The sequence below is a fragment of the Xanthomonas sp. F4 genome (assembly GCF_011761895.1).
Genome location: NZ_JAASQX010000003.1, coordinates 1 through 55863, shown reverse-complemented (window position 1 = coordinate 55863; position 55863 = coordinate 1). Strand labels below are relative to the sequence as shown.

General features: G+C 69.1%; 53 protein-coding genes (1 of these 53 only partly in view). 17 read left to right on the top strand and 36 right to left on the bottom strand.

Annotated features, from left to right (window positions below):
- From FHR66_RS12600 to FHR66_RS12575, 6 genes are all read right to left on the bottom strand, one after another.
- A protein-coding gene (locus FHR66_RS12600; RefSeq protein ID WP_160970206.1) for an L-fuconate dehydratase crosses the window boundary here: on the bottom strand, window positions 1-597 show its 5' end (the start). Its footprint begins 723 nt before the window's first position; 597 of the gene's 1320 nt are visible here — the first part of the coding sequence; the start codon lies at window positions 595-597; its stop codon lies beyond the left edge, outside the window.
- A 246-nt stretch (window positions 598-843) separates the two neighbouring features.
- Complete coding sequence (locus FHR66_RS12595) at window positions 844-1701, bottom strand: fumarylacetoacetate hydrolase family protein (RefSeq protein ID WP_160970205.1); 858 nt, start codon at window positions 1699-1701, stop codon at window positions 844-846.
- A 33-nt stretch (window positions 1702-1734) separates the two neighbouring features.
- On the bottom strand, window positions 1735-2481 hold the full coding sequence (locus tag FHR66_RS12590; protein WP_160970204.1) for an SDR family oxidoreductase: 747 nt from the start codon (window positions 2479-2481) through the stop codon (window positions 1735-1737).
- 31 nt (window positions 2482-2512) lie between these two features.
- Window positions 2513-3394 carry an amidohydrolase family protein gene (locus tag FHR66_RS12585; protein WP_160970203.1) on the bottom strand — a complete coding sequence of 294 codons (882 nt, stop codon included), beginning with the start codon at window positions 3392-3394 and terminating at the stop codon, window positions 2513-2515.
- A complete protein-coding gene (locus tag FHR66_RS12580) occupies window positions 3391-4425 on the bottom strand; it encodes an aldo/keto reductase (RefSeq protein WP_160970201.1) in 1035 nt (344 codons plus the stop codon). Before FHR66_RS12580 ends, FHR66_RS12585 begins: the two co-directional genes overlap by 4 nt.
- A 192-nt stretch (window positions 4426-4617) precedes the next feature.
- Window positions 4618-5298, bottom strand: a complete 681-nt coding sequence (locus FHR66_RS12575) for an HAD-IA family hydrolase (protein WP_237475444.1) — start codon at window positions 5296-5298, stop codon at window positions 4618-4620.
- A 154-nt stretch (window positions 5299-5452) separates the two neighbouring features.
- Here FHR66_RS12575 and FHR66_RS12570 point away from each other — a divergent pair, with 154 nt between their 5' ends.
- Window positions 5453-5671 (top strand): hypothetical protein, encoded by a 219-nt coding sequence (locus tag FHR66_RS12570; protein ID WP_160970199.1) that lies wholly within the window; start codon window positions 5453-5455, stop codon window positions 5669-5671.
- Between the two features lie 312 nt (window positions 5672-5983).
- Here FHR66_RS12570 and glpK read toward each other — a convergent pair whose 3' ends face one another.
- The 4 genes from glpK to FHR66_RS12550 all read right to left on the bottom strand — a co-directional run bounded on the left by glpK (window position 5984) and on the right by FHR66_RS12550 (window position 11233).
- Window positions 5984-7483 carry a glycerol kinase GlpK gene (gene glpK, locus FHR66_RS12565; protein WP_160970197.1) on the bottom strand — a complete coding sequence of 500 codons (1500 nt, stop codon included), beginning with the start codon at window positions 7481-7483 and terminating at the stop codon, window positions 5984-5986.
- 101 nt (window positions 7484-7584) lie between these two features.
- Window positions 7585-8406 carry an MIP/aquaporin family protein gene (locus tag FHR66_RS12560; RefSeq protein ID WP_160970195.1) on the bottom strand — a complete coding sequence of 274 codons (822 nt, stop codon included), beginning with the start codon at window positions 8404-8406 and terminating at the stop codon, window positions 7585-7587.
- Between the two features lie 160 nt (window positions 8407-8566).
- Window positions 8567-10081, bottom strand: coding sequence for a glycerol-3-phosphate dehydrogenase (gene glpD / locus FHR66_RS12555; RefSeq protein WP_160970193.1), 1515 nt, complete (start codon window positions 10079-10081; stop codon window positions 8567-8569).
- Window positions 10082-10372: 291 nt separating this feature from the next.
- Window positions 10373-11233, bottom strand: a complete 861-nt coding sequence (locus FHR66_RS12550) for a DeoR/GlpR family DNA-binding transcription regulator (protein ID WP_343160694.1) — start codon at window positions 11231-11233, stop codon at window positions 10373-10375.
- Window positions 11234-11374: 141 nt separating this feature from the next.
- Here FHR66_RS12550 and FHR66_RS12545 point away from each other — a divergent pair, with 141 nt between their 5' ends.
- Both FHR66_RS12545 and FHR66_RS12540 read left to right on the top strand, forming a co-directional pair.
- Entirely contained in the window at window positions 11375-11848 is a 474-nt protein-coding gene (locus FHR66_RS12545) for a YehS family protein (RefSeq protein ID WP_160970189.1), read from the top strand.
- Window positions 11849-12040: 192 nt separating this feature from the next.
- Entirely contained in the window at window positions 12041-12859 is an 819-nt protein-coding gene (locus FHR66_RS12540) for an HDOD domain-containing protein (protein ID WP_160970188.1), read from the top strand.
- Between the two features lie 72 nt (window positions 12860-12931).
- Here the strand turns inward: FHR66_RS12540 and FHR66_RS12535 are convergent, their stop codons facing one another.
- A complete protein-coding gene (locus tag FHR66_RS12535) occupies window positions 12932-14068 on the bottom strand; it encodes an exodeoxyribonuclease III (protein ID WP_160970186.1) in 1137 nt (378 codons plus the stop codon).
- Between the two features lie 74 nt (window positions 14069-14142).
- Between FHR66_RS12535 and FHR66_RS12530 the strand changes: the two genes are divergently transcribed.
- Window positions 14143-14349 (top strand): hypothetical protein, encoded by a 207-nt coding sequence (locus FHR66_RS12530; protein ID WP_160970184.1) that lies wholly within the window; start codon window positions 14143-14145, stop codon window positions 14347-14349.
- A 161-nt stretch (window positions 14350-14510) separates the two neighbouring features.
- Entirely contained in the window at window positions 14511-14942 is a 432-nt protein-coding gene (locus FHR66_RS12525; protein ID WP_160970182.1) for a hypothetical protein, read from the top strand.
- Between the two features lie 130 nt (window positions 14943-15072).
- Here the strand turns inward: FHR66_RS12525 and FHR66_RS12520 are convergent, their stop codons facing one another.
- On the bottom strand, window positions 15073-15300 hold the full coding sequence (locus FHR66_RS12520; RefSeq protein ID WP_160970180.1) for a hypothetical protein: 228 nt from the start codon (window positions 15298-15300) through the stop codon (window positions 15073-15075).
- A gap of 309 nt (window positions 15301-15609) precedes the next feature.
- On the opposite strand from FHR66_RS12520, the gene FHR66_RS12515 reads away from it, so the two are divergent.
- On the top strand, window positions 15610-16446 hold the full coding sequence (locus FHR66_RS12515) for a lysophospholipid acyltransferase family protein (RefSeq protein ID WP_167087840.1): 837 nt from the start codon (window positions 15610-15612) through the stop codon (window positions 16444-16446).
- Window positions 16447-16495: 49 nt separating this feature from the next.
- Here the strand turns inward: FHR66_RS12515 and FHR66_RS12510 are convergent, their stop codons facing one another.
- The 3 genes from FHR66_RS12510 to FHR66_RS12500 all read right to left on the bottom strand — a co-directional run bounded on the left by FHR66_RS12510 (window position 16496) and on the right by FHR66_RS12500 (window position 19371).
- Entirely contained in the window at window positions 16496-17332 is an 837-nt protein-coding gene (locus FHR66_RS12510) for a DUF6348 family protein (RefSeq protein ID WP_160970178.1), read from the bottom strand.
- 270 nt (window positions 17333-17602) lie between these two features.
- Window positions 17603-18337 carry a hypothetical protein gene (locus FHR66_RS12505; RefSeq protein WP_202394954.1) on the bottom strand — a complete coding sequence of 245 codons (735 nt, stop codon included), beginning with the start codon at window positions 18335-18337 and terminating at the stop codon, window positions 17603-17605.
- Window positions 18338-18450: 113 nt separating this feature from the next.
- Window positions 18451-19371, bottom strand: coding sequence for a LysR family transcriptional regulator (locus tag FHR66_RS12500; RefSeq protein ID WP_160970176.1), 921 nt, complete (start codon window positions 19369-19371; stop codon window positions 18451-18453).
- Window positions 19372-19526: 155 nt separating this feature from the next.
- Here FHR66_RS12500 and FHR66_RS12495 point away from each other — a divergent pair, with 155 nt between their 5' ends.
- Window positions 19527-20231 (top strand): SDR family NAD(P)-dependent oxidoreductase, encoded by a 705-nt coding sequence (locus FHR66_RS12495; protein ID WP_160970174.1) that lies wholly within the window; start codon window positions 19527-19529, stop codon window positions 20229-20231.
- A 94-nt stretch (window positions 20232-20325) separates the two neighbouring features.
- Here the strand turns inward: FHR66_RS12495 and FHR66_RS12490 are convergent, their stop codons facing one another.
- The 3 genes from FHR66_RS12490 to FHR66_RS21100 form a co-directional block, all read right to left on the bottom strand.
- Entirely contained in the window at window positions 20326-20709 is a 384-nt protein-coding gene (locus FHR66_RS12490; protein WP_343160693.1) for an EAL domain-containing protein, read from the bottom strand.
- A 51-nt stretch (window positions 20710-20760) separates the two neighbouring features.
- Window positions 20761-21423 carry a CPBP family intramembrane glutamic endopeptidase gene (locus tag FHR66_RS12485; RefSeq protein WP_167087838.1) on the bottom strand — a complete coding sequence of 221 codons (663 nt, stop codon included), beginning with the start codon at window positions 21421-21423 and terminating at the stop codon, window positions 20761-20763.
- A gap of 179 nt (window positions 21424-21602) precedes the next feature.
- Complete coding sequence (locus FHR66_RS21100; protein ID WP_237475443.1) at window positions 21603-22928, bottom strand: pyridoxamine 5'-phosphate oxidase family protein; 1326 nt, start codon at window positions 22926-22928, stop codon at window positions 21603-21605.
- A 143-nt stretch (window positions 22929-23071) separates the two neighbouring features.
- On the opposite strand from FHR66_RS21100, the gene FHR66_RS12475 reads away from it, so the two are divergent.
- Window positions 23072-23704, top strand: a complete 633-nt coding sequence (locus FHR66_RS12475; RefSeq protein ID WP_160970172.1) for an SMI1/KNR4 family protein — start codon at window positions 23072-23074, stop codon at window positions 23702-23704.
- Between the two features lie 67 nt (window positions 23705-23771).
- Here FHR66_RS12475 and FHR66_RS12470 read toward each other — a convergent pair whose 3' ends face one another.
- From FHR66_RS12470 to FHR66_RS12460, 3 genes are all read right to left on the bottom strand, one after another.
- Window positions 23772-24611 (bottom strand): TSCPD domain-containing protein, encoded by an 840-nt coding sequence (locus FHR66_RS12470; RefSeq protein WP_160970170.1) that lies wholly within the window; start codon window positions 24609-24611, stop codon window positions 23772-23774.
- An 88-nt stretch (window positions 24612-24699) separates the two neighbouring features.
- Window positions 24700-25389 carry a hypothetical protein gene (locus FHR66_RS12465; protein WP_160970168.1) on the bottom strand — a complete coding sequence of 230 codons (690 nt, stop codon included), beginning with the start codon at window positions 25387-25389 and terminating at the stop codon, window positions 24700-24702.
- Between the two features lie 192 nt (window positions 25390-25581).
- Entirely contained in the window at window positions 25582-28854 is a 3273-nt protein-coding gene (locus tag FHR66_RS12460) for an LAGLIDADG family homing endonuclease (protein ID WP_160970166.1), read from the bottom strand.
- A 495-nt stretch (window positions 28855-29349) separates the two neighbouring features.
- Here FHR66_RS12460 and FHR66_RS12455 point away from each other — a divergent pair, with 495 nt between their 5' ends.
- Window positions 29350-30786, top strand: coding sequence for a Do family serine endopeptidase (locus FHR66_RS12455; protein ID WP_160970164.1), 1437 nt, complete (start codon window positions 29350-29352; stop codon window positions 30784-30786).
- Window positions 30787-30796: 10 nt separating this feature from the next.
- Here FHR66_RS12455 and FHR66_RS12450 read toward each other — a convergent pair whose 3' ends face one another.
- On the bottom strand, window positions 30797-31024 hold the full coding sequence (locus tag FHR66_RS12450) for a hypothetical protein (protein WP_160970162.1): 228 nt from the start codon (window positions 31022-31024) through the stop codon (window positions 30797-30799).
- Between the two features lie 247 nt (window positions 31025-31271).
- On the opposite strand from FHR66_RS12450, the gene FHR66_RS12445 reads away from it, so the two are divergent.
- From FHR66_RS12445 to FHR66_RS12420, 6 genes are all read left to right on the top strand, one after another.
- The gene (locus FHR66_RS12445) at window positions 31272-31643 is read left to right on the top strand and encodes a hypothetical protein (protein ID WP_160970160.1); all 372 of its coding nucleotides are present in this window, start codon (window positions 31272-31274) and stop codon (window positions 31641-31643) included.
- A gap of 7 nt (window positions 31644-31650) precedes the next feature.
- Complete coding sequence (locus FHR66_RS12440) at window positions 31651-32127, top strand: phage holin family protein (protein WP_160970158.1); 477 nt, start codon at window positions 31651-31653, stop codon at window positions 32125-32127.
- Window positions 32124-32618 (top strand): hypothetical protein, encoded by a 495-nt coding sequence (locus FHR66_RS12435; protein WP_167087836.1) that lies wholly within the window; start codon window positions 32124-32126, stop codon window positions 32616-32618. The genes FHR66_RS12440 and FHR66_RS12435 overlap by 4 nt, the downstream gene beginning before the upstream one ends.
- Window positions 32619-32792: 174 nt before the next feature.
- Complete coding sequence (locus FHR66_RS12430; RefSeq protein ID WP_160971099.1) at window positions 32793-33905, top strand: AI-2E family transporter; 1113 nt, start codon at window positions 32793-32795, stop codon at window positions 33903-33905.
- A gap of 110 nt (window positions 33906-34015) precedes the next feature.
- Window positions 34016-34729, top strand: coding sequence for an HAD family hydrolase (locus FHR66_RS12425; RefSeq protein WP_160971097.1), 714 nt, complete (start codon window positions 34016-34018; stop codon window positions 34727-34729).
- A gap of 49 nt (window positions 34730-34778) precedes the next feature.
- Window positions 34779-36149 carry a M17 family metallopeptidase gene (locus tag FHR66_RS12420; RefSeq protein WP_167087834.1) on the top strand — a complete coding sequence of 457 codons (1371 nt, stop codon included), beginning with the start codon at window positions 34779-34781 and terminating at the stop codon, window positions 36147-36149.
- A 494-nt stretch (window positions 36150-36643) separates the two neighbouring features.
- Here FHR66_RS12420 and hglS read toward each other — a convergent pair whose 3' ends face one another.
- The 14 genes from hglS to FHR66_RS12350 all read right to left on the bottom strand — a co-directional run bounded on the left by hglS (window position 36644) and on the right by FHR66_RS12350 (window position 52811).
- Entirely contained in the window at window positions 36644-38005 is a 1362-nt protein-coding gene (gene hglS, locus FHR66_RS12415) for a 2-oxoadipate dioxygenase/decarboxylase HglS (protein WP_160971089.1), read from the bottom strand.
- Between the two features lie 755 nt (window positions 38006-38760).
- A complete protein-coding gene (locus FHR66_RS12410) occupies window positions 38761-39351 on the bottom strand; it encodes a hypothetical protein (RefSeq protein WP_202395015.1) in 591 nt (196 codons plus the stop codon).
- A gap of 155 nt (window positions 39352-39506) precedes the next feature.
- Complete coding sequence (locus FHR66_RS12405) at window positions 39507-40265, bottom strand: HAD family hydrolase (protein ID WP_160971093.1); 759 nt, start codon at window positions 40263-40265, stop codon at window positions 39507-39509.
- A gap of 201 nt (window positions 40266-40466) precedes the next feature.
- A complete protein-coding gene (locus tag FHR66_RS12400; protein ID WP_160970970.1) occupies window positions 40467-40844 on the bottom strand; it encodes an EF-hand domain-containing protein in 378 nt (125 codons plus the stop codon).
- Between the two features lie 226 nt (window positions 40845-41070).
- On the bottom strand, window positions 41071-41460 hold the full coding sequence (locus FHR66_RS12395; RefSeq protein ID WP_160970968.1) for a hypothetical protein: 390 nt from the start codon (window positions 41458-41460) through the stop codon (window positions 41071-41073).
- Between the two features lie 79 nt (window positions 41461-41539).
- Entirely contained in the window at window positions 41540-41737 is a 198-nt protein-coding gene (locus FHR66_RS12390; protein ID WP_010340161.1) for a CPXCG motif-containing cysteine-rich protein, read from the bottom strand.
- A gap of 29 nt (window positions 41738-41766) precedes the next feature.
- A complete protein-coding gene (locus FHR66_RS12385) occupies window positions 41767-42528 on the bottom strand; it encodes a M15 family metallopeptidase (RefSeq protein WP_237475482.1) in 762 nt (253 codons plus the stop codon).
- A gap of 129 nt (window positions 42529-42657) precedes the next feature.
- On the bottom strand, window positions 42658-44022 hold the full coding sequence (locus FHR66_RS12380; protein ID WP_160970966.1) for a peptidoglycan-binding domain-containing protein: 1365 nt from the start codon (window positions 44020-44022) through the stop codon (window positions 42658-42660).
- A 67-nt stretch (window positions 44023-44089) separates the two neighbouring features.
- Window positions 44090-44641 (bottom strand): lysozyme inhibitor LprI family protein, encoded by a 552-nt coding sequence (locus FHR66_RS21095; RefSeq protein ID WP_237475481.1) that lies wholly within the window; start codon window positions 44639-44641, stop codon window positions 44090-44092.
- A 216-nt stretch (window positions 44642-44857) separates the two neighbouring features.
- A complete protein-coding gene (locus tag FHR66_RS12370; protein ID WP_160970964.1) occupies window positions 44858-46768 on the bottom strand; it encodes a peptidoglycan-binding domain-containing protein in 1911 nt (636 codons plus the stop codon).
- A 155-nt stretch (window positions 46769-46923) separates the two neighbouring features.
- Window positions 46924-47706 carry a hypothetical protein gene (locus FHR66_RS12365; RefSeq protein ID WP_160970962.1) on the bottom strand — a complete coding sequence of 261 codons (783 nt, stop codon included), beginning with the start codon at window positions 47704-47706 and terminating at the stop codon, window positions 46924-46926.
- A 386-nt stretch (window positions 47707-48092) separates the two neighbouring features.
- Window positions 48093-49022: a hypothetical protein gene (locus tag FHR66_RS12360; RefSeq protein ID WP_160970960.1), complete on the bottom strand. Its 930-nt coding sequence runs from the start codon at window positions 49020-49022 to the stop codon at window positions 48093-48095.
- A gap of 113 nt (window positions 49023-49135) precedes the next feature.
- On the bottom strand, window positions 49136-49936 hold the full coding sequence (locus tag FHR66_RS12355) for an N-acetylmuramoyl-L-alanine amidase (RefSeq protein WP_160970958.1): 801 nt from the start codon (window positions 49934-49936) through the stop codon (window positions 49136-49138).
- Between the two features lie 85 nt (window positions 49937-50021).
- On the bottom strand, window positions 50022-52811 hold the full coding sequence (locus FHR66_RS12350) for a TonB-dependent receptor plug domain-containing protein (protein WP_160970974.1): 2790 nt from the start codon (window positions 52809-52811) through the stop codon (window positions 50022-50024).
- 341 nt (window positions 52812-53152) lie between these two features.
- Between FHR66_RS12350 and FHR66_RS12340 the strand changes: the two genes are divergently transcribed.
- A complete protein-coding gene (locus tag FHR66_RS12340) occupies window positions 53153-54547 on the top strand; it encodes an SH3 domain-containing protein (RefSeq protein WP_160970956.1) in 1395 nt (464 codons plus the stop codon).
- Window positions 54544-55650: a dipeptide epimerase gene (locus tag FHR66_RS12335; protein WP_160970954.1), complete on the top strand. Its 1107-nt coding sequence runs from the start codon at window positions 54544-54546 to the stop codon at window positions 55648-55650. Before FHR66_RS12340 ends, FHR66_RS12335 begins: the two co-directional genes overlap by 4 nt.
- Window positions 55651-55863: the final 213 nt, after the last annotated feature.

Sequence of the window (55863 nt, the reverse complement as noted above, 5' to 3'; positions counted from 1 at the left end):
GTCGGAATAGCCGAGCCAGCCGGGCGAGGTGGTGTAGGCCGGATAGCCCTGTTCGAGCAGGGCCTGGAGACGCTCGGCGCGCAGCGGTTCGGCGTCGCGCAACATAGCCAGCGCCTCGTCCGGGGTCAGCGCGTCGCTGAGGTAGCGGAAGTCGATCGCGTCCACCAGTTGCTCCGGCGACAGCTCGGCGATGAAGCGCCACAGCGGCTTGCCGGCGCGGCGCGCGGCCATGTCCCAGGCGGCGTTGACCACGGCGCCAATGGCCATGTGCATCACGCCCTTTTCCGGGCCCAGCCAGCGCAGTTGCGAGTCGTCGGTGAGGCTGCGCGCGAAACCGCCCAGATCGCCGATCACCGTCTCCACGTCGCGGCCGACCACGTGGTGCGCCAGTGCCGCCACCGCCGCGCTCTGCACATCGTTGCCGCGGCCGATGGTGAAGGCCAGGCCGTAACCGGCGAGACCATCTTCGGCATCGGTGCGCAGGCGCAGATAGGCGGCCGAATAATCCGGATCCGGATTCATCGCATCGGAACCGTCGAGTTCGCGCGAGGTGGGGAAACGGACGTCGAAGGTCTCGAGCGCGACGATTTTGCTCATGGGGATCCTGGTCGGTGAGGCGGTGGGAAAGTCAAAAAAGCGGTGAAACAGCCCCTCTCCCCCCGGGAGAGGGGTTGGGGTGAGGGTGCGGTGGTGCACAACTGCAGCCGCCCCAGCAAAACAAGAACGAAGCTAGGAGCAAGCAGCGGGACCGCTCACGCGCGAGCGAAAGCCACACCGGGATGCATGGCGAGGTGGCTTCGCCCCTACCCTCACCCCAACCCCTCTCCCGATGGGAGAGGGGCTTTACTGCGCGTCGCGCGGATGCGCGACAACGGCCTGGCGTTGCTCGCCCAGGCCTTCGATGCCCAGCCGCATCACGTCGCCCGGCTTCAGGTACACCTGCGGCTTCTGCCCCAGGCCCACGCCCGGCGGCGTGCCGGTGCTGATCACGTCGCCCGGCAGCAGAGTCATGTAGCGGCTGATGTGGCTGACCAGCTCGGCCACGCCGAACACCATCGTGCGGGTGCTGCCGTTCTGGTAGCGATGGCCATTGACCTCCAGCCACATCGACAGGTTCTGCGGATCCGGCACCTCGTCGGCGGTGACCAGCCATGGGCCGATCGGGCCGAAGCCGTCGCAGCTCTTGCCCTTCACCCACTGCCCGCCGTGCTCGAGCTGGAACGCGCGCTCGGACAGATCGTTGATCACCGCATAGCCGGCGACGTGCGACAGCGCGTCCTCCACCGACACGTCGCGCGCGGTATCGCCGATCACCACGCCCAGCTCCACTTCCCAGTCGGTCTTGAGCGAACCGCGCGGGATCGTCACCGTGTCGTTGGGGCCGCTGATCGCGCTGGTGGCCTTCATGAACAACACCGGCATCTCCGGCACCGCCATGCCCGATTCGGCGGCGTGGTCGGCGTAGTTGAGCCCGACGCAGATGAACTTGCCGACGCGGCCCACGGCCGCGCCATAGCGCACCTCGCCGTCCACCTGCGGCAGCGTGGCCGGATCGAGCGCGCGCAGCCGGGCCAGGCCGGCAGCGGTGAGGTGCTCGCCGGCGACATCGTCGATCACCGCCGAGAGATCGCGCAGGTGGCCGTCGGCATCGAGCAGGGCCGGGCGTTCGTGGCCGGGTTCGCCGTAACGCAGCAGTTTCATGGGGAAATCCTCTGTCGTAGTGGAAAGGCGCGGTCAGTTCGACCAGCCGCCGTCGATGATGTGGGTCTGGCCGGTGGTGAACGAGGATTCGTCCGAGGCCAGGTACACCACCAGTTGCGCGATCTCGCGCGGGTCGCCGAGGCGGCCCATCGGCTGGCGGTCGGTGAAGCTCTTCCACACCGCCTGCTCGTCGCCGCCCAGCGCCTTGACTCGCTCGCCCAGCGACGGCGTCTTGATCGTGCCGGGGCAGATCGCGTTGCAGCGGATGCCCTTGGCCACGTAGTCGGCAGCGATGGCCTTGCTCAGGCCGATCACCGCCGCCTTGGTCACGCCGTAGGCGAAGCGGTTGGGCACGCCCTTGATGCTGGACGCCACCGAGGACATGTTGACGATGCTGCCGCGGCCCTGCGCGAGCATGCCCGGCAGCACCGCCTGGCACAGGTAGTACATCGCATCGACGTTGATCGCGAACGAGCGCTTCCAGGCCGGCGTGTCGCAGTCGAGGATGCTGCCCTGGTGCACGTAGCCGGCGCAGTTGAACAGCACGTCGAAGGTCGGCTGCGCCGCCACCAGCGTCTGGATCGCGGCGGCATCGGTGACATCCAGGGTTTGCGTGACGATGCCATCGGACTCGGCGGCCAGGGCCTGCAGCGCGGCGGCGTCGATGTCGGTCGCCAGCACCTGCGCGCCTTCGCGCGCGCAGGCCAGTGCGCTCTCGCGGCCGATGCCGGCGCCGGCGGCGGTGATCAGGCAGCGCTTGCCTTGCAGACGGCCGCTCATGCGCGGCTCCCGGAAACGGACGCGAACGTGGTCATGGGGCGGAACTCCAGGTCGGGGGGAAAGCAATCGGATCGGACAGGCGATAGACGCGCCGCGCATTGCCGGCGAACACCGCCTCGGCGGCGCCGGCGGCGTGCTGCGCGACCCAGGCCTGCGCCAGCGCCATCCAGGCGGCGTAGTCGGCACGCTGGGTGAGCACCGGCCAGTCGCTGCCCCACAGCAGCCGCTGCGCGCCGAAACAGGCGAACAGGTGCGCCACGTAGGGGGCAAGCGCGGGATCGTCGATGGCGGCGTCGGCTGGCAGTTCGGTGAGCAGGCCGGACAGCTTGCACACCACGTTGGGGTGCTGCGCCAGGTGTGCGAGGCCGTCGGCCCAGGCCTGGAAGCCGGCAGCGCCGATGGCCGGCTTGCCGGCGTGATCCAGCACCACGCGCAACTGCGGATGACGCTGCAACCGCGCCAGCAGCGCCGGCAGGTGCAGCGGCCGCACCAGCGCGTCGAAGACCAGGTCGTGCTGCAGCAGCGCATCGAAGGCCGCGTCGAGCTGCGGCCGCGCCAGCCACTGCGAATCGGCCAGATCCTGCACCATCGGCCGCAGCCCCTTGAGCAGGCCTGCGCCTTCGGCGCACAGCGCGGCGATGTGCGCGGCGACGTCGGCCGCCTCGAAATCCACCCAGCCGACCACGCCGACGATGCGTGGCTCGGTCCGCGCCAGCTGCAGCAAATAGCGGGTTTCCGCCTCGCTTTGCGCCGCCTGCACCGCCACCAGCGCGGTCACGCTTTGCGCGTCCAGCGTCGCGGCCAGGTCCTCGGGCAGGTAATCGCGATACAGCACGCCCAGCTCCGGCGTCAACCAGGCATAGTCGCCACGCGCCAGGCGCCAGAAATGCACATGGGCGTCGATCGCGTTCACGGCGTCGGCACCGGCGCGCGCAGCAGGCCGTCGTCGCGCAACTGTTGCCACAGCGCAGCGGGAATCGACGCGCGCAGACGTGTGGCGGCGCTGGCCACTTCCGCCGGCGTGCGCATGCCGGCGACCACCGTGCTCACCGCCGGATGGGCCAGCGGAAACTGCAGCGCCGCCGCGCCCACGTCGACAGCGTGCGCCGCGCAGGCCGCGAACAGGCGCTGCGCGTGCTGCAGCGTGGCCGGATCCACCGGCGCGTAGTTGTAGGTCTCGCCCGGTCCGCGCGCATCGCTCAGCAGGCCGGAGCTATACGGCCCGGCGACCAGGATGCCGATCTGCCGCTGCAGCGCCTGCGCCATGATCCGCTGCGCGCCATGCTGCTCGAGCAAGGTGTAGCGGCCGGCCAGCATCACGCAGTCGAGCGGGAACAGCGGCATCAGTTCCACCGCCACGTCTTCCTCGTTGACACCGATGCCGATCGCCCGGCACGCGCCCTGCGCCTTGAGCGCGGCCATCGTCGGCAAGGCCTCGTCCAGCGCCTGCCGCAGCATCGCCGGATGGCGCTCGCCGTGGGTCAGGCGGCCGATGTCGTGCAGCAGCAGCACATCGACGTGATCGGTGCCGAGCCGCTGCAGGCTGCTCTCGAAGGCACGCAGCACGCCGTCGCGGCTGTAGTCGAACTCGGCGCGGCGTCCGGCCACGGCGAAGCCGTCGCGCCCCGGCGCCGCCGCGGCATCGTCGTAGACGCAGCGCCCGACCTTGGTCGAGAGCGTGTAGCTGGCGCGCGGCAGCCCACGCAGGCCCTGCCCCAGGCGCTGCTCGCTCAGTCCATAGCCGTAGTACGGCGCGGTATCGAAATGGCGGATGCCGGCGGCATAGGCGTCGGCCACCGCGGCCAGCGCCACCGCGTCGTCCACCTCGGCGTACAGATTGCCGATCGGCGCGGCACCGAAGCCCAGCGCGGACAGGTGCACGCCGCTGGTGCCCAGCGCGCGCGGCGCCAGGATTGCGTCGACGGCCACGGCGTTCAGCGCCATGCGTGCACCACCGTGACGATGGCCGCAGCGGATCGCCCACGGACGCGCGAGGGACGGTAGCTGCTGGGGTTGCGCATGGCACGCCTCTGCCCGGCATCGGGCGCGATGAGTTAAGGCCGCAGCATGCACGCCCAGGATGGCAACTGGCGCCGCGACTGTTCGCCTATGAATATAGCAATCACAAGTGAACAATCAACCTGCAGCGCAGCAATCGCCCTCTCGGCGTTCGGACGGCAGCACCAGCGCCGACAGCGCGTCCGGCCGCTGCAGCAAGGGCAGCGGCGTCTGCGGTTGCAAGGCGGCCGGCAAGGTGTAGCCCCAGGCGACGCCGGCGAAGGCGATGCCGGCCTGCCGCGCGGCCTCGGCATCGCGGATCTCGTCGCCCACGCACAGCGCCCGCGCGGCGGGAACGCCGCAGGCGCGCAGGCTGGCGCGCAGTTTGCGCCGCTTGCCCAGCACCGCCGCACCGCAGCGCACGTCGCGGAACTGCGCGAGCAGCGTGGGACCGAGCACGCGCTCGACGTTGGCGCGGCTGTTGGACGTGACCAGCGCCAGCTGCACGCCGGCCTGCGCCAACTGCGCGAGCAGGTCGGCCACGCCATCGAACAGCGCGATGCGCTCGATCTGTTCGCTCATCAGGGTGCGCATGCGCCGCGCCACCGCCGGCACCCGCCACCAGCGCAGGCCGCTGCGTGCCATCAGTTCGCGCGCGCTCAGGCTGCGGATTTCCTCCAGCCGCTCGACGTCGAAGCGGCGGAAGCCGAATTCGTCGGCAACGCCGTTGATGGTCGCCAGGAACCAGGGGAAGGAGTCGGCCAGGGTGCCGTCGAAGTCGAAGATGACCAGGTCGTAGCGGTGCATCGGCATCAGCATGCCGGAGCGCCGGAGTCTCCGCCAGCGGCGTGCGTTGCCTACCGCGACCATCGGGCGCGCGGATTGGCCCGCCCTTCATCCGCCGTTGCCCTGCGCTTCACCCGCACGCGTCGGCGCAGCACGCACGCTGGCGACTCATCGCAAGGAGACGCCCATGCATATGCAGAGTCCCAATCCCGGCCAGGATCCGCAGCAGCCACCGAACGAGGTGCCGGGCCAGGTACCGAACCCCGGCGTGGATCCGACCCCGGACCGCCCGATCGACCCGATCCCCGACAAGCCGACCGATCCGACCATCCCGCCGATCCAGGACCCGGTCGGCGGCGTGGATTCCCCGGTGCCGGGCCCGCGTGGGCCGACGCAGTACGTCTAGGCACCTGCAAGTCACGATTGACGTCGCTGGATTGCGGCAAGCGCCACTGGCGTGGGTGTTGCGCAATTTCGGCTGTACCAGTGCGGGCTGGGCTTCCATGGGAAAGCCCTGTCGCGGCTGAAGCCGCTCCTACAATTCCTACGCGTTTCGTGCGCGGCCGGCATTCGCCGCTTTCGACGGACGCGGCGACAAGGCACGTCAACGAAATTTCTTGTGTAGGAGCGGCTTCAGCCTCGACCAAGCCGTCCCAGGAACGCCCGGTCGCGGCTGAAGCCGCTCCTACAAATGCACGTGTCGCGCCAGGCGCCCGCCTCAGCGAACCCGGAACCCCATCGTCGCCTCCACCGCCTGCTGCCAGCCGGCGTACAGGGCTTCGCGGCGCTCGGCCGGCATGTCCGGCTCGAAACGGCGGTCCACCGCCCACTGCTGGGCGATCTCGGCACGGTTCTTCCAGAAGCCGGTGGCCAGGCCAGCCAGGTAGGCCGCCCCCAACGCCGTGGTCTCGGCCACTTCCGGGCGCAGCACCGGCACATCCAGGATGTCGCTCTGGAACTGCGCCATGAAGTCGTTGGCGATGGCGCCGCCGTCGGCGCGCAGCTCCTTCAGTTCGATGCCGGAATCGACCTGCATCGCGGTCAGTACGTCGCGGGTCTGGTAGGCCATCGATTCGAGTGCGGCGCGGATGAAGTGTTCCTTGGTGGTGCCGCGGGTCAGGCCGAACACCGCACCGCGGATGTCGCTGCGCCAGTACGGCGCCCCCAGGCCGACGAAGGCCGGCACGATGTACACGCCGTCGTTGTCGCCAGCACGTTCGGCGTAGGCCTGCGAATCGCTGGCCTTGCCGAGCATGCGCAGGCCGTCGCGCAGCCACTGCACCACCGAGCCGGCGACGAAGATCGCGCCTTCCAGTGCGTACTCGACCTTGCCGTCCACGCCCCAGGCGATGGTGGTGAGCAGGCCACTCTTCGAGGCCACCGCTTTCTCGCCCGTGTTCATCAGCATGAAACAGCCTGTGCCGTAGGTGTTCTTGGCCATGCCCGGTTCGAAGCAGGCCTGGCCGAACAGCGCCGCCTGCTGGTCGCCGGCGATACCGGCGATCGGCACCGCATGACCGTAGAAATACTGGCCCTGGGTGTTGCCGTAGATCTCGCTGGACGAGCGCACCTCCGGCAGCATCGAGGCGGGAATGTCGAGCATCTGCAGCAGTTCTTCGTCCCAACGCAGTTCGTGGATGTTGTACAGCAGCGTGCGCGAGGCGTTGGTGTAGTCGGTGACGTGGACCTTGCCGCCGGTGAGGTTCCAGATCAGCCAGCTGTCGATGGTGCCGAAGGCCAGTTCGCCGCGCTGCGCGCGTTCGCGCGCGCCCTCGACGTGGTCGAGGATCCACTTGACCTTGGTGCCGGAGAAATACGCATCGATCAGCAGGCCGGTCTTGGCTCGCACCATGTCCTCGTGGCCATCGGCCTTGAGCTGGTCGCAGATGTCCTTGGTCTGCCGCGACTGCCAGACGATCGCGTTGTAGATCGGCTGGCCGGTGGCGCGGTCCCACACCACCGCGGTCTCGCGCTGGTTAGTGATGCCGATGCCGGCGATCGCGCTGGCGTCCACCTGGTGGTTGTTGAGCAGCTCGGTGATCGTGGTGTAGACGCTGGTCATGATCTCGCGCGGGTTGTGCTCGACCCAGCCCGGCTGCGGGAAGATCTGCGAGAACTCGCGCTGGGCCATGCCGACGCTGCGGCCCGCGCGGTCGAACAGGATCGCGCGCGAACTGGTGGTGCCCTGGTCGATGGCCAGGATGAATTGCTTTTCCATCGGAGACTCCTGCGGGATGCACGCCGCGCGCACGGGCGCGGCGCCGAACGGGGAAGAGGGAGGCGCGCACGCCGCGCGCGAAAACGAACGCGCAGCCGGCACTAGCCGCGGCGCGCGGCGGCCTGTTCTTCTTCCAGCGCCTTCACCCGTGCCGGCAGGAACGGATAGATCAGCAACTGGTAGGCGGCGCCACCGATCACACCGCCGATCAACGGGCCGACGATCGGGATCCACCAGTAGTTGTCGGCCGACGGCAGCGCCGAGGAGCCCCAGCCGGCGACGTAGGCGAACAGGCGCGGGCCGAAGTCGCGGGCCGGATTGATCGCCCAGGCCTCCAGATAGCCCATCGAGGCGCCGATGGTGGCCACCAGCAGGCCGATGATCAGCGCACCGGAGTTGGCGGTGGGCGCGGCCTCGTTGTAGCGCTCGGTGATGGCGAAGATGCCGAAGATCAGGAACGCGGTCAGGATCACCTGGTCGCGCAGCGCGTGCATCGGCGTGATCGCCAGGCCCGGCGCGGTGAAGAACACCCCGGCCGCGCCGCCACCGGCGCGGGTGAGATGCTGGGCCTGGTTGTAGTGGTCGATCACCGGCGCGAACAGCAGGTAGACGATCCACGCGCCGAGGAATGCGCCGATCACTTGCGCGACCCAGTACGGCAGCACCTTGGGCCAGGGAAAGCCGCGGTACAGCGCCAATGCAAGCGTCACCGCCGGATTGGCGTGGGTGCCGGACACCGAGCCGGTGACGTAGATGGCGATGGTCACCGCCAGGCCCCAGGCGATGCACACGCCCCAATAGGCGTGCTGGTAGGGGCTGGGGTCGTAGAGCACGTACATGCACGCCACCGAGCAGCCGAAGGCGATGATGATCAGCATCGCGATCGCCTCGGAAATCAGTTCGCCTATCAGTTGCCGGTTCATGCCCGTGCCCCCCGGCCTGCCGTCGTTGCCGCTGTCGATCCACCCATGCCTGCCACCCTCCACGGTTGCGTCCAGGTTCGTGCGCCGCGGCGGGGGCCGGGCGCAGCGCGATTGTGCACGCGCCGCCGCGCCCCGAACCGGGCCGGCGGCAGCGTTTTCGTCAAGCCGGTGCCGCGGCCAGCGTGGCCGGGGCCTGTTGCAGATAGGCGACCAGACGCTGGCGGTCGGCGTTGTCCACGCGCAGGCCGAGCTTGCTGCGGCGCCACAGCAGGTCCTCGGCCTCCACCACCCACTCGTGCTGGCGCAGGTAGTCGACCTCGGCCTGGTACAGGTCGGCACCGAAGTGCTGGCCCAGGTCCTGCAGCGAAGCGGCGTCGCCCAGCAGCGTTTCCGCGCGGGTGCCGTAATTGCGCGCCAACCGCTGCGCGGTGGCCTCGGCCAACCACGGCCGCGCCGCGCGCAGTTCGCGTGCCAGCGTGGCGATGTCGTTGCGCTCGCCACCGGGCAGCGGCGCGCCGTGTGCGGTCCAGGCCGGCGCCTTGCGCCCGGCATGCGCGGTCAGCCGGTCCACCGCCTCCTCGGCCAGCTTGCGGTAGGTGGTGAGCTTGCCGCCGAACACGTTGAGCAGCGCCGCGCCGTCGCGCGTGTCCAGTTCCAGCAGGTAGTCGCGGGTGACCTCGGCGGCGTTGTCCTCCTCGTCGTCGAGCAGCGGGCGCACGCCGCTGTAGCTCCACACCACGTCCTCGGGAACGATCTGCTTGCGGAAGTAGCGGTTGGCCGCCTCGCACAGATAGCGCGTCTCCTCGCCGTCGATGCGCGGCGCGGCCGGATCGGCACGGTAGTCGACGTCGGTGGTGCCGATCAGGGTGTAGTCCTGCTCGTAGGGAATGGCGAAGACGATGCGCCGGTCCGGCTGCTGGAAGATGTAGGCGTGGTCGTGCTCGAACAGCCGCGGCACCACGATGTGGCTGCCCTTGACCAGGCGCAGCGCGTGGTCGTGGCCGACGTGCGCCACCTCGTCCAGGAACTGCACCGCCCACGGCCCGGCGGCATTGACCAGCGAACGCGCGCGCAGTTCCTCGCGGCGACCGTCGGCGTGCTGCAGCTGGACCTGCCACAGGCCGTCGACGCGGCGCGCGCCGACGCAGCGGGTGCGGGTGAGGATGCGCGCGCCGCGCTGCGCGGCGTCCATCGCATTGAGCACCACCAGCCGCGCGTCCTGCACCCAGGCATCGGAATAGACGAAGCCGGTACGGAACTCCTCGCGCAGCGGCGCGCCCACCGGATGCGTGCGCAGCGCCAGGCGCCGCGAACCCGGCAGGGTGCGGCGGCCGCGGCCGAGGTGGTCGTACAGGAACAGGCCGGTGCGGATCATCCACGCCGGGCGCAGGTGCGGCTGGTGCGGCAGCAGGAAGCGCAGCGGCCAGATGATGTGCGGGGCCAGCCGCAGCAGCACCTCGCGCTCGGCCAGGGCCTTGCCGACCAGGGCGAACTCGTACTGCTCCAGGTAGCGCAGGCCGCCGTGGATCAGCTTGGTGCTGGCGCTGGAGGTATGCGCGGCTAGGTCGTCGCGCTCGCACAGGCACACCGACAGGCCGCGGCCCACCGCGTCGCGGGCGATGCCCACGCCGTTGATGCCGCCACCGACCACCAGCACATCGTAGGTCTCACGCATAGCCGACTCCGGAAGTGTCGTGTCCGGCTCGGCGACAGGGGCCAAGCGCAGGACTTAGGACGAAAAGATCTTAAACGAACATTTCCGAACATATCACGCTGCAGTGCAGCGTGACGTCGACCGCGCTCTAGAAACCGGCTGGAAGCCCTTGCAGCTTAGGCTTGAGACAGCCAACCCGGCATTCGGCACCGCCGCGGCGTGCCGAACCCGCCACATCACGCAACATTAACGAAATAATCCGAACACCAGCCCCAACCTGCCATCCTGACGTCGGAGCCAGGCCGGCCCCACTCAATCCGCAGCCGTGTCCAGCGCCGGCGCACCCGGATCGGCGGCAGCGCCGTCGGCGACGAACACGCGGGTGCCGGCCGCGTCCAGCACCGCGGCCAGCTCGGCAGGTGGCGCGCGGTCGGTGAACCAGGCATGCACCCGCCCGATCGGCCCCAGCCGCACCATCGCGTTGCGTCCCAGCTTGCTGTGGTCGGCGGCCAGGAACACCTGCCGCGAGTGCTCGATGATCGCCTGCGCCACCCGCACCTCGTGGAAGTCGAAATCCAGCAGGGTGCCGTCGGGGTCGATGCCGGAAATGCCGATCACGCCGAAGTCCACCTTGAACTGGCGGATCAGCTCGATGGTCGCCTCGCCGGTGACGCCCTGGTCGCGGCCGCGCACGCGCCCGCCGGCCACCATCACCTCGAAGCTGGGATTGGCGCTCATCATCACTGCGACGTTGAGGTTGTTGGTGATCACGCGCAGGCCACTGTGGCCCATCAGCGCGCGCGCCACGTCCTCGTTGGTGGTGCCGATGTTGATGAACAGCGAGGCGTCGTCGGGAATGTGCTGCGCCAGCAGCGTGGCGATGCGCCGCTTCTCCTGCGCCTGCAGCGACTTGCGCGCCGCATAGGCGAGGTTCTCCACGCTCGACGGCAGGCTCACCCCGCCGTGGTAGCGGCGCAGCACACCGGCCTCGCACAGCAGGGTCAGGTCGCGGCGGATGGTCTGCGGCGTCACCTCGAAGCGCGCCGCCAGCCCTTCCACCTCGGCATAGCCCTGCTGGCGCACCAGCGCCACCAACTGCTCCTGGCGCGGATTGAGCGCGGCCACCGCGCTCGGCTTGGGAATCGAATGGTCCATGCGCCGATGATGGCGCATGCGCGAGCGGATGCAACCGCGTCGCGTGCACACCCTCGGTGAACCGCAGCCATGGCCTGGGGCTGCGCGGTCTACGCGCCGATGCGGGCCAGCGCCTAGACTAGCGCCCCTCGCCAGGCTCCCGGCACTTCCGCACCGATCATGCTCAACAACGACATCCTGCGCTCCATCCGCTACATGCTCGACCTGAGCGACCAGAAGATCGTCGATCTGGCGCACCTCGCCGATCCCGCGTTCCCGATCGACAAGGCGCAGATCCCGGCGTGGCTGAAGAAGGAGGACGAAGAGGGCTTCGTCGAATGCAGCGACGCGGTGCTGGCGCATGTGCTGGACGGACTGGTGTTCCACTACCGCGGCCGCGACGAGAGCCTGCCGCCGCGCCCGGTGGAAGCGCGCATCACCAACAACGTGGTGCTGAAGAAGCTGCGCGTGGCGTTCCAGCTCAAGGACGTGGACATGCACCAGATCTTCGACGCGGCGGGTTTCCCGGTCTCCAAGCCGGAACTGTCGGCGCTGTTCCGGCAGCCGGAGCACAAGAATTTCCGCCTGTGCGGCGACCAGTTGCTGCGCAACTTCCTCAAGGGCCTGACCCTGCGCGTGCGCGCCGGCGGCTGAGCCGGCGCCGGCCTCGGGCGTGGCGCCGAGTGCCGCGCACCACACCGTGGCGCATGGACACGGCCACCGCCGCAGCGCCTGCAGTCCACACGCCGTGCATCGCGAATCGGTAGGATGCGCGCATTCCGCCACCGTGGCGGCACGACCGGCTACCGGCCCTGCCCGCCCCCCGTTCCATTCCGAGGGTCCCCCATGAAGCTAGAGGCGCTGTTCGACCAGTTGCACACCCTGCCGACCATTTCCCAGGTGGCGCAGGACCTGATCCTGCAGTTCGATGCGCCGGGCACCAGCCTGGACGCGGTGGCGCGCAACATCGAACGGGACCCGGTGATCGCGGCCAAGGTACTGCGGCTGGCCAATTCGGCGCGCTTCCGCGGCGCGCGCGATTCCACCACCGTGGAAGACGCGGCGCTGCGCCTGGGCTTCAACACCTTGCGCACCCTGGTGCTGGCCTCCTCGGTGACCGGCGCGTTCCATGCGCCGGCGCATTTCGACCTGCGCGCGTTCTGGCTGCACAGCTTCGAAGTGGCCGGCGTGTGCCGGCTGCTGGCGCGGCAGAAGGGCCTGGACGCGGAGACCGCCTTCACCTGCGGGATGATGCACAACATCGGCGAACTGCTGATCCAGACCGGCGCGCCCGACTACGCCGCGCAACTGCATCCGGACGCCTCCTCCAGCGGCCGCGCCGCCGACGAGACCGTGCAACTGGGCTTCGGCTACCCGGAAGTGGGCGCCGAGCTGGCGCGGCGCTGGCAGCTGCCACAGGTGATCCAGACCGCCATCGCCTTCCAGGCGCGGCCGCTGCAGGCGCCGGAAGGCGAGGCGATGCCGAAGCTCGTCGCCCAGGCGGCGCTGGTCGCCGACGCGCTGGAGCGCCATGGCGGCGCCAACGACCAGGCGCGGCAGGCGGTGACCGGCCCGCTGATGGACGACGTGGACCTGGACGCGCTGTTCGCCGCGCTGCCGGACGTGATCGAGGCCGATCGCGCGTTTACCGAGATGTTGAAGTAAGACAAGCCAGCGGGGACGCGGCGACAGCAAGGGATCAGCCTCTTCCCCGCTTCGCCGCACCCTCATCCGGCGCTACGCGCCACCTTCTCCCGGCGGGAGAAGGGAGGGTTTGCGGCGTTTGCCACCGCGCGAGGACGTCGGCGGCACCGGGGTGCTAGCGCGTGGCGTGCGCGCTTTCGGCGTCTTCGCGGTTGTCGTCTTTGTTGCGCGTGTCTTCTTTGTTGCCTGCGCTGGCGTCGTCGACTTCGCCTTGGTCCTGGCCGTCGTCTTGTCCTTGGTTCTCGCTGCTGCCTTCTTCGGCAACGACGTCGTGCCAGATGCGGAGGTGCGGGTGGTCTTCGTCGCCTTGCCGCCCTTCGTGCTTCCTTCAGCGCCCGCGTCACCGCGCCTCGGCTTGGCCGACGCCACGGCTGCACTGCGGGCCGATGCTGCGCCCAGCGTGACCCAGGTCGGCGCATGGTCGCTGGCGTGCGGCAGGTCGCGCACCCAGCGGTCCACGCCGGCGTCGCGCAGGCGTGCGGCCAGCGGCGGATTCAGCAGCAGGTGATCGATGCGCAGCCCGGCATCGCGCTGCCAGTGCTGGCGAAAATAATCCCAGAACGTGTACACGCGGCGCTCGCCGTGCACCTCGCGCAGGCTGTCGGTCCAGCCCTGCGCCAGCAGCTCGGCATAGGCCTGGCGGCTTTCCGGTTGCAGCAGCGCATCGCGTCGCCAGGACGTCGGGTTGTAGATGTCCGCATCGGTGGGCACCACGTTGAAGTCGCCGATCAGGGCCACCGGATGCGGCAGCGCCACCAGCTGCTGTGCATGCCGCTGCAGCCGCGCGAACCAGTCCAGCTTGTAGTCGAACTTCGGGCCGGGGCGCGGATTGCCGTTGGGCAGATACAGGCAGCCGACCAGCACGCCGTGCGCCATCGCCTCGATGTAGCGGCTCTGGGTATCACGCGGATCGCCGGGCAGCCCGCGCCGGCTCTCCACCGGGTCACAGCCCTTGGCCAGCAGCGCGACGCCGTTCCAGCTCGACTGGCCCATCCACACCGCGCCGTAGCCGGCGGCATGCAGCTCGGCGAGGGGAAAGCCCGCATCCACGCTCTTGAGCTCCTGCAGCCCGACGATGTCCGGCGCCTCGCGCTGCAGCCACTGCAGCAACTGCGGCAAGCGGCTGCGGATGCCGTTGACGTTGTAGGTGGCGATCTTGAGCGTTTTCATCCGGCGCGCCTGCAGAACCTGCCATCACCTTCGCCCGGCTACCCTCGCCGCATCGTGAAAACGGGAGCCGCCGCATGACCCCTCTCGACAAAGCCCTACGCCGCGAACTGGACATCGACGGCGTTCAATACACCCTGACCGTGGACCCGGACGGCCTGAAGCTCACCGAAAAGGGCCGGCGCAAAGGCCTGGAATTGCGCTGGAGCGCGCTGGTCAGCGGCGACGCCGCCTTGGCCACCGCGCTGCAAGCGTCATTGACCGATCAACCGGGCAAGCGCTGAGCGCAAGCGCGGTCTGCGCGCCCCCGCGCAACGCGCAGACAGGGCCGCCGATGGTGCTATCGTCGCGCCATCGGCAACCAGCAAGGAGCGGGCGGATGCACAGGCGCAACGGTGGTCCTGTCGGGAACAGTCGGAGACACGCTCGGTGCGCCGGATGGGTCATGGGCCCGCTGCTGCTCGCCCTGCTGCCGCTGGCGGTGCACGCCGCGCCGGACGTGCCGGACAGCCTGCGCGTGTCCAGTACCAGCACCTACGCCCCGGGCACGCCCGAGTGGCGGCAGGTGCGCGACTGGCTGGCGCAACACCGGCCATCGCAAGCCGGCCCCGCACAGACCCAGAACCTGGAGCAGCTCGGCCCATTGATGCTGGCCTACGCGCGTGCGCTGCACAGTGTCCCCACCCAGGCCCCGGAACCGCTGCCGCTGCCCGACCGGGGCTCGGCTGGCGACAGCATCGCCATCGCCAGTTGCATCGGCGGCGTGAGGCAGTCCTGGCTCTACAGCGTCGAGACACGCCCCGCCGGTGCGTGGGTTCTCATGTCCTTCGCGACGTCGCAGACTGCGGATTGCAAGCAGGCCGACAGCACGCACTGAGCCTGCAAGCTGCACCGGTCCCGGCCGCTGCGTCAGGTCGCATCGCGTCACTCGCTCTTGCTACGACGTGGCGAAGCATGCCGCGACGGGCGCTATCGGTAACGCCTCGTCGCGGCTCACGCAGCGCGCATCAGATCGCGCGCGCGTCGGCGGGTTGCGCATTGGAGCTGGGGCCGTAGGACAGCCGGTAGTGCTGCGGGTTGTTGTCCCCCGTCTCGGTCGCCGCCGCGGCGACGATGTCGACCTTGAATTGGGTTTCCTCCGCATGGCTATGCAGGTAGCGGGTATAAGTCCGCGCCCAGTTGGTTGGATCGTCGAGACGTTCGGCTCGGATCTTCTTCCAGACGGGATACGACATGGCATGGACTCCTGAGGTTGGTGGAAGGACCTGCATCTGCCAGCGCGATGCCGGCGTGCGATGCCATGGTTGTGCGTACCGCGACCAGGACCAATCGGCATACGCCTGATCTTCGTGGCGCCACGATGCGACGGCTCGACCGACGCCCAGCACATCTGCAGTGAGGCCGGTGGCGCAGCGAGCAATCGGAGCCTCGCCAACGGGACTTGAAGACAGTCGCTTGCAGCGCTGCCGAAGACGCCAGGCTCGGCTACCATCGCCGCGGGCGCGCGAGCGCGCGCCGACCATCTTCCCCAGCCACTGCCGCCCATGCCCGCCGCCGCTCCGCCCCGCCCCGCCGCAGGCGCCCTCGTCGGCCGCCTGCGCAGCATCGTCCGCATCGCCATCTGCGTGATCGCCAGCCTGCTGCTGATACCGCCGCAGTGGCTGTTGATGCGCCTCACCCGCGGCCGCGGTGCGTTCGTGCTGCCGCGGCTGTGGTTCGGCTGCCTGCGGCGCGCCCTGGGCATCCGCGTCGAGGTGGTGGGCGCGCCGCGCGATACAGGCGGGACGCTGTTCGTCGGCAACCACGTCTCCCACTTCGACATCGTGGTGCTGGGCAGTCTGCTGCGCGCACGCTTCATCGCCAAGAACGACATGGAGCGCTGGCCGGGCATGCGCCATATCGGCGCGCTGGCGCAGACCGTGTTCATCAGCCGGCGCCGACAGGATGCGGCCGCGGTGGCCGCCGCCGTGGCCGCGCAGCTGCGCCCGGATCACGACGTGGTGCTGTTCGCCGAAGGCACCACCTCCTCCGGCGAACGGGTGGCGCCGTTCAAGTCCAGCCTGTTCTCGCTGTTCCTCAGCGCCGAACCCGGCGCCCGGCAATGGACCCTGCAGCCGTTCACCCTGGAGGTGCGCAGCGTCGACGGGCAGCCCATCGCGCAAGGCGGCGATCGCGATGCCTATGCCTTCTACGGCGAGATGCAGGCCGGTGCGCACGTCGCTCACTTCCTGCGCCTGTCCGGCGCCGTGGTCCGTGTGACCTTCCACGCCCCGATCGCGGTGGCGCCGGGCAGCGACCGCAAGGCGCTGGCCGCGCAGTTGCATGGCATCGTGGCGTCGGCGCTGCCTGCCTCCACGCCGGCGGATACCGCTGCGGCCTAGGCCGGCGAAGCACGGCAGCGGGCGCGCGCGCGCAATGCCCGATGACGCGTCAGTGCGTGGTGTCCGGCACCACCGGCTCCGGCAGGCGCACCACGGCGTACTGTTTGCGGAACTCCATGGCGCCCAGCGCCGGCCAGGTTTCGGCATAGCGGCGCAGGCACGCCACGCCTTCGGGAAAGTCTTCGCCGTTGACTCGGCAGTCGGCCGCGACTTCGCCGTCGGCATCGCGCGAGGCGAACAGGCGGATCCCGAGCATGCGCTGGTCCCGCTGCAGCAGCGGCATCAAGGCGTCCAGGCTGTTGGTGAACAGGCAGCACGGGCAGAACGCATGTTCCGTGTCGTCGCCCGCCGCGGCCCTGGCCGCGTCGCCATTCATGTGCGCCACCGGCCCCAACACCACCGTGCGCCGCACCGCCGCCTCGGCTGCGGCCGAGGCAGCAAACTCCATCTGCAGCGTCATGCAGCGGGCATCGGCCGGCGCCGTCACCGCCTCCGACAGCGCCACCAGATCGGTCCGCGCCCAGGTCGTGAAGCCAGACGCCAAGCTCGCTTCGGTGTCCTCGCCGATGGAATGCTGGAACTCGACGATGCCATCGGGAAACAGGCTGCGGTGATGCACGCGGATGCAGCTCGCGGTCCGCACGCCGTTGCGCAGCTCGGCCATGTCCACCAGTTCGGTGAGCAGTTGCAGACCGTTGTCGAGCACGACCACATCGTCGTGCAAGGCCGCCGCATGTCCCTCGCGCTGCAGTGTCTGCAGCAACAGCTGCTGCAGTGTGTGGCCCGGTTGCGCGTCGGGCGCGACCTCCGCCCCTGCAGCATCGTGGGTGGCATCGGCCCCGCGCGGCGAGGTGCGGGACAACAGGCGTCGCAGTCGGTCGATCATCCTTGCTCCAGGGCTTCCAACGCACAGTCGGTCGTCGGAAGTATGCGCAGTCGCCCGCGGCGACGGCAACCGGCGGCGCCACGCGCGTCACGGCCGCCGACGGACGCATGCTGGGCACCAGCGTGCGGCGCCCGTTGCGCTGCCGCGTCGGCCGCAGGCGCATCAATGCCAGCGCGCCGCGTCCCGCGTCGACTCACGCAGCGCGCGGCGCCGCACGCAGGCGGCGCCATGGCAGCGCGTGCCTGCACGGCACCCGGCGCCAGCGCGGGCTCAGTCCCGGGCCGCCTCGCACAACTTGCGGTTGAACCAGGTGGACTCGGCGATCGGCAGATAGGCGTCCCAGTCGCTGGGCGGCAGCATGGTGCTCTGCTTGTCCAGTTCCGCCTGGAACGAGGCCTCGTCGCGGCTGCGGCCGGCCATGGTGCCGTCCAGCGCCGCCAGGCACTCCTTCGGCCGGCCCAGGCGCAGCAGGGTGATGGCGCGGTCGTTGGCGAAGCGGTCGCGATCGAGCCAGTTGAAGAAACCACCGCACTCGCCTTCGAACGCCTGCATGCCGGCCAGCGCCTCGGCATAGCGCTTGCCGCGATAATCCTTCAGATACGCCTCGCGCCGCCGGCTGCTGGCCGCGGCGGTGCAGCCGGCAGGCAAGCGCAGGTAGTCACCCTCGAAGCTGGCGCGCATGCCGCAGTAGTCGCGGCAGCTTTCCTGGGTCAACGCGGCCACATCGAACCCACCCGGCACCGGCTTGAAGGAGAGCTTGCACGGCACGTCGCCGGCATCGTTCACCTCCGCCTTGTCGCCCTGCAGGGTGCCCGACAGCGAGCAGGTATGGCCGTTGGCGCCGACCGACAACAGGTCGAACTGACGTACCCCGCCCTTGTCGGTGACACGCATGCTGCCCCAGCCTTCCTTGGTGGCGTATTCGCCGGGCGTCGGGCCGGCCGCCGCCGCGCCGAACGTCACCAGCCACACCAGCATCGCGCTCCATCCGTATCGCCGTGTCATCGCCTGTTCCCGCCTTCGATCAGAGCCGGCAAGTGTGCGGCATCGCTGCGGCGGCGGGCCAGTGCCGAGGTCGCATCGCATCCCTGCAGCGACCACCTGTGCGATCGGCCGGATCAGCGCAGCGGCATCCGCGCACGGAACTCGGCCAGCACCAACGCACGCAGCCAACGGTGCGCCGCGTCGTGCTCCAGGCGCGGATGCCACAGCATCGACACCGTGATCGGCTGAGTGACCACCGGCAGCGCGAACGTGTGCGCGGGCTCGCGCAGCGTGTCGGGCTGCGCTGCCATGAACGAGGCCGGCACCAACGCGATCAGGTCCGAACCGCGTGCCACCGCCAGCGCGGCGGAAAAACTGGGCACCACGGTGGCGACATGGCGGACCAGGCCCAGTTGCTGCAGCGCCTCGTCCACCGGCCCCTGCGCCCGGCCCCGCCGCGAAGCCACGACATGGCCGAACGCCACGTAGCGCTGCGCGCTCACCTCCCCGTCGCCGGCCAGCGGGTGTCCGCCGCGCACCGCGCCGACGAAGCGATCGCGAAACAGGCCCTGCACGCGTACCTCCGGCCCCATCGCGCCCAGCACCCCGATTTCCAGATCGGCCAGGCCCTCGCGCAGCGGCCCGGCGGTCTTCTGCGCCTTGGCGACGAACTGCAGGCGGACCTGCGGCGCCGACGCCGCCACCGCGGCAACCAGCATGGCCGCGAACGCCTCCACGAAGGCGTCATTGGCGCGCACGGTGAAGGTGCGCTGCAGCGTCGCCAGGTCCAGGTCGGCCGGTGCCGGGCGCAGCACGGCGCGTGCGGCTTCCACCGCATCGCGGGCGCGCTCGCGCAGCTGCAGGGCATGCGGCGTTGCCACCATCGTGCCGCCCGCGCGGACCAGCAGCGCATCGCCGGTCGCCTCGCGCAGCCGGGTCAGCGTCCGGCTCATCGCCGACGCGCTCAACCCCAGCCGCCGCGCGGCACCGGCGACGCTGGCTTCCGCCAGCAAGGCGTCGAGGGCGATCAACAGATTCAGATCCGGTTCCGGCATACGCGCTTCCCGACAGTGGCGATGGACACAGGCGTCCGACGCAAGGCGTCAATGCATCCGGCGCGCGTTCCGCAGGGCGACACGCACGCCTAGAGTGCGCAGACCGCCGGTAGGCCTCGCATGCCGAGGCCGCGCCGGCCACGAGGAGACACACCATGATCCACACCCCTGCACACAAAACCGTCCTGCTGATCGGCGCCTCGCGCGGCCTGGGCCTAGCGATGGCCGAAGGCTACCTGAGACGCGGCTGGCGCGTCATCGCCACCGAGCGCGCCGGCACGCCCAGCGCGCTGCACCACCTGGCCGTGGCGCATCCGCAAATGCTGCGCATCGAGTGCATCGACATCACCGACCCGGCGCAGCTGGCCGCGCTGCGTGCACGCCTGGAGGGCGAGGTTCTGGACCTGCTGTTCGTCAACGCCGGCGTCAAGAACGACGACCGCGAGACCGTCGCCGATGTCGCCACCGAAGAATTCGTCCGGGTCATGGTCACCAACGCGCTGAGCCCCATGCGCACCATCGAAACCTTGCGCGACCTGGTGCGCGACACCGGCACCATCGGCGTGATGTCGTCCGGGCAAGGCAGCATCGCCAACAACAGCAACGGCCAGTACGAGATCTACCGCAGCAGCAAAGCGGCACTGAACATGCTGATGCGCAGCTTCGCCGCCCGCCACCGCGACAGCGCCCGCACCTTGCTGCTGATGGCGCCCGGCTGGGTGCGGACCGACATGGGCGGACCAGAGGCGCGCCTGTCCATCGACGACAGCATTCCGCCCCTGCTCGACACCATCGACGCCGCTTGCGGCCGCGGCGGGCTGCACTACCTGGACTACCTGGGCCGCGTGGTGCCCTGGTAAACGGCGCCACGCGTACCGGTGGCGAGCCGTCGCCGCAGCGGCACGCCATCGTGCCGCATCGCGTCTACCACCTTGAGCGACGGCGTACCGCCACTCAGCCAACCTCCCGCGACGCCAGGGCCAGCGCGGCATCCTCCGACAGCGGCCGCGACAGGAAATAGCCCTGGGCCAGGTCGACCTGCAGCTCGTGCAAGGCGTCCAGCTCTTGCGCCGTCTCCACGCCTTCGGCCACCACCTGGGTGCCGATCTCATGGGCGAAGTTGGTCAGCCCTTTGGCCAGCGCGCGGCGGCTGCGGTCGGAATGGATGCACTCGGTGATGCTCATGTCGAGCTTGATGACGTCCGGCTGCAACTGCAGGATGTGGCGCATGCTGGCGTAGCCGGCACCGGCATCGTCCACCGCCACCTGCGCGCCGCGCTCGCGCAGTGGCGCCAACGCCTGCGCCAGCAGGCGGGCGCGCTTTCGGTCGGGCGACACCAGCGTACGCAATCACCGCAGCGCACATCGCACGCCGGCCCACTCAGCGCATCAGGTGTAGGCCATCAGCCCCAACAGATCCAGCCCGGCATGCGCCACGATTGCCGGCCACAGCCGCCCAGTCCGCGCCACCCACCAGCCCAGGATCAGCCCCACCACCAGGATGCCGATGGTGCCGACCGGTCCCTGGTACAGGTGGTACGACGCGCGGATCGCCACGCTGACGTTCACCGCGAACGCCGGGCTGTGCCGCCGCTCCAGCGCGCGGATTACGTAGGCGCAGACGAACACCTCTTCGAAGATCGGATTGAGCAGCGAGATCAGCACCACCATGCCCGCCGACAGCGGCCCGGCCACCATCGCGTCCATCGACGGATTCAGCTCCGCCGCCACGCTGTCCTTCAACAGGTGCAACGGATAGGTCGCCACCAGGCAGGCGGCCAGCAGCGCCAGGCCAACACCGAGATCCCGCGTCTGCCATTGCAGCCCCAACGCCTGCGGCGTCCAGCCGCGGAACCACAACGTCGGCAGCAACACCGCCAGCACCAGCAACTCGTAGAACACCGTGCCCCACAGGCTGGCGTCGGAAAGAGACGGCTCCACCACCGGCGCCAGCACCGCCAGCGCACTCCAATAGATCGGCAACCCGAACGCCACCGCTACCACCAGCAGCAACTCGCCCCATCCGCCTGACGGCTCCTCAAGTCCCCGCATCCAAGCTCCCCTGCCGTTTGCTGCGCCCCGGAAAGGGCGTCGCCGCCGCTTTCCACCAGGGGCGCACCCTAGCAGGGCGGCATGACCGGGGAAATCGGTGGCCGAATCGACCGACGGCATGCAGCTCCCCACCGCGAGGCGCTGCGCACGCATCGCCTGCACATCCGATCCGGTCGCGCTCAGTACAACGAGTCGCGGGTGCGCTGCGGCAATTCCCGATCGTAGGTGTCGGCGTCGAACGCGCCATCGGCCAGATGCGCGTGCATGGTGCCTGGGCTGGGTAGCCGATCGCGCGGCAGGTGCCGCGTCGGATCCCACAGCTGCGACCGCACGATCGCCCTGGCGCAGTGGAAGTACACCGCCTCGATGTGCACCACGATCACGCTGCGCGGCAAGCGCTCGCCGACCGCGAACCGCGCCAGCAGCTCCGGATCGACACGGATCTCGGCGCGGCCGTTCACGCGCAAGGTTTCGCCGATGCCGGGAATCAGGAATAACAGCGACAGCCGCGGATCCTGCAGCAGATTGCGCAGCGTATCGACGCGGTTGTTGCCCGGCCGGTCCGGCAACGCCAGCGTGCGCGCATCCAGCACCTGCACGAACCCCGGCGCATCGCCGCGCGGCGAGCAGTCCAGTCCTTCGTCGCCGGCCGAGGCCAGCACCACGAACGGCGACGCGTGCACGAACGCCTGGTAGTCGGCATTCAAATGGTCGAGTTGCTTGCGTACCGCGCGCTCGGCGGGTTGGCCGTACAGGGCTTCAAGGGCGTTGAGAGTGGTAATGCGATGCGGTTCGTGAGTATCCTGCGGCGAGGTAAGCGATGCAGTCTCGATTGGCAAGTCTGCCTTAGATGTACTGGCGATCGCGGCAGCAAGCACGCTCTCATACAAGTGCAGACGCAGACGGAAATTAGCGCCCAACCAGCTGACCATCCATAGCATGGCCGCGAACATCGCCAGAATTGACAACCAGGCAGGCAAAGCCAGCAGATCGCGCCAGTTGCGCAAGACGACGAGCAGCGACAAGCACAGGGGTAGCAACCCCAACTTATCCACACCGCCGACAAACAGACCAAGCTTGGCAGCTAGACGTTCCTGCGCCATCTTCGCGTAACGCAATTGGTCCTCCAGCACGTCGCGTGGATAGATCAGCAACCATTGAGCTAGCTGACGCAGTTCGCCGACATCATGATCGTGCTGCAAGATCCATTGCCGGCGCACATTGGAGAATTCGTAGATGAGCAGCCCAACCGTGCGTAAAAAATAAGGCACAAAGGTGACGGTGAGCGCCAGCCCGACCTGCGACAGGAGCACCATCCAATGCTGTGGCGCGATCCAGACCAACAGCAGCGAAGGCAGCAAAGCAAGCATTGCGCCGGCCCATCCCACAGCGTTCAGCAACCGTATCCAGCGCGGCGTCGACAAAGCAGACACCGGCCCTTCCGGCATTGCCGCGATCTTCTGCTCCAGTAGCGCAAATGTCAGCGGCAGCATGATGGCATTCATGACAGCGATCTCGTGAGGTTGAACGTGAAACGCCGACTGCTACAGCATTGCCATGTCATTTTTATTGTGCCGACGGAGTTCTGCTGCGCCAGCAGGTTTCCCCGCGTTAAGATGTGGATCTTAAATTCAACATGGCGAATAGAATGCTTGAGCGAATCCGCGATCATTTGAGAGTTATTGCACCAGAAGTGGAGAAGGCACTGCTCCCGGCAGCCAACGAACTAGAGATCAAGGCGCTGCAATCAGCATTGGGGCGCCCATTGCCTGAGGATCTCGTGGCAGTCTATCGCGAAAGTGCAGGTTTGAATCCTGATGTCACAGCAAATTTCGCTCTAGGATTTTCTTTCAGGGATGTGGCAACAGTGACTTTCGAGATCGAAAGAAGCTCCTGCGACAACGATGCAGGAGCTTCTGCCCAATTCGCGGACAAGGGAGTCCGCCCCGTGCTGAAACTTGGAAAGGATCGCTTGGTGATTGGAAGCGACTTTTCCCAGTGCAGCATTTGTGTTGACCTGTCTCCCGAAGAGAACGGGACCTATGGCCAGATCATATTTATAGATCAAGAATGGGGAGTAGCACTTCTATTAGCGCGCTCGATGAATGAATTTCTTCAAAAATTCGAGCAGGACCTGTCCATTGGGAAATACAGCCTGGCGCAGGATGCTCTGGATGACGGCGTCCAGTGGCTAAGCGCGACAAGAGACATCGATGTTGGCAACTGGTACAACTCGCCAACTTGGTCGTATGTCAACCATCCCCACATTCGCAGGACATAGTTCAGCGACTTACAGCATTAGCAGATCGCCCTGCCAAGCGCTCAAACCTGGCGGCCTTGCGGGTCGATCACCCACACTTCGAGTACCCACAATTCAAACACGTCGCACACCCGTCCATGATCACCAGCGCCTTGGTATTGCACTTGTGGCACATCGTGGCCGACGGCGGGAAACTCGCGCCGTCGCCGGTGACGGCGATGTCCTCTTCGTGGTCGGCGGTGGAATTCGCGGCGGCCGCACCCTCATCCGCCCTTCGGGCACCTTCTCCCGCAGGAGAAGGAACAGCCGGCTTCACTTCACTGTTTTTTTTTGAGCGCTCTTCGTACTGCTTGCGCTTCTCGGCGATCAGCGCGCGCTGGTGGTCGCTCATTTCCGGGTCGTGCAACAAGCCGATCGATTTCATGTGCTCTTCGACGATGCTGCCCAGTTCGGCGACCAGCGACGGCATGTAAACGCCGCCGGCCTTGAAGTAGCCGCCCTTGGGGTCGAACACGGCCTTCATCTCGTCGACCAGGAAGGTGACGTCGCCGCCCTTGCGGAACACGGCGGACATGATGCGGGTCAGCGCCACGATCCACTGGAAGTGCTCCATGGACTTGGAGTTGACGAAGATTTCGAACGGGCGGCGCAGTTCGTGCTCGGTGCCGGCGTTGAGCACGATGTCGTTGAGGGTCACGTACATGGCGTGTTCCACCAACGGCGATTTGATCTTGTAGGTGCTGCCGATCAGCACGTCCGGGCGCTCGATGCGCTCATGCATGTGGATGATGTTGTCGGCAGGCGCTTCGGCCTCGGCGGTGGCACGGTCGATCGACGAGGCGGGCACCGCGGCGGCGGCGTCGCGCGCCTTGTCCTCGGGGGTGACGACGGCGTAGCCCTTGATTTTCTGGTCGATCTTGATGGCCATGAGGCATGCGTTCCTGGAAATGCGGATCGGGACGGGCGTGGGCCCGGCCTCTCTCCCGCGCGCGGGAGAGAGGGTGCTGCGGGACGGCTTACTTGCGGGCGCGGGTGGCCGCGGCCTTCTTGCCGGCGGCCTTCTTCACTGCGGCGCTCTTCTTGGCGACCTTGGCGGTGCTCTTCTTGACCGCCTTGGCGGCCTTGCCCACGGCCTTCTTGGCCACGGCCTTGCGCGCGCCCACGCTCTTCTTCACCGCGCTCTTCTTGGCGACCACCGCCTTCTTGGTCACGGCCTTCTTGGCGGCGACCTTCTTGACCGCCTTCTTCGGCGCGGCCTTCTTGGCGGTCACTTTCTTGGCCGGGGCCTTCTTGGCGACGGCCTTTTTCGCAACAGCCTTCTTGGCAGCGGCCTTCTTCGCCGGGGCCTTCTTCGCAGCCGCCTTCTTGGCGGTCTTCTTGCCGCCCTTGGTCAGCGACGCCGCTTCGGCCTGGGCGCTGGCCTTGGCCGCTTCCAGCTTCTTGCGCGCGCTGGCGACGGTCTTCTTGACCGCCTTGCCGGCCTTCTCGGCGCGCTTGGCCACGGCCTTCTCGGCCTGCTTCACCGCCTTGCGGGTCTTGGCGACCTGGTCCTGCACGCGCTTCTGCACATTCTCGGCGGTCTGCTTGACGCTGGCGACGGCTTCGCTGGCGGTGGTGGCGATGGTCTCGCCCATGTTGGTGGCGGTTTCTTTCACGTTCTCGGCGACCTGCGTCAGCGTCGCCGTTACTCCGTTGCCATTGCTCATAAAACCCTCCTCAGGGTGTCAGTGTTTATGTAACGCGGGCGATGCTATACCGATTGCAGCGAAGCGGGGAGCCGGAAACGGCGACACGCGGCGGACGGTGGGGAAACGTTGGGAAATGGCGGCGCGCCGCGCTCCGAGGCTCCCCACCGCCGCCCTCCCCTCCGCCGGCGCGGAGGGGGAAACGGGACGGCGTCAGAACTTGCCGTAATACCCTTCTTTCAGCGCATCGAACAGGTTGGCGGCGGTGTGCATCTCGCCGTCGTATTCGATCTGTTCGTTGCCCTTGACCTCGACCACGCTGCCGTCTTCCAGCTCGAAGCGGTAGGTGGTGTTCTCCAGGTCCGCCTCCTTGACCAGCACGCCCTGGAAGGCGGCCGGATTGAAGCGGAACGTGGTGCAGCCCTTCAGGCCCTGCTGGTGGGCGTAGCGGTAGATGTCCTTGAACTGCTCGTAGGGGTAGTCGGTGGGGACGTTGGCGGTCTTGGAGATGGAGCTGTCCACCCACTTCTGCGCGGCGGCCTGCACGTCCACGTGTTCCTTGGGGTGGATGTCGTCGGCGGCGATGAAGTAGTCCGGCAAGCGCGCGGCGGCGTCCTCGGCGAACGGCATCGCCTTGGGGTTGACCAGGTGGCGGTAGGCCAGCAACTCGAAGGAGAACACGTCCACCTTCTCCTTGCTCTTCTTGCCCTCGCGGATCACGTTGCGGCTGTAGTGGTGGGCGAAGCTCGGCTCGATGCCGTTGGAGGCGTTGTTGGCCAGGCTCAGCGAGATGGTGCCGGTGGGGGCGATGGAGCTGTGGTGGGTGAAGCGCGCGCCCACTTCGGCCAGTTCCTCGACCAGCGCCGGCGCCACTTCGGCGATGCGCTGCATGTAGCGGCTGTACTTGGCGTGCAACAGACGGCCTTCGATGCGCTCACCGACGCGCCAGCCGTCGCGGGCCATCTCCGGGCGCTGCCGCAGCATCGCCGCGGTGACCTCGAAGGTCTCCTGCATGATCGGCGCCGGGCCCTTTTCCTTGGCCAGCGACAGCGCGGTCTCCCAGCCGGCCACGGCCATCTCGCGGGCGATGGACTCGGTGAACTCACAGGACTCGGCGCTGCCGTATTTCATGCGCAGCATGGTCATGGTCGAGCCCAGGCCGAGGAAGCCCATGCCGTGCCGGCGCTTGCGCATGATCTCGTCGCGCTGCTGCTGCAGCGGCAGGCCGTTGACCTCGACCACGTTGTCGAGCATGCGGGTGAACACCCGCACCACTTCCTTGTATTCCTCCCAGTCGAAGCGGGCGCGCTCGGTGAACGGGTCGCGCACGAAATTGGTGAGGTTGATCGAGCCGAGCAGGCAGGCGCCGTAGGGCGGCAATGGTTGCTCGCCGCAATTGTGGGCGTGCAGACCATTGCCGTCGAAGGTGTTGATGCCAGGGACCTGCACGTCGTAGACGTCTTCGATGCCGTCGGCGGCCACCGACTGCACCGTCGCCACGAAGCGCTCGCGGTTCAACTGGCGACGGTAGCCGGACAGCAGCGCCTTGAGGCGGTTGGCCTTGGCGGTGTCGGCAAAGCCCACCCGCTGGGCGAAGGCATCGAGGTTGTCGCCGCTGACAACCAGTTCGTGCTGCGCCTTGGTGGCGTAGGCACGCGTGCCGCCGTGCCCGTCGGGGAGCGACGCGGTGCCTGCGGGACGCCGGTCGCGGTAGATCTGCGAGGCGATGCCCAGCCGCAACAGCATGCGCTGTGCTGCCTCCAGCCGCGCCAGGTCGGACTGTGCCAGGCGCACGCTGACGCCCTTCTCCTGGCTGCCCTGCACCGAGCCGTCGGTGTCGAACAGGCCACGCAGGAAGCCGCGGTGGAAATCGCTGGAGGTCTTCTCGACGGCCGGCGTAATCGCCTTGTCGCCCGGACGCAGGCCCAGCTCCAGGGCCAGATCGCGCAATGCGGCCGACTTCAGGCGGTACTCGCCACGGTCGCGCACCTCGCTCCAGCCGGCGAAGTCGGCACGGTGCGGCAAGCTGCGCGCGCAGCGCAGGGCTTCGTCCATCAGCGCCACCGGTGCCAACGGCGCCGCGTTGACGGCGGCGGCCTGCGACCAGACAGACAACACGGCGGCTTCCTGCTTGAGCGTGCCGTCGCCCACCAGCATGCCGAGCAGAAACCCTTCCTCGTAGCTGCGCGCGCCGTCCCACTCCGCACCGGCACGGTGATTGTTGAGCAGCACCCGGTCGCCTGCGACCAGTTGGTCCGCCTGGCACCATTCGGTGTCCAGCGACCAACGGGTCTGGCGCACCACGCGCCGCACGCGGTGATCCTCGGTCAGGCGCAGTGCGTAACCTTCCTGCGTCTGCAGTCGCACCACCTGCTTGTGCGCGGTCTTGAAGAAGCCCTCCGCACCGGTCGTATGGTCGCCGCCATCCACCCGCGCCAGGAACTGCGTTCCCAGCAGATCGGCGACCTGACGCGGCCCCTGGGCGGTCTGCACCCAGGTATCGGCAGTCACGCAAGGATTGGTCGCGCGGATGGTCTCGCACCACCAGTTGTTGTTCATTTCGTTGACGCGGTCGATCAGGATGAAGCCCGGCTCGGCGTAGTCGTAGGTGGAGACCATGATCATGTCCCACAGGTGGCGGGCGCGGATGTGCCCGTACACCTTGCACGCGACCAGGCCGTCGTCGCGCACGATGTAGTCCTTGTGCGTGGGCCAGTCGCGCCAGACCACGGCACTGGCGTCGGCCAGGTCGACGTCGGCCTCTTCCTTGCGGTTCACCGGGAACACGAGCGGCCAGTCGGCGTCCTGCTCCACCGCCTGCATGAAGCCGTCGGTGATCAGCAGCGACAGGTTGAACTGGCGCAGGCGCCCGTCCTCGCGCTTGGCGCGGATGAAGTCCTTCACGTCCGGGTGGGACACGTCGAAGGTGCCCATCTGCGCGCCACGGCGGCCGCCGGCCGAGGACACGGTGAAGCACATCTTGTCGAAGATATCCATGAACGACATCGGCCCGGAGGTGTAGGCGCCGGCGCCGGCCACGAACGCACCGCGCGGGCGCAGCGTGCTGAACTCGTAGCCGATGCCGCAGCCGGCCTTGAGGGTTAGGCCGGCCTCGTGGACCTTCTCCAGGATGCCGTCCATCGAGTCGGTGATGGTGCCCGACACGGTGCAGTTGATCGTGCTGGTGGCCGGCTTGTGTTCCTGCGCACCGGCATTGGAAGTGATGCGCCCGGCCGGGATCGCGCCGCGGCGCAGCGCCCAGGCGAAACGCTCGAACCAGTAGGTGCGCTGCTCCTCGCCGGCCTCGGCGTCGGCCAGCGCACGGGCCACGCGCAGGTAGGTGCCGTCGATGTCGGCATCCAGCGGCTCGCCCTGCTTGGTCTTGAGCCGATACTTCTTGTCCCAGATGTCCTGCGACGCCGGCTGCATCGGGATGGGGTCGTGCTTGGATCCGGTCTGGACGACTTCCAGGCGCACCGTACTCATTCTGCTGTGTTCTCCTCGAACCTGTCCCGATGGGGCGGATGGATGGTCATCCGCCGTGTGTCTTGTCTATATCGCACTTGCGCTGCACGGCAGAGACGGCCGCGGCAGCGCACGCGGCGGCTGCCCTCGACCGATCGAAATTCCCCGAATCCGCGACCTTCCCTGTCACCGTCCCGTCATGCACCGCCGAACGCGCCACCGGATGTGAAATCCTGGTGAAGAAAACCCTACGTCTAGTGCCGTACCGACGCGATACCGCTACATGTAGTGGCTATTGCACGCGTGAACGCTAACCCCGGGCAGGCCGACTGTCAACGTCGTCGCGCGCCGATCACATGCCGTCAAGTTGCTGCGCACGCGGAGCGCCGGCCTGGCCTTGCGCGGACCGCGCTGGCGCGCTTTCACTGGCGGTTAAACGCCGCGCGTTCATCTTGATTTACGCGCACGCGCGCCCATCTGGCCCCACGTCTCCCGCGTTCCCCGGAAAACCCACCCATGCGACCGCTGCCTACGCTGCTGACCCTGACCGCCGCCGCTGCCTTCGGCGGTTTCGCCGCCACCGCGATCAATGCGCAACTGGACAACCGCGCCGAGGCCGCGCCGGTCGCGGCGGCGCCGCCGCTGTCCGGGGCCGCGCGCCTGCCGTCGGCGGTGGCCGGCGAGCCGCTGCCGTCGCTGGCGCCGATGCTGCAGAAGGTGATGCCCGCGGTGGTGAGCATCAACACCAAGCAGGTCGTGCGGGTGCGCAATCCGTTCTTCAACGACCCGATCCTGCGCCGCCTGTTCCCGGACATCCCGCAGGAGCGCATCAACGAGTCGCTGGGTTCGGGCGTGATCATCGATGCGAAGAACGGCTACGTGCTGACCAACCACCACGTGGTGGAGAACGCCGACGACGTGCAGGTGACCCTGGCCGACGGGCGCAGCTTCAAGGCCGAGTTCATGGGCTCGGACGCGGACACCGACATCGCGCTGATCCGGATCAAGGCCGACAACCTCACCGAGATCCGCCTGGGCGACAGCGACAAGCTGCGCGTGGGCGATTTCGTCGCCGCCATCGGCAACCCGTTCGGCTTCACCCAGACCGTCACCTCCGGCATCGTCTCGGCGATGGGCCGCAACGGCATCCGCGGCCTGGGCTACCAGAACTTCATCCAGACCGACGCCTCGATCAACCCGGGCAACTCCGGCGGCGCGCTGGTGGACCTGCGCGGCGAACTGGTCGGCATCAACACCGCCAGCTTCAACCCGCAGGGCAGCATGGCCGGCAACATCGGCCTGGGCCTGGCGATCCCGTCGAACCTGGCGCGCGCGGTGGTCGACCAGTTGATCAAGAACAACGGGGTGATGATCCGCGGCACCTTCGGCATCGAGACGCAGAACCTGACCACGCAGATGGCGCAGGGCCTGGGCCTGTCGGCGCCGCGCGGCGCGCTGGTGACGCGGGTGCTGGCCGGGTCGGCGGCCGCCGCCGCCGGGCTGCAGCCGGGCGATGTGATCACCGGCGCCAACGGCGAGCGCCTGGACAGCGCCGAGGCGCTGCACAACTACGAGGGCTTGCAGCCGGTCGGCAGCACCGTGACCCTGGACGTGCGCCGCGACGGCAAGCCGCTGCAGCTCAAGGCCACGCTCAAGGAACAGCCGCGCGCGATCAGCGGCGAGTCGCTGGACCCACGGCTCAGCGGCGCCACCTTCACCGACCTGCCCGAATCGCTGCGCCAGTCCGGCATTTCCGGCGTGCTGATCGGCAACGTGGCGCGCGGCAGCCGCGCGGCGCGCAACGGCCTGGCCGGCGGCGACATCGTGGTGGCCGCCTCGGTCGGCGAGTTCGCCGACCTGGCCAGCTACCGCGCCAACTTCGCGCGCAAGCCGGCACAGTTGGTGCTGCGTGTAGTCCGCGGCGGCGCGCAGGCCGACCTGGTCATGCAGTAACCCGCCGCGCTCATGCCAGGCGCGCGGCGTAGTCGTCGCGCACGTGCTGGTTTAGATAGGTAGTGAGGCCGCGCCCGGCCGCGGCCAGGCGCTGCATCTCCACGACGTGGAGCAGGCCGGGATGATGGCCGTCGTAGCGGTAGGTGGCGCCGTCGGCGAAGCGCAGCACGATCCAGTCCGGGCCGCTGTCGTAGGCGACCACTCCCGCGTGGCCGCTTCGATTGCCGTAGGCGCGCATCGCGATTCCTCCGGGACATTAGGGTGGCCAACAAAACGTGGCGAGCAGCTGCCCGTCTGGTGGCCGCGCAGTCGTTTTGCTGGCCGCTCTTGGCCGCTCGCCGGCGAGCGCCGACACTATGGCGCATCGCCTGCGGCGGCGAGCTAACACCCCGTACACCCCGCCGATGGTATTTGTGTCGCCCCCGTTCTGCGCAGCGTCCGCATTGGCGGACGGCAGGCCCCCAAACCCCAGAGGAGACATGCCCATGAATGCCAGCCCGACCAATACCGAGAACCTCAAGGACAACCTGAGCGAAGCCGGTTCGCACCTGAAGTCCGCGGCCAGCTACGCCGGCGAGGCGATCAAGGGCGCTGCCGGTGCCGCCGGCGAGGAACTGAAACTGGGCAAGGCCAACGTCAAGGCCGAGCTGTCCGACAGCGCCCTGTCCGGGCTGGCGGCCGCCGAGTTCGGCGGCGCGGCGGCGAAGGAGCAGGTGGACGTGCTGCTGGACAAGGGCCGCGACCTGATCGACAGCGCCGCCGAGCTGATCCGCGAGCGCCCGCTGGCCTCGTTCGGCGTGGCCTTCGCCACCGGCTGGATCATCGCCAAGCTGGCGCGCAGCGGCGGCGACAAGTAAGCCGCGCGTGAGCGAAGAGCAGGCCCGCGCCGACGGCGCCGCGGCAGACGCCGCGGCGGCACCGTCGTTGGAGGAATCCTTCCGCGCGTTCGGCACCGCCGGGCGCGAAGGACTCAACGCCACCCTGGACACCGGCCGCGCGTTGCGCAAGCTGGTGGCCGCGGATCTGGCCCTGGCCCGTGCCGCACTGGCGCGGGCGCTGGTGTGGCTGACCGTATCGGTGGCGTTCGGCGCCTCGGCGTGGATGCTGCTGATGGGCGCGATGATCGCCCTGCTGCAGCGCATGGGCTGGTCGTGGCTGGCGTCGATCTCGGCGACCGCCGCCTTCAGCCTGGTGGTCACCGCGCTCGGTGCGTGGCAGGCGCTGCGCTACTTCGACATGAGCAAGCTCGACGCCACCCGCCGCCAGCTGGCCAAGCTGGGCATCGGCGGCGACGACGAGGACGGCGACGAGGATGTCGCCAAGCGCGAGGCCAGGTCATGACCCTGCGGCAATTGCAGCACCGCATCGCCCGCGCCGAATCGGTGCTGGAAGGACGCCAGGAGCAGGTGCGCACGCATTGGGCGACCCTCCAGCAGGTCTGGCGCGAAGGCTGGACGCCGTGGCGGATCGTGATCGTCGGTCTGGGCACCGGCTTCCTGGTCGGGCGCGCCGAACCGGCCGCCGTGGTCGGCAAGCTCGGCGGCGCACGCTGGCTGCAAATGCTCAGCGCCGTCTCCAGTCTGATCAATGCGACGACGGCCAAGAGCGCCTCGGATGACGCCGAACGCGCCTCCGACGATGCCGAGGAGGCCGCAGACACCGCGCAGGACGCGGCCGTGGACGCCGCCACACAGGCACCGCCCCCCGCCGCACCCGTTCCCCCGCCCGCTGCCCGCCCGCAGCCGCCGCGGCCGCCGATGGCCTCGCGCCCCGGGCAGCCCGCCGCCGCCGAAGCGGCCACCGATCTGTCCGAGCGTCAGGGCCGGCCCTGAGTTTCCCGCGGATGCGCGCGGGTGATGGCATTCGGCCGCCACGCCGCACGCACGCGGCGGCCACGCGGCCTTGATATCGCGCCGGCCACGATCCGGCCTACACTTCGTTTCCTTTTCGACGCCGTTCGGCGCGTGCCCTGCAGCGCGCGCCGAGGCCACTGCATCGCAGGTCCGATGAGTACAGTTCCCGATCCCGCGGCCGTCGCCGACGACGCGCCGCACGGCGCCCTGCCGCCGCCGCCCGCCCCGCGCCCGCGCGGACCGGTCTCGCTGGTGGTCCTGGCCACGCTGGCGGTCTGCTACACGCTGTGGGCGGCGCAGGACGTGATCCTGCCAATTCTGCTCTCCGCCTTCTTCGCCCTGGTCGGCAATCCGATCCTGCGCGTGCTGCAACGGCTGTATCTGCCGCGCTTCCTGGCCGCGCTGCTGGTGCTGCTGTCGGGCATGGCGGTGGCGACGACACTGACCGTGCAACTGGCCGGGCCCGCCGCCGAGTGGGCGCAGCAGGCGCCGGCGCAGCTGCGCCACCTCGCCACCCAGGTGCGCGACCTGACCAAGCCGATGCAGCAGGCCAACCAGGCCGCGGAGAACTTCGCCCGCGCCGCCGGCGGCGAGAGCGGGCGCCGCGTGCAGGTGATCCGCACGCAGATGGACGACCCGTACAAGGCGCTGGTGCGAACCCCGCGGCTGGCCGCCTCGGCGCTGGCGGTGGTGCTGCTGACGTTCTTCTTCATGGTGTTCGGCGAGAACCTGCAACGCCACGCGATCGCGTTGCTGCCCAGTCGCCAGCAACAGAAGTTCACCACCGAGATCCTGCGCTCGATCGAACGCGAGGTCTCGCGCTACGTGCTGACCATCACCGTGATCAATACGCTGGTCGGCCTGGTCTTCGCCGGCATCCTGATCCTGCTGGGCATCGCGCCGCAGGAAGCGCTGCTGTGGGGCACGGTGGTGGCGCTGCTGAACTTCGCGCCATACGTGGGGCCGCTGATCGGCGCGATACTGATGCTGCTGATGGGCTTCGTCGCCTTCCGCGATCCGCTGAGCGCGTCGCTGCCGGCGATCCTGTACCTGGGCCTGCACACCCTGGAAGGCCAGGTGGTGACGCCGATCGTGCTCGGCCGGCGCATGGCGATCTCGCCGCTGATGCTGATCCTGGCGCTGATGCTGTTCGGCTGGCTGTGGGGCATGATCGGCCTGCTGCTGGCGGTGCCGCTGCTGGTGTGCATCAAGATGGTGCTGGCGCGGGTGGAGGGCATGCAGCGCTGGGCGCGGTTGCTGGAGTGAGGCTGGGATTGGGGAGTCGGGATTGGGGATTAGCGCAAGCGCGCGTGCTGTCTACCGGGCGTGGGGCGCAGGGGTATCAGCGCTTGGCGTAAAATGCGCCGGTGACTTCCATGCCCTCCTTCCCCGTCCGCGCGATCACGCTGGATCTGGACGACACGCTATGGCCGTTCGCGCCGATCGGCGCGCGCATCGAACAGGTGCTGCACGACTGGCTGCTGCAGCATAGTCCGGCCACAGCCGCGCGCTTCCCGGTCGCGGCGATGCGGCAGTTGCGCGAAGAGGTGTTCGCCGCGCATCCGCACCTGCACCACGACCTCAGCGAACTGCGCCGGCTGACCCTGCGCCGCGCGCTGCACGAGAGCGGGGCCGACCCGGCCTTGCTGGAACCGGCATACGCGGTGTTCCATGCCGCGCGCAACCAGGTGGAGTGCTATCCGGACAGCATCGCCGCGCTGGAGCGCATCGCCGCGCGCGTGCCGGTGGTGGCGCTGAGCAACGGCAATGCCGACCTGGCCACGATCGGCCTGGACCGGCATTTCGCCTTCCAGCTCAGTGCCCGCGAGCACGGCGCGGCCAAGCCCGACCCGGGCATTTTCCGCGCTGCCTGCGCACGCCTGGGCCTGCCCTGCGCGCAGGTGCTGCACGTGGGCGACCACATCGAGATCGACGTAGTCGGTGCGATGCAGGCCGGCCTGCGCGGTTGCTGGATCAACCGCGACGCGCAGGCCTGGCATCCGCAGATCCCGCCCGACCTGCACTTCGACACCCTCACCGGCCTGGCCGACTGGCTGGACACGACCCAGCCGGCCTTCGCGCGCGCCTGACCCGCGCGTACTGGCCCGCCGGCCACCTCTCTCTTCCAAGGATCCGCTGATGTCCCTGCCGACCGGCTTCACCGACGCCTCTTCCCACGCGCTGCCGCTGTACGTGCTCGACCGCGAACACCTGGCCGAATGGCGCGCGGCACAATCGCCGGCCTGGGTGGCGTGGATGGACACCCAGCAATTCATGGTCACACCGGGCAGCGTGTTGCTGCTGCCGGGCGCCGACGGCGTAGCCGCTGCGGTGCTGGGCGTCGGCGATCGCGGCGATGCCTATGCCTATGCGCATGCTCCGTACGCGCTGCCAGCCGGCAGCACCTGGCGGTTGGAGACTGCGCTGGACACCGATGCGCTGGCGGCGCTGCACCTGGGCTGGGGCCTGGGCAGCTACCGCTTCGCCCGCTACAAGCAACCGCCGCGACTGCCGGCGCAGTTGTTGGCCACGCCGCAGGCGGAAGTGCGCGACCTGATCGCCGCCAGCCTGCGCGTGCGCGACTGGGTCAACACGCCGACCGAGCACATGGGGCCGGAGCAACTGGAAGAGGCCGCGCGCGCGATCGCGCAGGAACACGGCGCGCAGTTCGAGAGCATCGTCGGCGATGCGCTGCTGGAGCAGAACTTCCCGGCGATCCACGCGGTCGGCCGCGCCTCGCACCGCGCGCCGCGGCTGCTGGTGCTGCGCTGGGGCGAAGAAGCGCATCCGCACGTGGCCCTGGTCGGCAAGGGCGTGTGCTTCGACACCGGCGGCCTGGACCTGAAACCGGCCGACGGCATGCGCAACATGAAGAAGGACATGGGCGGCGCCGCGCACGCACTGGCACTGGCCGGGCTGGTGATGGCGCAGCGCCTGCCGCTGCGGCTGACCGTGCTGCTGCCGGCGGTGGAGAATGCGGTCGGTCCGAACGCGTTCCGCCCCGGCGAGGTCATCGCCACGCGCCAGGGCACCAGCGTGGAGATCGACAACACCGACGCCGAAGGCCGCCTGGTGCTGTGCGATGCGCTGGCCTATGCCAGCGAGCAGCGCCCCGACGCGATCCTGGATTTCGCCACCCTGACCGGCGCCGCGCGCATCGCCCTGGGCCCGGACCTGCCGGCACTGTTCAGCAACGACGACACGCTGGCGCAGGCCTGGATCGCCGCCGGCGAGCGCACCCGCGACCCGGTCTGGCGCATGCCGCTGTGGCGTCCTTACCTGCGCTACCTCACCAGTTCGGTCGCCGACCTGGCCAATGCCGGCTCGCGCATGGCCGGCGCGGTCACCGCCGCCCTGTACCTGGAGCGCTTCGTGCCGGCGCGGCAGGCGTGGGCGCACCTGGACGTGTACGCCTGGAACGACAGCGACCGCCCCGGCCGCCCCGCCGGCGGCGAAGCGCTGGCGCTGCGCTCGGCCTACGCCATGCTCAAGGCGCGTTACGCGGGGTAAGCCGGGTTCGATGGGCTGCGCGGCCAAGGGTCGCGCGCAAGCAGACGCTGCGCCGGTGGCTAGGCGGTATCGCGCGGTGCACGGCTTGGCATGCATCGCGTGCAGGAGCCGCTTCGGCCGCGATGCGCGGTGGTGTGAGCATGTTTGTCTTCGGATGCCGTCGGGACTGAAGTCCCTCCCACATTGCACCCGCCACACCGACCGTGGCCCTGTAGGAGCGGCTTCAGCCGCGACACGCGGTGCTGCGAGCATTGGCCGACTTCGGATGCAGTCGGGACTGAAGTCCCTCCCACAATGCACCCGCCCCGCCGACCGCCCTCTCGTGGGACGGCTTCAGCCGCGACGCGCGGTGGCGTGAGCACTACCGTCTTCGGACACCGTCGGGACTGAAGTCCCTCTCACGGTGCACCGCCACATCGGTCGTGTGCGTGTAGGGACACGACGATGGGAAACCGCTGTTGCGATTCCCCAATCCCCACTTCCCAATCCCCGCTTCAACCCGCCAGCGCCTGCAGCGAATCGCGTTCGATGCCGGCGTAGATGGCGAACTCGTCGTGCACCGTCGCGCCCAGCGCCTGTTCGAACGCGGCGCGGTTGGCGTGGGCGGCGTAGGCGCGCTGTTCGCCGCCGCCGAGGTTGGACTGGAAGATGCCCGCGGCGCTGACCGGCAGGAAATCCTCGTAGACGATCGGGTCGGCGCTGGCCAGGCCGTCGGCGATCAGCGCTTCGGCCGGCTTGCCGGCCAGGGCGGCGGCGCCGGCGGCGCGACCGGCGTCGGTGAGTGCGTAACGGAAATAGCCCAGCCCCTCGCGGCGCAGGGTGGCGTAGTCGTCGGGGAAGTCGGCGAAGGCGGCCTGCAGGCGCGTGGCGTAGTCGGCACCGGCGCTGCCCTCGGCCGCGCGGGCGCGCTCCAGCAGTGCGTCGTACAGCGCGCGACCCTTCGGCGTCAGGGCCAGGCCGCGCTGTTCGATCTCGCCGAACCGCGCGGTGTGGTTGCCAGCCTCGGCGCCGTCCGCGCCTGCGGGGAAACGCACGGTTTCCTCCAGCGCCTTGAAGCTGGTCTGGCGCAGCAGGATCGGGCAGGCGCGGCGCGGCGGGCCTTCGATCACCGCCTTGGCGTCGATGCCCCGGCGCAGCATCTCCGCCTGCGCCGCGTCGATGTCCAGGGTGCGCGGGGTCAGGTGGTTGATGTGCGGGCCGTGGAAGCTGACCACGTCGGCGATCAGCTTGTGCGCCTCGCTCAGCGCACGGTAGGTCGGCAGGCTCACGGTCGCGTCGCTGTGCCAGCGGAAGGTCTCCAGCGCCTCGGCGACGAAGCGCTGCGCGTCGGCCTCGGCCAGGCCACCGTCGCGTTCGCACTGCGCGATCAATTCAAGGGCGCCGTCGGTGAAGATGCGCCGCTTGGCCAGGATCTGCGCCGCCTGTTCGCGCAGCGCCGGGTCCTCGATCAGCTCCAGCCGCAGCAGCGAGGTGAACACGCGGAACGGGTTGCGCGCCAGCGCCGCCGCATCCAGCGGGCGGAATGCGGTGGAGTGCACCGGCACGCCGGCCACCGACAGGTCGTAATAGCCCACCGGCGCCATGCCCATCACCGCGAACAGGCGGCGCAGCGTGGCCAGTTCCTCGGCGGTGCCGACGCGGATCGCGCCATGCCGCTCCTGGTCCAGGCGCGCGCGTTCGTCGTTGCGCTGCAGCTGCGCCTCCAGCGCCGGGTCGGCGGCCAGGGTCTGCGCATTGACCTGCGCCACCAGTTCCATCAGCGTGCCGTACAGCGGCACCTCGGTGCGGTACATGTCGGACATGGCCTGCGCGAACAGGCTGCGGATAGCGTCGGGCGAAACGAAGGCGTTGGTCATCGGGCGGTCCGGAGCGGCAATGGCGCCGGCAGCAGGACCGGCAGAACGCCTATTCTCGCGCCGCGGCGGCGGCGCGGCCAGTGTGGATGAATGGGCGGCGGCGCATACCGGTACGGCACGGGAATGGCCGGCACCGCTGTCTCCTTCTCCCGCCGGGAGAAGGTGCCTCGCAGGGGCGGATGAGGGGACGGGCGCAGCCTCGGGCACCCACACTGCGTGAGGCGCTGCGCGCCCGACCCTCACCCCAACCCCTCTCCCGGAGGGAGAGGGGCGTGAGCATCAGCGATTCTTTATGCGCGCGGACGACACCGCTGTCTCCTTCTCCCGCCGGGAGAAGGTGCCCCGCAGGGGCGGATGAGGGGACGGGCGCAGCCTCGTGCTCCCACACTGCGTGAGGCGCTGCGCGCCCGACCCTCACCCCAACCCCTCTCCCGGGGGGAGAGGGGCTTGAGCATCAGCAATTCTTTATGCGCGCGGACAGCACCGCTATCTCCTTCTCCCGCCGGGAGAAGGTGCCCCGCAGGGGCGGATGAGGGTACGGGCGCAGCCTCGTGCACCCACACTGCGTGAGGTGCTTCGCGCCCGACCCTCACCCCAACCCCTCTCCCGGAGGGAGAGGGGCTAGGCCTCCGGTTGGCGTTGGAGCACGCCGCTGGTGAAGCCTGCATCCTCACTCGCCGCGCGTGGCAGTGCAGGGATGCGCACGACGTGGACGTGAGTCCAGGCGGCGGCGGTGCCGTCGCACTGCCGTGGGCCTATTGCGAACGCGTAGCCCCGTCCTGGGGCTGCTCCGCGGCCCGGTCGCGTGCGGCGCGGTCGCCCAGTTGCCGGCGCAACAGCGCATCCAGCACGATCGGGCGGTCCCAGTGGTCGTAGCTGGCGACAATGGCGTGACGCAGCGTGCGGTAGGCCAGTGAGCCGGGCGGCGCGTCCAGTCCGGTCGCCACCGCCGCCCAGCCGGCCGGCGCGCCGGCGGCCGTGCGTGCGCGCACCACCTCGCGGTACGGCCGCCCCACGGCCTTGGCCAGAAACGCGGCGACATAGACATCGCGCGGCGGCCAGTGGCGCTCGCGCAGCAGGACCTCGGCATAGCCGTGCGGCATCTGCGCGTAGCGCGCAACCTCGTCGAGGAAGCTGTCGGGGTAGCGCGCGGCGTAGCGGTCGATGTCCAGCAACTGGCGATCGATCCAGGCATCGTCGGTGCCGGGCACCTCCACCGGGGCGGCGTCCGTGGCGTCGGCAGTAGCTGCGCGCGCGGGCACCGCCGCATCCTGCGCCAGGGCCGGACCGGCAGCACACAGCGCGGCGCACACGAGCAGACCGGCAGGAGACGGAAATAGGCGCATGGGTCGATTCTGCCGGAGACGACGGGAACTGTCAGCGCGGTGAGCAAGGAGAACAGCCGATGAGTGCGTGCACTGCGGCCTCGGCGGTGTCGCGGCTGAAGCCGCTCTTACGAAACAAACCCAGGCCGGGCACATCGGCACCCTTGGCGATTCGCTCAACCCTGCAGCAGGCTCGCCGCATGCCAGTTGAGATCCGCCACCGCCTGCGGCCAGTCCGCGGCCGCGGCCACTTCGCGCAGGCGCGGTTCGTCGGCGGACAGGCCGTGCTCGGCCTCGTGCGCCCAAGTGGTGGTGTACGGCGTGTGGATGCCCCAGCCGCCGAGCGCGATCACCGGCTCCACGTCCGACCGCAGCGAGTTGCCGATCATCACGAAGCGCTCGGCGCCGATGCCGAATTCGGACAGCACCTTGGCGTAGGTCTTCGGATCCTTCTCCGACACCACCTCGATGCGCGGGAACAGGTCGCCCAGGCCGGATTGTTCGATCTTGGCTTCCTGGTGGAACAGGTCGCCCTTGGTGATCAGCACGATCTCGAACTCGGCGGCGATCGCCGCCACCGCCTCGCGCACACCGGCGATCACCTCCACCGGATGCTGCAGGGTGGCGCGGCCGATCTCGACGATGCGCTGCAGATCGCGCGCGGCGATGCGGGCGTCGGTCAGTTCGATTGCCGCCTCGATCATCGACAGGGTCATGCCCTTCGCGCCATAACCGAACACCGCTAGGTTGCGGCGCTCCACCGCCAGCAGATGCTGCAGGGTGCGGGCGTCCTGCAGGTCCAGATACTGGCCGAGGATGGCTTCGAACGCGGCTTCGGCATCGCGGTAATAGTCCTCGCTCTTCCACAAGGTGTCGTCGCCGTCGAAACCGACCAGGGCGATGGGAGAAGCGCGCAAAGCAGTGGGCGTCGGCATCATCGGCCAAGCATAGCAGCGCGTCCCGACCGCAGCCGACACGCTGCTCCACCGCACAACGCACGACGGCGGCCATGGGCCGCCGTCGTGGTGGAGCGTCTGGCTGCAAAACGACGCCCGGGTGATGCACCAGAGGTTCGGTCCCGGCGAGGCGGTTGCGTGCTCATCGCCACGCAACCGCCAATGCCGGTACCGCTCCCGTTACTGGCCGCCGTTGCTGTCGCTGCCGGTCGCCGCGCCGCCCTGCTGCTTGGCGACGTAGGCCTTGTACTCGTCCGGCGTCAGCTTGCCGTCATGGTCGGCGTCGGCCTGCGCGAAGATCTGGCTGAGGCCGGCGTTGACCTGCGCCTCCTGCTTGCTGATGGCGCCGTCCTTGTCGGCGTCGACGTCGGCCCAGGTCTGGCCGCCGCCCGAGGCCGCGCCGGCCTGCCCACTCTGGCCGGTGGCGCTGGTCGACGACTGCGTCTGCGCCTGCGCGGCGGCATCGGCCTGCGCGTCCTGGGCGAACGCCGGCAGGGCCAGTGCGGCGGCGAGAATGGCGGCGGTACCGATCAGCGGGGTGCGGGTGCGAATGTTCATGGGTGGATTCTCCTTGGCTCTCTCGGTGTGACATGTCCGGTCGATTCCGGAACACGGCGCTACCGTGCCGGTCTCAGACTGAATCCATTCCCTGTCGAAAATTGCCGCAAAACGGATCGTTAACCACGGCGCCGACGCAGCGCGCTACCGCACTGGTTAGGGATTGGTGAGCACGCAGTAAGGCGTCCATTCGAGACGTTTGGATTGCAGAAAGAAAACGTCTGTTTCAGCGTGTTTCGTGACCGCCGTCGCCGGCGTTTTCGCTTGAACGCGCCCTGAATACGATCCACGCCAGGGCCACGCCGGACAGCGCGCCGGCCACTTCCAGCACCACGCGCGAGCCCAGTTCGTCCGGATCGTGGATGGTGGACAGGGCGATGCGCGCGTACAGCGGCGACTCCAGGCGCACGATGCTGGTGTAGAACAGGTTCCAGCAGTCGATGCCGGCCGACACCGCCACCGCGATCAGGCACGCGCCGCCCAGTTGCTGGCCCTCGGACCAGCCCAGCCGCCGGCCCAGCCACTGCCACAGCGCATACACCAGGAAGCCGACCGCCAATGCGATCAGCCCGGCTTCCAGCGAGCCCAGCAGGCCGAAATGCAGCGGCAGGTTCATCGGGATTCCTCGGTCGGCAGGGACGCAAGTCTAGAGCGTGTCGCGCCTCGGCGTGCGGTGCGCCAAGCCGGCGCGCAGATCAACTGGCGTTTTCGGCGATCGCGCTCACCACTGGCGCACCGTCCTCGTCCCAGCGCACCGTCATCAGCATCGGCTTGCAGCACACCTGGCAGTCCTCGACGTACTGCTGCACGTCCACCGACGGATCCAGCGCGACATCGATCCATTCGCCGCAGTAAGGGCATTGCAGGTCGACGAACTGGTGCGTGCCGGTCATGCGTGGTCCGTGGCGAGGGTGGCGCGCCGCTAGCGCACCGGCACGTCGAAGGCGACGCCGGGGCTGGGCTCGGGCTGGAAGGTGTAGTGCCACCATTCCATCGGATAGTTGACGAAGCCGCGCGCCGCCATCGCTTTCAGCAGTTGCTGACGATGCGCGCGCTGGGTGGCGTCGATGGCCGGCGTGTCGGTGTGCGCGCTGGGATCGAAGAAATCGAAGCCGGTGCCCATGTCCAGCGCGCGGCAGGCGCCCTGGCGGCAGTCCAGCAGACCCAGGTCGACGGTGGCGCCGCGGCTGTGGCCGGAGTGCTCGGCGATGTAGTCGCCCAACAACACGCTTTTTTCCAGCTTGGGGTAGTAGCGCGCCTTGGCGACCTGATCCTGCGGATCGCGCGCCCAGGCGACGAAGGCGCGCACCGATCGCTGCGGCCGGTAGCAGTCGAACACCTGCAGGCGGTAGCCCTTGGCCCGCAGGTCGCGTTGCACCTGCGCCAAGGCCTTCGCCGCCGGCGCCAGCAGATAGCACTTGGGCGCGTCGTAACCCGGCACCGGACGCCCGGTGAAGTTGTCGTGGCCGGCGTAGCGAATGTCCATCGCGATGTCCGGCGCCAGCGTGTGCACATCGACCAGTCCTGCCTGCGCCGGCGTGGTCGCCGGCGAGGTGGTCGGTTCCGCGGCGAGCGCGACGGGCGCGACGAGGAGGGCGAGCGCCAGGCCTACCGCGCGCAGTGCGCCATGCCGGCGCCAGGGGCGCGAGGCACAGCGGTGGCGGGAGCGGCGGTCATGCGGCATGTGCGCAGCATAGGCCATGGCCGTCGCCGCTGTCCTGCCACAACACGCAGCCGTCGATGCACGATCTGCGAACCACGCGATGCGCGGCGGCCACCGGCGCATGCCGATGACCGCCCTGCACAGCGCGCGTCAGCGTCCGGGCGCCTGCGCCTGGGTCTGGGTGCGCTGCTGGTCCTGCACCTGCCGCTCCTGGGCCTGGCGCTGGGTCTCGGCCGCCAGTTGCTGCTGGCTCTGCTCCAGCGGCACGGTCGCCGCCTGCTGGCGATCGACATAGGCGCGATGCACGTCGTGCGCGTTCTCCGGGTTGCGCTGCACCGCGATCATGCCACGGCCATCGGTGCTGGCGACCAGGTCGTCGATGCGCGACATGCCGCTGACCTTGGCCTCGAACGCCAACTGCCCGGCCGCACGCTGCATGGACTCGCGGTCGCCGTAGCCACCGTTGGGGCCATGCTTTTCCAGCTGCGCGACCGCCTGGTCGAACAGCGGGCTGTCGCGCCGCAACTGCTCCACGCCCTGCTGCCGCTGCACGCTGCGGTCAATCGCGGCCAGCGTCTCCGGGCCGGCCTTGCCGTCCACGCCCTTCAGGTGCTGGTCCTGCTGGAACTTCTCCACCGCCGCTTCGGTCTTCGGGCCGTAGGTGCCGATCGCATCCTTGGCCTCCAGGTAGCCGAGCGTGGCCAGCTTTTCCTGCAAGCCCTTCACCGCCTCGCCCTGCGCATTGCGCGCGAGCACGCCGCCATGCGCGGCCGGCTCGCGCTGGCCGTCGTGCGGCTTCGGCGCCGCGTGCCCGTCGCGCTGCTCGCCAGGCTTGGCCACGGTCTTGCCGAGGTCGGCCAGCTTGAGCAGGTCGGCCTTCTCGTTCTCGGCGCGGTTCTCCAGCGAATCCAGGGTCTTCTGCTTGTGCACGCGCGGGAACAGCTCCTTGACGTGCTCGGCCTTGTAGTCCTGCACCGCGCTGACGATCTCCTTGTCGGAAATCTTCGACAGGTCGGCCTGCTTGCCGAACTTTTCTTCCATCGCACGCAGGAACACGCCGGAGCCGCCCGGCTTCTTGTCGCTGCCGGGGCCGTACTGGACCGCGGTGCTCCACATCGCGTCCTGCACCGCGGGGCCGCGGTCGGACAGGTCCATGCCCTTGTCCTTGAGCCGGTCGACCAGTTTGTCGAAGTGGGTGCGCTTGATGTAGTCGTGCTGTTCCTGGCCGAAGCCGGGGTCGGTCTTGGCCAGGTCCTTCCACTTGGCGCTGAACGCGTCCGAACCCGGCTTGAGGCCGGCGAAGTCGTCGCTGTACTTGCTGTCCTTGACGAAGGCGGCGACGGTGCCGCCGTTGATGACCTTGCCCTCACGGGTCGTCGTCTGCGAGGTCATCTGGTACGAGCCGTAGGACACGCCGCCCGGGTCGTCGACGCCGGAGGACACGGTCGACGCGCCGCGGCCGCCGGTCTCGTAATGCTTGGAGGTCTGGCCCAGTTCCCAATCCTTGTCGCTCATCGCTATCTCCTTGGCTGGACGCGCGGCGTGGAAAACGCCGCGCGTCGGGGTTCAATACAGGGGTGAATCAGTGCGATTCGAGTTCGTCGGCGCGGCGCGCGGTCATTTCCAAGCGGCACTCGGCCGCATCCACACGCTCGGCCTGGCCACCGTCCGGATCGGCGACGCACTTCTCGTCGCGCTCGGCGATCCACTTGCGCTGCCGCTCGCGCAGCGCGTGCTGCTCGGTCTCGCCGAGCTTGGCCATCGCCGCCTTGTAGGCGGCGTTGAGGCGCTGGTCCTGGTAGGCGTGTTCGTCGGAAATGCACTGCAGCATCGCCGGGGTGGCGCCGCCGGCGGCGGTGATGCAGGTGTCGTAGGACGGTCGCAGCACGGGGGAATCTCCTGAAGCGGTGGAAGGGTTCGGCGCCGCAGCGGATGCGGCCGGCGCGGCCGTGCCCGCATCGGCCTGGGTGCCGGCATCGTGGGGGGCGGCAGGGGATGCCGCGGTAGCGGCGTCCGCAGCCGGAGCGGCCGGTGCCTGCGCCTGGCTGGGCGTGGAGGACGGCGCACTGCAGGCGGCAGTGGCCACGCACAGCAGCAGCAGGGAAGAGCGTTGGAAAGCCTTGGCGATGGCCATGGTCGGATTGCGTCCTTGTCGTTAGCGCGAGCGGAAAGGCGAGGTTCTAAGCGATCATTGCGCACGCTGTCCATCGCACGCCGCGATGGTGGGTGATCGCGTTGGGCTGGCGTTGGGCAATGTCGCGCCGGCGCATGTACGGCAGTGGCCGCCGCCATCACCATGCACGACCACCGCCGCAACGTGCGCGACGGCGGCCGTTGCCGCACACACCGGTCAGCGCGGCGCCTGGGTCTTCTCGCGCTGTGGATCCGGCTGCTGCGGCTGTTCCTGCGCTTGCCGCTGGGTTTCGGCGGCCAGTTGCTGCTGGCTGCGCTCCAGCGGCACCGACGCGGCCTGCTGCTTGTCCACGTAGGCGCGATTGACGTCGTGCGGATTGTCGGGATTGCGCTGCACGGCGATCAGGCCGCGGCGGTCGCCGCTGAGCACCAGGTCGTCGATGCGCTGCATGCCGCTCACCTTGGCCTCGAACGCGACCTGGCCGGCGACGCGCTGCATCTCTTCGGCGCTCTTGAAGCCGCCGTTGGGCCCCTGCTTCTGCAGGTGCTCCATGGCCTGCTTGTACAGCGGGTTGTCGGCCAGTGCCGCCGCATCGGCCTTGGCCGGCGCGGGCTGCCTGGCGATCGCCTCCAGGGTCGCCTTGTCGGCGATGCCGGTGGGCGCCAGGCCCTTCTCGCGCTGCAGGTTGGCGACCACCTGCTGGGTGCGCTCGCCGTAGTAGCCGGTGCCGCTGAGCAGCTTGCCCTGGTCGTCCTTGACGCCCAGTTCGATCAGCCGTTGCTGCATCGCCTTGACGTCGGCGCCCTGCTCGCCCGGCTTCAGCGCCGTGCGCGGTTCCTGCGTGCCCTGCGTCTGTGCCTGGGTCTGCTGGCGGTCCTGCAGCAGGTCGCGGCCCTTGGCCAGCGGATCGGAGGCGAACAGCTTGGCGTTGTGGTGCGTGGCCAGGTAGTCGTCCAGCGGCATGGTGTTGACGCCCTTGCTGCCGGTGGACTGGCTGACCAGCAGCTCGCCGCTCTTGGGATCGCGCACGACCATCATGATGTGGTCGATGCCCTTCCAGTGCTCGTGCGCGGTCTTGCCCGAATCCACGCCGATGACCATGCCTTCCTTCAGCGCGCCGGGCTTGAACACGTCCTTGCCCTGCAGCAGCACGCCGGAGCTGTCGAAGGCCTTCTTGACGATCTCGCCGGAGCCGGACATGCCCTGCACCAGCATGTCCTTCTGGGTGAACACGTCGCGGCCGGCCTTGCGGTTGATCTCGTTCATCGTCGCGTTCTGCAGCTCGGTCACCCAGCCGGAACAGTCGATGTAGCCCTGCGACAGATGCTTGCCGTCCACGCCGGGGTGGTAGTACCTGCTGCTCTTGACGTTGATCGCGTACTGCACGTCGTCGTGCTTGACGCCCAGATCGTAGGCGGCGGTCAGCGCGATGCCGTCGTGGCCGCCCTGCTTGCCGCCGTCCGCTGCCGGCGTGCGCGCGGGCGCCGGCGCAGCCTGGCCCTCGGCGATCGGCTTGATGCCCTTTTCCGGAATCGCGATGTGGTCGTACTTGGCGTCCCAGTACTTCACGAAAGCCTTGGCCATATCCTGGTCGGACAGCTTCTTGAAGTCGGCCAGCGAGGTGCCGGTGTAGGCCTGGAACTGGCGCGCGCCCTGCGCGTCCTTCTCGCCGGGCACGTTGTTGAGGATGTTGGCGCGGGTGCCCTTGAGCTCGAAGTGGCCGGTGGCGATCGCGGCCTGGATCGAGCGGTAGCCACCGGCGCCCTGCTGGTGCGCCATGTACATGTCCAGGCCATCGGGCTGCGGCTTGCCGGACAGGTAGGCGCGGCCGTCGCGCTCGTGCTGGCGGGTCAGGCTGTTGCGGTTGTCCTGGTACATGCGCGCGGCGGCATCGGTGTTGGCCACCGCGTCGAGTTCGCGGCCACGGATGCCGTAGGCGCTGGCGGCGCCGGGCGTGAACTGGAACAGGCCCTTGGCGCTGTTGGGACCGCGACTGGCCTGCTCGTCGAAGCGGCCGCCGGTTTCGATGTAGGCGAAGCGCATGAAATCGTCGACCGGAATCTGCCGCTGCCTGGCTTCCCGCTCGATGATGTCGAGATTCTCTGCCTTGGTGGTATCGCGTGCCATCTCGTGTAACTCCTTGAGGTTGAGGTACGGCCATCGCGGCCGCCTGGGTCAACCGAGCTCGTCCATGAGCTTGTTAGTGCGCGGTCAACAGAACGATTGCGTACTGCGGAACATCGGGTGCTGCGTCCACCGGCGCGCCGCCGCGCGCCGTCGGGTCATGCGTCGGGCGCCGGCTGGTATTGGCCGCTATCGGGGTCATAGGCGTACCGGAGCACGTCACTGCCATCGAGCAGGCGCGCGCGGCCAGGACCGGCGATCGCGGTGCCGTGCAGCGCCACCCGCAGCGCCGGCATGCGCTGGCCGGGCACCGCCTGGAATTCCAGGGTGCCGGTGCTGGACACGTGCGGCACCACGCCGTCCGGGTCGCTGGCCGCCTCGTTGTCCTCGCCGGCCGCCACCGTGCCGCAATAGACCCAGCTACGGTAATCGCCGAGGTCGTGCCGGTTCGGATCGAACACGAACAACGCGAAGCCGGCCTCGGTGATGCCGGTGCCGAAGCGGGTGGTGGGCACGGCCAGCAGCAACCGGCCATCGCCGAGCGCATGCTGCTGCGGGGGGCGCGTGGTATCGAACGCATCGGCACGCGCATAGGCGCCGAAGCTGCCGACGTAGCGCTGCGCATGCAGCACCATCCACGGCCGCTCGCCGCCCGGGGTGGTCAGCTGGAAGGTGGCGGCGCCGAGCGAAACGCCCTCGCCCGGGTTCGGGAAGGTTTCCGCATCGTCGATGCCGTACTGGCCCGGCGTGGCATAACTGAAACCGGTGTAGTACCGCTTGCCGTCCAGTTCGAAATGCCGGCCGCCCCAGAAATTCACCACGGCGCCGTTGTCGATCTCGTAGGACACGGCGCCATCGCCGTCCCAGCCGTAGATCAGGTACAGCACGCTGCCCGCATCGGGTGGCATTTCGGGAGCGGCGCGCTTGTTGTCGTTCGACATGTCCAGAACATCCTGTATTCGGTGAAGAAGCCGGAAGAACCCACCTGCGCGTCCCGACGCACCCCGCCGCCGCTTCCGCCCAGGCATGGGCGAGGCACGACGCGGACGCGACGCCTGATGCGGAGCGCGAACACTCCCCGCAGGCGCGGTTTCGGACGGAACAAGGTGACGTAACACGCCGGCCCCGAGCAGGGGCGGTGATGGCGGTCGCGCATGGCGAACCGCACGCCGGCAATCCACGCCGGCATTTCGGGCGAGTGCAGCATCCCATGCCGCTCGCGAATGACTCGCCTGATCATCAGGCCCCGTGGGGCGCATCTTAAACCAGGTTCAATGCCCGAAACCACCTGCCCGCCCGGGCCGCGTCACGTCCCCGCGCCGTCCGTTCAGCGGTCCAGCGGCGGGGTGTACTGTTGCTTGGCGGGGTCGTAGGTATAGGTGACGGCGTCGGCGGGACCCAGCGTGCGGACCTTGCCCGGCCCCTCCACCACCGTGCCCTGCAGGGCCACCCGCAGCGACGGCACGCTGCCGCTGGCCGGCGGCACGAAGCTCAGCGTGCCAGTGCTGGTGGCGCACTTCATGGTGCCCTGGTCGTCGCAGGCGGCGCTGTTGTCCTCGCCGGCGACGACCGTGCCCAGGTAGACCCAGCCCTTGTAGTCGCCCAGGTCGTTCTTGTTCGGGTCGAAGGTGAAGATCGCGAAGCCGGCACTGGTGATGCCGTCGGCGAAGCGGGTGGTCGGCAGCGCCAGCAGCAGGTGGCCGTCCTGGGTGGCGGTGCTCTGCGGCTTGCGCTGTTCGTCCAGGGTGTCGGCCTTGCCGTCGGACCCGAAATCGCCGGCCCAGCGCTGCGCGTGGAACAGGGTCCAGGTCGGCTTGCCGCCGGCGCTGTCGAGTACGTAGGTGGCTTGGCCGATGCTGACGGTGGCCGCCGGGTCGGGCACGTCCTGGTCGCCGGCCGGGTTCCCGGGCTTGTCGTACTTGCCGCCGGTGGCATCGGCGAAACCGGTGTAGTACTGCTTGCCGCCGAGGTCGAAGCGGTAGCCGTACCAGAAGCTGGCCACCGCGCCGTTGTCGATGGCGTAGGAGGCCGAGCCGTCGCCCTTGGCGCCGTAGATGTCGGCCAGCACCTGACCCGGCGCCGGCACCTCGGCGGCGGCCGGCTGTGCCGCGGCGCTCGCCTCGGCAGGCGCTGCGGTTGCGGGCGCGCTCGCGGTCGCCGGGGTCTGCGCCGCGGCCGGCGCATCGGCGGCCTTGTCCTTGCACCCGCCCAACAGCAGGAAGGTTGCCGCCCACAGGGCCGTGGTTCCTCGCCTCATCGCACTGCGTCCTTTGGAGTCCGTTGGCGCGCGATGCTACCAAGAACCGCGGCGGCGCCAGGTGACAGGCGTGTCCGCCGCCGCGACCGACGCTGGCGCCACACCGCGCTGGCTCAGGACGCGTCCGGTTCCATCGCCGGGACCGGCTGCGGCCGCGCCAGCAGCGGCTGGGTCAGCGCGTACAGGATGCGCAGGTCTTCGTCGTCGAAGGCGGTGGCGTCGTTGCCGCGGTAGTGGTGATGGAAGGCGCGCAGGGTGGCGGCGCGGTCGTCGACCGGATAGCCGATCAACGCCAGCGCCTGCCACGGGTCGAAGCCGGGCGGCGCCGGCGGCGTGTCGTCGGCCGGCCAGCGGCCGAAGCCGGCCTCGGCCAGTCGCTTCCACGGGAACAGCGGGCCCGGGTCGACCTTGCGCGAGGGCGCGAAGTCTTCGTGCCCGACCACCTGGCTGCGCGGGATGCGCAAGCGCGTGCACAGGTCCTCGAGCAGGACCAGCAGGCTGGCGATCTGTTCCTGCGCGAACGGGGTCTTGCCGTCGTTGTCCAGTTCGATGCCGATCGAGGCGGAATTGATGTCGGTGATGCTACCCCAGCGCCCGGCGCCGCCATGCCAGGCGCGGTCCAGGTCGGCGACCAGTTGGTAGCGCGTGCCGTCGCGGCCGATCAGGTAGTGCGCGCTGACCTTGCCCTTGCTGTTGTGCGAGCGCAGCGTGTCCAGGCTCTGCTGCACCGAGTGCTGGTCGGTGTAGTGGATGACGATCAGGATCGGCCGGCGCGCGTCGTAGTTCGGCGACGGCACCCAGGTGGCCAGCGGATTGCGCTGCGGCGCGTGCGCGCAGGCCCCGAGCAACGCGAGCGTGGCCAGCAACAGCAGCCGGCGCACGGCGGACAGGGACGGCACGGGAACGCGGGTCATGGACACTTCCTGGTCGGGGACGCACAAGCGTACGCAATCGGCGCGGCGGCGGCGTGCAAGCGCGCATCGACGGCCACGCGCGCGCTCAGAAGCGGTAGTTGAAGTTGACGTACCACTGCCGACCGATCGCGCTGTACACGCGCGGGAAGTACGGCCAGGTGGTGTAGGTGTCGTCGCGCGGGTGCAGCGCGTCGAACAGGTTGAGCACGCTCAGGCCGACGGTGGCCTTGTCGGTGATCTGCTTGGCGAGGTCGACGTTCCACACCAAATACGGCGCCACCCGGCCACGCTCGGCGTAGTCGGGCCGCGAGCCGTAGCGGTAGCCGTACACGCTGGCCGACCAGTCGCCGCGGCTCCAGTTCGCACGCCAGTTGCTGCGCGTGCGGAACGCCAGATAGTCGACGTCGTTCATCACGTCCACCGGGCGCGCACCGGCGAACTGCGCCACCTCCATCCGCAGCACCCGGGTCAGGCCGGCCTGCAGACCGAGCGTGCCCCAGGCGCCGAGGTCGAGGTCGTAGCGCAGGCTGGCGTCGATGCCGTCGGTGCGCATCAGCGACTGGTTGATGGGGAAGGTCTTGAACGCGGTGATCTGGCCTTCGCTGGTCAGGTCGGTGCCGGGGCTGCGCGTGACCGCATCCAGGTAGAACCGGCAGGCGGCCGAGGCGGTGTCCACCGCGGCGCCGGCGCGGTCGCGGCCGAGCAGGCAGTTGGCGTTGTTCTCCAGCAGGGTTTCGCTGGAAATGGCCTCGACCCGACCCTTCAGTTCGATGCGGTAGTAATCCAGGCTCAGCGACAGCGACGGCAGCACGTCCCACACCGCGCCGAGCGTGGTCGACTTGCCGGTCTCCTCGCGCAGCGACGGATTGGACGCCTGGGTGGAGAAGGTCTGGTACTCGTGCGCGCTCGCGCAGGCCGCCGACAACGGATCCAGGCCGTCGCGGCGGCACAGGTATTCGTCGACCACGGTGGGGTTATTGGCGCTGGTGCCGGCGTAGATCCACAGCAGGTCCGGCGCGCGGAAGCTGGTGGCGTGGCTGCCGCGCAGCAGCAGGGTGTCGAACGGACGCCACTCCAGGCCGGCCTGCCAGGTGGCCGCGCCATCGACCGCGGTGATGTCGTCGTAGGCGTCGTAGCGCGCGGCCAGGGTGGCGCTGAGCCGGCTGGCGATCGGCACACGCAGTTCCAGACCGGCGGCGTAGCGCTTGCGCGGGCCGCCGCCGGGGGTCTGGGTGAGGTTGTAGATGCGCTCGCTGCCGGTGTAGTCGACGGTGGTGCGCGGATCGGGCTGCAGGTCGTAGGTCTGCCGTGCCGCCTCCAGCACGGTGGCGATCTGCACCATGCCCGCCGGCACCGCGAACAGGTCGCCGCTGACCACGAACTGGGCCTGGTCGGTGGCAGATTCGCCGCGGCTGACCACCTCGGTGGTGAGCTGCTGGTACAAGTCGGGGCTGCCGGACGCGAACAGCCGGTCCGTGCGCACGCGGCGGATCTCGGTACCGTCCGGGCGATAGCCCAGCAGCGGCCCGAGGTAATAGTCGCGCACCGCGTTGGTGAGGAAGCGCGGGCGCCGGGTGGTGATGTCGTAGCGCGACAGCGACACGCTGGCATCCCAGTCGAAACGTCCGTCGAAGGCCTTGCCGCGTACGCCGGCGTTGAGGTTCCAGCTGCGCTCGTCGTAGTCGATGGTCTTGATGCCGCCGACCTCGTCCGGCAGGAAGATGCGCTGCGCGGTGACCAGCCCCAGGTCCGGATCGTAGGTGGTGAACGCGCCCTCGCCGATGTAGTAGTGGGTCTGGCTGGAACTCTTGTCCTGCGAGCGATTGGCCAGCAGTTGCGCGTAGGCGACGACGTCCTGGCCGAGCTCGGCATCGCCGGCCAGGTAGGCAGAGGTCTTGCCGTAGCCGTTCTGCACCGAGCGCCCGGCGTAGTAGTCGAACGCGCCGCAGCGGTTGGCCGCGGGCAGGCTGTCGCTGGTGCGGTACGGACGGAACGCCGGATTGGTCGCGGTGCAGGCCGCCGCCAGCGCCTGTGGCGAGGTCGACAGCGTGCCCGCCTGCGGCCACAGATAGGTGTTGCCGCGGCGCAGGTAGACGCCGGAGATGGACACATTGGGCGAGCTGGGATCGGCCTTGTTGGCCGGATGGTCGTCGTAGGAATCCATGAAGCCGCGCTGGCGGGCGACGATGGGTTCGCGATCCAGCCGCTCGAAGGCGTAGGTGAAACTCCAGCCGTCGCCGCGGCGCCCGCCGGTCCACTGCAGTTGCCCGCTATCGCCGCCGCCACGGGTGGTGGTGCCGGCGCGCACGCGCAGGCTGTCGCCCTGGAAATCGCGCTTGGTGATGATGTTGACCACGCCGGCGACCGCGTCGGAGCCGTAGATGGCCGAGGCGCCGCCGCTCATCACCTCGATGCGCTCCACCGCCGCCGCCGGAATGCTGCCCAGGCTGACCGCGGTGCCGTTGGCGCCGTAGGGTTGCGGGTAGTCGGCCATGCGCTTGCCATTGAGCAGGATCAGCTGGTAGCCCGGCCCCAGCCCGCGCAGGTTGAGGTACTGGCCGTTTGGCGAACTGCCGGTCTGGTCGCTTTCGTTGAAGGTGCTGCCGCTGAACTGGGTCAGCGTGCCCAGCGATTCCCACACCGTACCGAAGCCCTGCTTGCGGATGTCCTCGGCGGTGATGACGGTGACCGGCGCCGGGCCTTCCACCTGCGCGCGGGCGATGCGCGAACCGGTGACCAGCACGGCATCGAGATCGCGCGGCGTCGCCGCCTGTTCCTGCGCTGCTGCCGCCGCCGACACGGCCGCGGCCAGCGTCGTCAGCGCGGCCAGCGCCACGCGCACGGGACGCAAGGGAAAAGGACGAACGATTCGCATGGGCACGCGGCTCTCCTGCATGGCGCGGATGAATGGCGCGAACGCCGCGGGCGCGGCCACGGCCGAGCGCCTGTCCCTGGCGTCCACGCACACGGCGATGACGCGTGCACGGCACGCGGCCATCGTGTTGCGGGTTCCTGCATGTTGCCGAGCGGACGCGGCGCTGCCGTGCGGTGCTTGCACGTTCCCCAGCGCCATCGCCACGCGCCCCCTGTGCATTCGGATGTAACACGCGCTCGCAAAACCTGTCAACGCAGCGCCTTGACAGGAAAAAACCGGGAATCGAAGATCCTGGCGTCGGCGCGGTACGCGCCGGCCTTCTTTCCAGACAGTGGGATCCCATGATCACGATGCGCGGCCTGTGCCTGTTGCTCGCCGCGGCGGCGAGCGGCGCCATCGCCACGGCACGCGCCAGCGACGCCATGCCGCTGCAGGCGCAGCCGGCGCAATTGCAGGCCGAGCACTGGATCGCCCAGCTGCCGGCGGCGTCGCCTCCGCTGTTGGAGGCGACGCAGCGCGCCGCGTTCAATGCCCACCTGCTGCGCGACGATCCGTCGATGCACGACCTGGCCGCACTGCCGGCGCAACTGTCCGCCGCGCAGGTCCGTGCGCAGATCCTGGCGCTGTCGGCACCGCCGACACGCACGCTCTACGACACCCAAGGCGCTGTGCTCGACGCCGCGCGCCTGCAGGCGCTGCAGCGCGCGCTGGCGCTGGATGCGCTGCCGGCGCAGGTGCAGCCGCGCTACGCGCTGGTGGTGCAACGCGCCGACCTGCGGCGCTTCCCGACCGCCGAGCGCGTGTTCAGCGACCGCGACGATCGCGATATCGACCGCTTCCAGGAATCGGCGTTGTATCCAGGCAGCGCGGTGGCGATCCTGCACGCCAGCGCCGATGGACAATGGCTGTTCGTGCTGGCGCACAACTACGCCGCCTGGATCGCCCGCGACCGCGTCGCCGAGAGCGACCGCGCCAGTGTGCTGGCGTACGCGCAGCGCACGCCGCGGCTGCTGGTCACCGGCGCACGCGCGTCCACCGTGTTCACCCCGGAACAACCGGCGGCCTCGCAGGTGGCGCTGGACATGGGCAGTTCCCTGCCGCTGCTGCGCGACTGGCCGCCGCAACAGGTGGTCAACGGCCAGTCGCCGCTGGCCGCCTACGTGGTGCAGTTGCCGCTGCGCGACCGCGACGGACGCCTGCAGTTGGTACCCGCGCTGGTACCGCGCAGTGCCGACGTCGCCGAGGCACCGCTGCCCGCCACGCCGCAGTCGCTGCTGCAGCAGGCCTTCAAGTTCCTCGGCGAACGCTACGGTTGGGGCAACAGTTACGACGCACGCGACTGCAGTGGCTTCGTCGTCGACCTCCACCGCAGCCTGGGTATCGACCTGCCGCGCAACACCGGCGACCAGGCACGCAGTCCCAGCCTGGCTTCGGTGCCCTACGTCGCGACCGACCCGCTGCCGCAGCGGCAGCAGGCGCTGGCGCAACTACGGGTGGGCGACCTGGTCTACATCCCCGGCCACGTGATGCTGGTGATCGGCCACGAAGACGGCCAGACCTGGGTGATCCACGACGTGGCCGGCGCCAGCTACCGCGACGCCGCCGGGCAGGTGCAGCGCGTGCGCCTCAACGGCGTGTCGGTGACGCCGCTGGAGCCGCTGCTGCTCGGCGACGGCACGCCCTTCATCGACCGCATCACCCGCATCCAGCGCCTACGCGCGCCCACGACCGAATGAAGATCACCGAGATCCGCCTGGGCATGCTGCGCGTGCCGCTGAAGACCCCGTTCAAGACCGCGCTGCGCACCGTGCAGGCGATCGAGGACGTGGTGGTCATGGTCCACACCGACGACGGCCGGATCGGCCACGGCAGCGCCCCAGCCACCCCGCCGATCACCGGCGACACGCACGGTTCGATCATCGCGGCGATCGAACGCTGCCTGGCGCCGCGGCTGATCGGCGAGGACATCGCCGACCTGCAGCGCCTGCGTGGCCTGATCCAGGGCGCGCTGGAACACAACAGCAGCGCCAAGGCGGCGATGGAGATCGCCGTGCACGACCTGTGGGCGCAGCAGCATGGCGCACCGCTGTACCGCCTGCTCGGCGGCGGCACCCCGCAGCTGACCACCGACCTCACCATCAGCGTGAATGCCGTGGACACGATGGTGGCCGACGCGCTGTCGGCGCTGGCGCGCGGCTTCGTGGCGCTGAAGATCAAGATCGGCACCGACGTCGTCGAGGACATCGCGCGGGTCAAGGCGATCCATGCCGCGGTCGGCGAGCGCGCGCAGCTGCGACTGGACGCCAACCAGGGCTGGACGCCGAAGCAGGCGGTGCAGGCGATGCACGCGCTGGAGCGCGCCGGGGTGACGCTGGAACTGTTGGAGCAGCCGGTCAAGGCCGGCGACATCGACGGCCTGCAGTACGTGACCGAGCGGATACAGACCCCGGTGATGGCCGACGAAAGCGTGTTCTCGCCGGCGCAGGCGATCGCGCTGCTGCAGCGGCGCGCGGCGGACATCGTCAACATCAAGCTGGTCAAGGCCGGCGGCCTGTCCAACGCGCTGCGCATCGCCGACATCGCCGCGGTGTACGGCGTGCCGTGCATGATCGGCTGCATGCTCGAATCCAGCATCGGCGTGGCCGCGGCAGCGCACCTGGCGGTGGCGCGCGCGGACGTCATCACCAAGGTGGACCTGGATGGGCCGTCGCTGGGAGCCTTCGATCCGGTGGTCGGCGGGGTGCAGTTCGACGAGGCGCAGATCCGGATTGGCGAGGCGCCGGGGCTGGGGATCCGCGAGATCCAGGGGTTGGAGCTGTTGCCGCGGACGGTGCGTTGATGCCAAGTCGTGCGCGGCGCGGGGTGATCGGCGCCTGTGTTGCGGTGACGGATACGAGATCGGATTTTCCCGTTTCCTTCCGCGATTGGAGCAGACCTCCAGCCACGACAACGCACTCGTAGATACCGTCTTACCCCCTAGCAGGCAAGGCCCCTTTTCGGGTCGAACGCGGTGCCCGATTTGAGGACGCCATAGGCGAGGTGCAGGAGCTTG

Excerpts from the sequence above, each read along its gene's own strand:
- FHR66_RS12385 (WP_237475482.1), bottom strand. The coding sequence starts at position 42,528 with ATGCCGCATGACCGCCGCTCCCGCCACCGCTGTGCCTCGCGCCCCTGG.
- FHR66_RS12450 (WP_160970162.1), bottom strand. The coding sequence starts at position 31,024 with ATGCGCGCCTACGGCAATCGAAGCGGCCACGCGGGAGTGGTCGCCTAC.
- FHR66_RS12460 (WP_160970166.1), bottom strand. The coding sequence starts at position 28,854 with ATGAGTACGGTGCGCCTGGAAGTCGTCCAGACCGGATCCAAGCACGAC.
- FHR66_RS12360 (WP_160970960.1), bottom strand. The coding sequence starts at position 49,022 with ATGAGGCGAGGAACCACGGCCCTGTGGGCGGCAACCTTCCTGCTGTTG.
- FHR66_RS12505 (WP_202394954.1), bottom strand. The coding sequence starts at position 18,337 with ATGACACGGCGATACGGATGGAGCGCGATGCTGGTGTGGCTGGTGACG.
- FHR66_RS12395 (WP_160970968.1), bottom strand. The coding sequence starts at position 41,460 with ATGAACCTGCCGCTGCATTTCGGCCTGCTGGGCTCGCTGGAAGCCGGG.
- FHR66_RS12515 (WP_167087840.1), top strand. The coding sequence starts at position 15,610 with ATGCCCGCCGCCGCTCCGCCCCGCCCCGCCGCAGGCGCCCTCGTCGGC.
- FHR66_RS12435 (WP_167087836.1), top strand. The coding sequence starts at position 32,124 with ATGACCCTGCGGCAATTGCAGCACCGCATCGCCCGCGCCGAATCGGTG.
- FHR66_RS12370 (WP_160970964.1), bottom strand. The coding sequence starts at position 46,768 with ATGGCACGCGATACCACCAAGGCAGAGAATCTCGACATCATCGAGCGG.
- FHR66_RS12340 (WP_160970956.1), top strand. The coding sequence starts at position 53,153 with ATGATCACGATGCGCGGCCTGTGCCTGTTGCTCGCCGCGGCGGCGAGC.
- FHR66_RS12485 (WP_167087838.1), bottom strand. The coding sequence starts at position 21,423 with ATGCGGGGACTTGAGGAGCCGTCAGGCGGATGGGGCGAGTTGCTGCTG.
- FHR66_RS12430 (WP_160971099.1), top strand. The coding sequence starts at position 32,793 with ATGAGTACAGTTCCCGATCCCGCGGCCGTCGCCGACGACGCGCCGCAC.
- hglS (WP_160971089.1), bottom strand. The coding sequence starts at position 38,005 with ATGACCAACGCCTTCGTTTCGCCCGACGCTATCCGCAGCCTGTTCGCG.
- FHR66_RS12535 (WP_160970186.1), bottom strand. The coding sequence starts at position 14,068 with ATGAAAACGCTCAAGATCGCCACCTACAACGTCAACGGCATCCGCAGC.
- FHR66_RS12545 (WP_160970189.1), top strand. The coding sequence starts at position 11,375 with ATGCTCAACAACGACATCCTGCGCTCCATCCGCTACATGCTCGACCTG.
- FHR66_RS12400 (WP_160970970.1), bottom strand. The coding sequence starts at position 40,844 with ATGAACATTCGCACCCGCACCCCGCTGATCGGTACCGCCGCCATTCTC.
- FHR66_RS12570 (WP_160970199.1), top strand. The coding sequence starts at position 5,453 with ATGCATATGCAGAGTCCCAATCCCGGCCAGGATCCGCAGCAGCCACCG.
- FHR66_RS12470 (WP_160970170.1), bottom strand. The coding sequence starts at position 24,611 with ATGGCCATCAAGATCGACCAGAAAATCAAGGGCTACGCCGTCGTCACC.
- FHR66_RS12560 (WP_160970195.1), bottom strand. The coding sequence starts at position 8,406 with ATGAACCGGCAACTGATAGGCGAACTGATTTCCGAGGCGATCGCGATG.
- FHR66_RS12540 (WP_160970188.1), top strand. The coding sequence starts at position 12,041 with ATGAAGCTAGAGGCGCTGTTCGACCAGTTGCACACCCTGCCGACCATT.
- FHR66_RS12425 (WP_160971097.1), top strand. The coding sequence starts at position 34,016 with ATGCCCTCCTTCCCCGTCCGCGCGATCACGCTGGATCTGGACGACACG.
- FHR66_RS12595 (WP_160970205.1), bottom strand. The coding sequence starts at position 1,701 with ATGAAACTGCTGCGTTACGGCGAACCCGGCCACGAACGCCCGGCCCTG.
- FHR66_RS12530 (WP_160970184.1), top strand. The coding sequence starts at position 14,143 with ATGACCCCTCTCGACAAAGCCCTACGCCGCGAACTGGACATCGACGGC.
- FHR66_RS12455 (WP_160970164.1), top strand. The coding sequence starts at position 29,350 with ATGCGACCGCTGCCTACGCTGCTGACCCTGACCGCCGCCGCTGCCTTC.
- FHR66_RS12350 (WP_160970974.1), bottom strand. The coding sequence starts at position 52,811 with ATGCGAATCGTTCGTCCTTTTCCCTTGCGTCCCGTGCGCGTGGCGCTG.
- FHR66_RS12580 (WP_160970201.1), bottom strand. The coding sequence starts at position 4,425 with ATGGCGCTGAACGCCGTGGCCGTCGACGCAATCCTGGCGCCGCGCGCG.
- FHR66_RS21095 (WP_237475481.1), bottom strand. The coding sequence starts at position 44,641 with ATGGCCATCGCCAAGGCTTTCCAACGCTCTTCCCTGCTGCTGCTGTGC.
- FHR66_RS12420 (WP_167087834.1), top strand. The coding sequence starts at position 34,779 with ATGTCCCTGCCGACCGGCTTCACCGACGCCTCTTCCCACGCGCTGCCG.
- FHR66_RS12495 (WP_160970174.1), top strand. The coding sequence starts at position 19,527 with ATGATCCACACCCCTGCACACAAAACCGTCCTGCTGATCGGCGCCTCG.
- FHR66_RS12575 (WP_237475444.1), bottom strand. The coding sequence starts at position 5,298 with ATGCTGATGCCGATGCACCGCTACGACCTGGTCATCTTCGACTTCGAC.
- FHR66_RS12550 (WP_343160694.1), bottom strand. The coding sequence starts at position 11,233 with ATGCGCCATCATCGGCGCATGGACCATTCGATTCCCAAGCCGAGCGCG.
- glpD (WP_160970193.1), bottom strand. The coding sequence starts at position 10,081 with ATGCGTGAGACCTACGATGTGCTGGTGGTCGGTGGCGGCATCAACGGC.
- FHR66_RS12335 (WP_160970954.1), top strand. The coding sequence starts at position 54,544 with ATGAAGATCACCGAGATCCGCCTGGGCATGCTGCGCGTGCCGCTGAAG.
- FHR66_RS12510 (WP_160970178.1), bottom strand. The coding sequence starts at position 17,332 with ATGATCGACCGACTGCGACGCCTGTTGTCCCGCACCTCGCCGCGCGGG.
- FHR66_RS12410 (WP_202395015.1), bottom strand. The coding sequence starts at position 39,351 with ATGCGCCTATTTCCGTCTCCTGCCGGTCTGCTCGTGTGCGCCGCGCTG.
- FHR66_RS12380 (WP_160970966.1), bottom strand. The coding sequence starts at position 44,022 with ATGAGCGACAAGGATTGGGAACTGGGCCAGACCTCCAAGCATTACGAG.
- FHR66_RS12355 (WP_160970958.1), bottom strand. The coding sequence starts at position 49,936 with ATGACCCGCGTTCCCGTGCCGTCCCTGTCCGCCGTGCGCCGGCTGCTG.
- FHR66_RS12405 (WP_160971093.1), bottom strand. The coding sequence starts at position 40,265 with ATGCCGACGCCCACTGCTTTGCGCGCTTCTCCCATCGCCCTGGTCGGT.
- FHR66_RS12475 (WP_160970172.1), top strand. The coding sequence starts at position 23,072 with ATGCTTGAGCGAATCCGCGATCATTTGAGAGTTATTGCACCAGAAGTG.
- FHR66_RS12390 (WP_010340161.1), bottom strand. The coding sequence starts at position 41,737 with ATGACCGGCACGCACCAGTTCGTCGACCTGCAATGCCCTTACTGCGGC.
- FHR66_RS21100 (WP_237475443.1), bottom strand. The coding sequence starts at position 22,928 with ATGAATGCCATCATGCTGCCGCTGACATTTGCGCTACTGGAGCAGAAG.
- FHR66_RS12465 (WP_160970168.1), bottom strand. The coding sequence starts at position 25,389 with ATGAGCAATGGCAACGGAGTAACGGCGACGCTGACGCAGGTCGCCGAG.
- FHR66_RS12365 (WP_160970962.1), bottom strand. The coding sequence starts at position 47,706 with ATGTCGAACGACAACAAGCGCGCCGCTCCCGAAATGCCACCCGATGCG.
- FHR66_RS12445 (WP_160970160.1), top strand. The coding sequence starts at position 31,272 with ATGAATGCCAGCCCGACCAATACCGAGAACCTCAAGGACAACCTGAGC.
- FHR66_RS12500 (WP_160970176.1), bottom strand. The coding sequence starts at position 19,371 with ATGCCGGAACCGGATCTGAATCTGTTGATCGCCCTCGACGCCTTGCTG.
- glpK (WP_160970197.1), bottom strand. The coding sequence starts at position 7,483 with ATGGAAAAGCAATTCATCCTGGCCATCGACCAGGGCACCACCAGTTCG.
- FHR66_RS12520 (WP_160970180.1), bottom strand. The coding sequence starts at position 15,300 with ATGTCGTATCCCGTCTGGAAGAAGATCCGAGCCGAACGTCTCGACGAT.
- FHR66_RS12525 (WP_160970182.1), top strand. The coding sequence starts at position 14,511 with ATGGGCCCGCTGCTGCTCGCCCTGCTGCCGCTGGCGGTGCACGCCGCG.
- FHR66_RS12590 (WP_160970204.1), bottom strand. The coding sequence starts at position 2,481 with ATGAGCGGCCGTCTGCAAGGCAAGCGCTGCCTGATCACCGCCGCCGGC.